Annotated in this window: 54 protein-coding genes (2 of these 54 cut by a window edge); 25 read left to right on the top strand and 29 right to left on the bottom strand. The window is 71.4% G+C overall.

Going from position 1 to position 57,671, the window contains the following annotated elements:
* The 4 genes in view from AC507J_RS10490 to AC507J_RS10475 are tightly spaced (at most 39 nt apart) and all read right to left on the bottom strand, a layout consistent with a single transcriptional unit that may run on beyond the window.
* Positions 1-43 carry the 5' end (the start) of a beta-xylosidase/alpha-l-arabinosidase gene (locus AC507J_RS10490; protein ID WP_496288911.1) on the bottom strand. The gene continues 2,288 nt to the left of window position 1, outside the view, so 43 of the gene's 2,331 nt are visible here — the first part of the coding sequence; its start codon is at positions 41-43; its stop codon lies beyond the left edge, outside the window.
* Positions 44-82: 39 nt separating this feature from the next.
* Complete coding sequence (locus AC507J_RS10485) at positions 83-946, bottom strand: carbohydrate ABC transporter permease (RefSeq protein ID WP_496288910.1); 864 nt, start codon at positions 944-946, stop codon at positions 83-85.
* Positions 943-1,938, bottom strand: a complete 996-nt coding sequence (locus AC507J_RS10480; protein WP_496288909.1) for a carbohydrate ABC transporter permease — start codon at positions 1,936-1,938, stop codon at positions 943-945. Before AC507J_RS10480 ends, AC507J_RS10485 begins: the two co-directional genes overlap by 4 nt.
* Entirely contained in the window at positions 1,935-3,245 is a 1,311-nt protein-coding gene (locus AC507J_RS10475; RefSeq protein ID WP_496288908.1) for an extracellular solute-binding protein, read from the bottom strand. The genes AC507J_RS10480 and AC507J_RS10475 overlap by 4 nt, the downstream gene beginning before the upstream one ends.
* 140 nt (positions 3,246-3,385) lie before the next feature.
* On the opposite strand from AC507J_RS10475, the gene AC507J_RS10470 reads away from it, so the two are divergent.
* Both AC507J_RS10470 and AC507J_RS10465 read left to right on the top strand, forming a co-directional pair.
* Positions 3,386-4,393, top strand: coding sequence for a LacI family DNA-binding transcriptional regulator (locus AC507J_RS10470; RefSeq protein WP_496288907.1), 1,008 nt, complete (start codon positions 3,386-3,388; stop codon positions 4,391-4,393).
* A 164-nt stretch (positions 4,394-4,557) separates the two neighbouring features.
* Positions 4,558-5,583, top strand: a complete 1,026-nt coding sequence (locus tag AC507J_RS10465; protein ID WP_496288906.1) for a hypothetical protein — start codon at positions 4,558-4,560, stop codon at positions 5,581-5,583.
* Between the two features lie 47 nt (positions 5,584-5,630).
* Here AC507J_RS10465 and AC507J_RS10460 read toward each other — a convergent pair whose 3' ends face one another.
* Genes AC507J_RS10460 through AC507J_RS10450 form a run of 3 tightly spaced genes read right to left on the bottom strand, consistent with a single transcriptional unit; the run spans position 5,631 to position 8,044 of the window.
* The gene (locus tag AC507J_RS10460; protein WP_496288905.1) at positions 5,631-6,095 is read right to left on the bottom strand and encodes a hypothetical protein; all 465 of its coding nucleotides are present in this window, start codon (positions 6,093-6,095) and stop codon (positions 5,631-5,633) included.
* The gene (locus AC507J_RS10455) at positions 6,070-6,702 is read right to left on the bottom strand and encodes an RNA polymerase sigma factor (RefSeq protein ID WP_496288904.1); all 633 of its coding nucleotides are present in this window, start codon (positions 6,700-6,702) and stop codon (positions 6,070-6,072) included. Before AC507J_RS10455 ends, AC507J_RS10460 begins: the two co-directional genes overlap by 26 nt.
* 22 nt (positions 6,703-6,724) lie before the next feature.
* The gene (locus AC507J_RS10450; protein ID WP_496288903.1) at positions 6,725-8,044 is read right to left on the bottom strand and encodes a S8/S53 family peptidase; all 1,320 of its coding nucleotides are present in this window, start codon (positions 8,042-8,044) and stop codon (positions 6,725-6,727) included.
* Between the two features lie 189 nt (positions 8,045-8,233).
* Between AC507J_RS10450 and AC507J_RS10445 the strand changes: the two genes are divergently transcribed.
* The gene (locus AC507J_RS10445) at positions 8,234-10,843 is read left to right on the top strand and encodes a CHAT domain-containing protein (protein WP_496288902.1); all 2,610 of its coding nucleotides are present in this window, start codon (positions 8,234-8,236) and stop codon (positions 10,841-10,843) included.
* 26 nt (positions 10,844-10,869) lie between these two features.
* Here the strand turns inward: AC507J_RS10445 and AC507J_RS10440 are convergent, their stop codons facing one another.
* Genes AC507J_RS10440 through AC507J_RS10415 form a run of 6 tightly spaced genes read right to left on the bottom strand, consistent with a single transcriptional unit; the run spans position 10,870 to position 16,735 of the window.
* Positions 10,870-11,727 (bottom strand): DUF6807 domain-containing protein, encoded by an 858-nt coding sequence (locus tag AC507J_RS10440; RefSeq protein WP_496288901.1) that lies wholly within the window; start codon positions 11,725-11,727, stop codon positions 10,870-10,872.
* Positions 11,724-12,356: a hypothetical protein gene (locus AC507J_RS10435; RefSeq protein ID WP_496288900.1), complete on the bottom strand. Its 633-nt coding sequence runs from the start codon at positions 12,354-12,356 to the stop codon at positions 11,724-11,726. The genes AC507J_RS10440 and AC507J_RS10435 overlap by 4 nt, the downstream gene beginning before the upstream one ends.
* A complete protein-coding gene (locus AC507J_RS10430) occupies positions 12,340-13,224 on the bottom strand; it encodes a carbohydrate ABC transporter permease (protein ID WP_496288899.1) in 885 nt (294 codons plus the stop codon). Before AC507J_RS10430 ends, AC507J_RS10435 begins: the two co-directional genes overlap by 17 nt.
* Positions 13,224-14,207 (bottom strand): carbohydrate ABC transporter permease, encoded by a 984-nt coding sequence (locus AC507J_RS10425; RefSeq protein WP_496288898.1) that lies wholly within the window; start codon positions 14,205-14,207, stop codon positions 13,224-13,226. The genes AC507J_RS10430 and AC507J_RS10425 overlap by 1 nt, the downstream gene beginning before the upstream one ends.
* Positions 14,208-14,242: 35 nt before the next feature.
* The gene (locus AC507J_RS10420) at positions 14,243-15,586 is read right to left on the bottom strand and encodes an ABC transporter substrate-binding protein (RefSeq protein WP_496288897.1); all 1,344 of its coding nucleotides are present in this window, start codon (positions 15,584-15,586) and stop codon (positions 14,243-14,245) included.
* Between the two features lie 18 nt (positions 15,587-15,604).
* Entirely contained in the window at positions 15,605-16,735 is a 1,131-nt protein-coding gene (locus AC507J_RS10415; RefSeq protein ID WP_496288896.1) for a LacI family DNA-binding transcriptional regulator, read from the bottom strand.
* Between the two features lie 236 nt (positions 16,736-16,971).
* Here AC507J_RS10415 and AC507J_RS10410 point away from each other — a divergent pair, with 236 nt between their 5' ends.
* From AC507J_RS10410 to AC507J_RS10375, 8 genes are all read left to right on the top strand, one after another.
* On the top strand, positions 16,972-18,300 hold the full coding sequence (locus tag AC507J_RS10410) for a Gfo/Idh/MocA family protein (RefSeq protein ID WP_496288895.1): 1,329 nt from the start codon (positions 16,972-16,974) through the stop codon (positions 18,298-18,300).
* Positions 18,301-18,324: 24 nt separating this feature from the next.
* Complete coding sequence (gene uxaC, locus AC507J_RS10405) at positions 18,325-19,752, top strand: glucuronate isomerase (RefSeq protein ID WP_496288894.1); 1,428 nt, start codon at positions 18,325-18,327, stop codon at positions 19,750-19,752.
* Positions 19,749-21,050 (top strand): enolase C-terminal domain-like protein, encoded by a 1,302-nt coding sequence (locus AC507J_RS10400; protein ID WP_496288893.1) that lies wholly within the window; start codon positions 19,749-19,751, stop codon positions 21,048-21,050. The genes uxaC and AC507J_RS10400 overlap by 4 nt, the downstream gene beginning before the upstream one ends.
* Positions 21,041-22,531, top strand: coding sequence for a mannitol dehydrogenase family protein (locus AC507J_RS10395; RefSeq protein ID WP_496288892.1), 1,491 nt, complete (start codon positions 21,041-21,043; stop codon positions 22,529-22,531). The genes AC507J_RS10400 and AC507J_RS10395 overlap by 10 nt, the downstream gene beginning before the upstream one ends.
* A gap of 245 nt (positions 22,532-22,776) precedes the next feature.
* On the top strand, positions 22,777-23,952 hold the full coding sequence (locus AC507J_RS10390; RefSeq protein WP_496288891.1) for a Gfo/Idh/MocA family protein: 1,176 nt from the start codon (positions 22,777-22,779) through the stop codon (positions 23,950-23,952).
* A gap of 211 nt (positions 23,953-24,163) precedes the next feature.
* Positions 24,164-25,525, top strand: a complete 1,362-nt coding sequence (locus AC507J_RS10385) for a pectate lyase family protein (protein WP_496288890.1) — start codon at positions 24,164-24,166, stop codon at positions 25,523-25,525.
* Positions 25,526-25,658: 133 nt separating this feature from the next.
* On the top strand, positions 25,659-27,212 hold the full coding sequence (locus AC507J_RS10380) for a pectate lyase family protein (protein WP_496288889.1): 1,554 nt from the start codon (positions 25,659-25,661) through the stop codon (positions 27,210-27,212).
* A gap of 95 nt (positions 27,213-27,307) precedes the next feature.
* A complete protein-coding gene (locus AC507J_RS10375) occupies positions 27,308-30,145 on the top strand; it encodes an AAA domain-containing protein (RefSeq protein WP_496288888.1) in 2,838 nt (945 codons plus the stop codon).
* Here the strand turns inward: AC507J_RS10375 and AC507J_RS10370 are convergent.
* From AC507J_RS10370 to AC507J_RS10330, 9 genes are all read right to left on the bottom strand, one after another.
* The gene (locus AC507J_RS10370) at positions 30,105-30,482 is read right to left on the bottom strand and encodes a hypothetical protein (protein ID WP_496288887.1); all 378 of its coding nucleotides are present in this window, start codon (positions 30,480-30,482) and stop codon (positions 30,105-30,107) included. The two genes, AC507J_RS10375 and AC507J_RS10370, sit on opposite strands and share 41 nt — an antisense overlap.
* A complete protein-coding gene (locus AC507J_RS10365; RefSeq protein ID WP_496288886.1) occupies positions 30,479-31,720 on the bottom strand; it encodes a WXG100 family type VII secretion target in 1,242 nt (413 codons plus the stop codon). Before AC507J_RS10365 ends, AC507J_RS10370 begins: the two co-directional genes overlap by 4 nt.
* Complete coding sequence (locus tag AC507J_RS10360; protein WP_496288885.1) at positions 31,717-32,040, bottom strand: type VII secretion target; 324 nt, start codon at positions 32,038-32,040, stop codon at positions 31,717-31,719. The genes AC507J_RS10365 and AC507J_RS10360 overlap by 4 nt, the downstream gene beginning before the upstream one ends.
* Positions 32,030-32,464 carry a YbaB/EbfC family nucleoid-associated protein gene (locus tag AC507J_RS10355; protein WP_496288884.1) on the bottom strand — a complete coding sequence of 145 codons (435 nt, stop codon included), beginning with the start codon at positions 32,462-32,464 and terminating at the stop codon, positions 32,030-32,032. Before AC507J_RS10355 ends, AC507J_RS10360 begins: the two co-directional genes overlap by 11 nt.
* A gap of 239 nt (positions 32,465-32,703) precedes the next feature.
* Positions 32,704-33,267: a restriction endonuclease gene (locus AC507J_RS10350; RefSeq protein WP_496288883.1), complete on the bottom strand. Its 564-nt coding sequence runs from the start codon at positions 33,265-33,267 to the stop codon at positions 32,704-32,706.
* A 380-nt stretch (positions 33,268-33,647) separates the two neighbouring features.
* The gene (locus AC507J_RS10345; RefSeq protein WP_496288882.1) at positions 33,648-34,295 is read right to left on the bottom strand and encodes a DUF433 domain-containing protein; all 648 of its coding nucleotides are present in this window, start codon (positions 34,293-34,295) and stop codon (positions 33,648-33,650) included.
* Between the two features lie 67 nt (positions 34,296-34,362).
* Complete coding sequence (locus tag AC507J_RS10340; RefSeq protein WP_496288881.1) at positions 34,363-34,716, bottom strand: hypothetical protein; 354 nt, start codon at positions 34,714-34,716, stop codon at positions 34,363-34,365.
* Positions 34,713-35,861 (bottom strand): helix-turn-helix domain-containing protein, encoded by a 1,149-nt coding sequence (locus AC507J_RS10335; RefSeq protein WP_496288880.1) that lies wholly within the window; start codon positions 35,859-35,861, stop codon positions 34,713-34,715. Before AC507J_RS10335 ends, AC507J_RS10340 begins: the two co-directional genes overlap by 4 nt.
* 7 nt (positions 35,862-35,868) lie before the next feature.
* Positions 35,869-36,108 (bottom strand): winged helix-turn-helix domain-containing protein, encoded by a 240-nt coding sequence (locus tag AC507J_RS10330; protein WP_496288879.1) that lies wholly within the window; start codon positions 36,106-36,108, stop codon positions 35,869-35,871.
* A 304-nt stretch (positions 36,109-36,412) separates the two neighbouring features.
* Here AC507J_RS10330 and AC507J_RS10325 point away from each other — a divergent pair, with 304 nt between their 5' ends.
* Positions 36,413-36,691, top strand: coding sequence for a DivIVA domain-containing protein (locus AC507J_RS10325; protein ID WP_496288878.1), 279 nt, complete (start codon positions 36,413-36,415; stop codon positions 36,689-36,691).
* Positions 36,692-37,028: 337 nt separating this feature from the next.
* On the opposite strand, the gene AC507J_RS10320 is transcribed toward AC507J_RS10325, so the two are convergent.
* Complete coding sequence (locus tag AC507J_RS10320) at positions 37,029-37,982, bottom strand: endonuclease domain-containing protein (protein ID WP_496288877.1); 954 nt, start codon at positions 37,980-37,982, stop codon at positions 37,029-37,031.
* 232 nt (positions 37,983-38,214) lie between these two features.
* Between AC507J_RS10320 and AC507J_RS10315 the strand changes: the two genes are divergently transcribed.
* Positions 38,215-38,964 (top strand): HD domain-containing protein, encoded by a 750-nt coding sequence (locus AC507J_RS10315; protein WP_496288876.1) that lies wholly within the window; start codon positions 38,215-38,217, stop codon positions 38,962-38,964.
* An 89-nt stretch (positions 38,965-39,053) separates the two neighbouring features.
* On the opposite strand, the gene AC507J_RS10310 is transcribed toward AC507J_RS10315, so the two are convergent.
* Together AC507J_RS10310 and AC507J_RS10305 are read right to left on the bottom strand one after the other, a co-directional pair.
* Entirely contained in the window at positions 39,054-39,602 is a 549-nt protein-coding gene (locus tag AC507J_RS10310) for a hypothetical protein (RefSeq protein ID WP_496288875.1), read from the bottom strand.
* 94 nt (positions 39,603-39,696) lie between these two features.
* Complete coding sequence (locus tag AC507J_RS10305) at positions 39,697-40,344, bottom strand: hypothetical protein (protein ID WP_496288874.1); 648 nt, start codon at positions 40,342-40,344, stop codon at positions 39,697-39,699.
* Positions 40,345-41,013: 669 nt separating this feature from the next.
* Between AC507J_RS10305 and AC507J_RS10300 the strand changes: the two genes are divergently transcribed.
* Positions 41,014-41,244, top strand: a complete 231-nt coding sequence (locus AC507J_RS10300) for a hypothetical protein (protein WP_496288873.1) — start codon at positions 41,014-41,016, stop codon at positions 41,242-41,244.
* A gap of 202 nt (positions 41,245-41,446) precedes the next feature.
* Positions 41,447-42,889 carry a cellulase family glycosylhydrolase gene (locus AC507J_RS10295; RefSeq protein WP_496288872.1) on the top strand — a complete coding sequence of 481 codons (1,443 nt, stop codon included), beginning with the start codon at positions 41,447-41,449 and terminating at the stop codon, positions 42,887-42,889.
* A 187-nt stretch (positions 42,890-43,076) separates the two neighbouring features.
* Here AC507J_RS10295 and AC507J_RS10290 read toward each other — a convergent pair whose 3' ends face one another.
* The gene (locus tag AC507J_RS10290) at positions 43,077-44,135 is read right to left on the bottom strand and encodes a sporulation protein (protein ID WP_496288871.1); all 1,059 of its coding nucleotides are present in this window, start codon (positions 44,133-44,135) and stop codon (positions 43,077-43,079) included.
* Between the two features lie 188 nt (positions 44,136-44,323).
* A complete protein-coding gene (locus AC507J_RS10285) occupies positions 44,324-45,763 on the bottom strand; it encodes a glucose-6-phosphate dehydrogenase (protein WP_496288870.1) in 1,440 nt (479 codons plus the stop codon).
* Positions 45,764-46,103: 340 nt separating this feature from the next.
* Here AC507J_RS10285 and pgi point away from each other — a divergent pair, with 340 nt between their 5' ends.
* From pgi to AC507J_RS10245, 8 genes are all read left to right on the top strand, one after another.
* Positions 46,104-47,738, top strand: a complete 1,635-nt coding sequence (pgi, locus tag AC507J_RS10280; protein ID WP_496288869.1) for a glucose-6-phosphate isomerase — start codon at positions 46,104-46,106, stop codon at positions 47,736-47,738.
* Positions 47,739-47,930: 192 nt separating this feature from the next.
* The gene (locus AC507J_RS10275; protein ID WP_496288868.1) at positions 47,931-48,989 is read left to right on the top strand and encodes an AAA family ATPase; all 1,059 of its coding nucleotides are present in this window, start codon (positions 47,931-47,933) and stop codon (positions 48,987-48,989) included.
* Positions 48,986-49,960: a DUF58 domain-containing protein gene (locus AC507J_RS10270; RefSeq protein WP_496288867.1), complete on the top strand. Its 975-nt coding sequence runs from the start codon at positions 48,986-48,988 to the stop codon at positions 49,958-49,960. The genes AC507J_RS10275 and AC507J_RS10270 overlap by 4 nt, the downstream gene beginning before the upstream one ends.
* A gap of 2 nt (positions 49,961-49,962) precedes the next feature.
* The gene (locus AC507J_RS10265; protein ID WP_496288943.1) at positions 49,963-50,913 is read left to right on the top strand and encodes a VWA domain-containing protein; all 951 of its coding nucleotides are present in this window, start codon (positions 49,963-49,965) and stop codon (positions 50,911-50,913) included.
* Between the two features lie 112 nt (positions 50,914-51,025).
* Entirely contained in the window at positions 51,026-51,955 is a 930-nt protein-coding gene (locus AC507J_RS10260; protein ID WP_496288866.1) for a S1C family serine protease, read from the top strand.
* Between the two features lie 7 nt (positions 51,956-51,962).
* Complete coding sequence (locus AC507J_RS10255; protein ID WP_496288865.1) at positions 51,963-52,661, top strand: response regulator transcription factor; 699 nt, start codon at positions 51,963-51,965, stop codon at positions 52,659-52,661.
* Positions 52,658-53,863, top strand: coding sequence for a sensor histidine kinase (locus tag AC507J_RS10250; protein WP_496288864.1), 1,206 nt, complete (start codon positions 52,658-52,660; stop codon positions 53,861-53,863). The genes AC507J_RS10255 and AC507J_RS10250 overlap by 4 nt, the downstream gene beginning before the upstream one ends.
* A gap of 128 nt (positions 53,864-53,991) precedes the next feature.
* On the top strand, positions 53,992-54,291 hold the full coding sequence (locus tag AC507J_RS10245) for a BON domain-containing protein (RefSeq protein ID WP_341721289.1): 300 nt from the start codon (positions 53,992-53,994) through the stop codon (positions 54,289-54,291).
* A gap of 146 nt (positions 54,292-54,437) precedes the next feature.
* Here AC507J_RS10245 and AC507J_RS10240 read toward each other — a convergent pair whose 3' ends face one another.
* The gene (locus AC507J_RS10240; protein WP_496288863.1) at positions 54,438-54,983 is read right to left on the bottom strand and encodes an STAS domain-containing protein; all 546 of its coding nucleotides are present in this window, start codon (positions 54,981-54,983) and stop codon (positions 54,438-54,440) included.
* A 235-nt stretch (positions 54,984-55,218) separates the two neighbouring features.
* On the opposite strand from AC507J_RS10240, the gene AC507J_RS10235 reads away from it, so the two are divergent.
* On the top strand, positions 55,219-55,389 hold the full coding sequence (locus AC507J_RS10235; protein WP_496288862.1) for a hypothetical protein: 171 nt from the start codon (positions 55,219-55,221) through the stop codon (positions 55,387-55,389).
* Between the two features lie 19 nt (positions 55,390-55,408).
* On the opposite strand, the gene AC507J_RS10230 is transcribed toward AC507J_RS10235, so the two are convergent.
* A complete protein-coding gene (locus AC507J_RS10230) occupies positions 55,409-57,001 on the bottom strand; it encodes a glycosyltransferase 87 family protein (RefSeq protein WP_496288861.1) in 1,593 nt (530 codons plus the stop codon).
* A 195-nt stretch (positions 57,002-57,196) separates the two neighbouring features.
* On the opposite strand from AC507J_RS10230, the gene AC507J_RS10225 reads away from it, so the two are divergent.
* A protein-coding gene (locus AC507J_RS10225; RefSeq protein ID WP_496288860.1) for an extracellular catalytic domain type 1 short-chain-length polyhydroxyalkanoate depolymerase crosses the window boundary here: on the top strand, positions 57,197-57,671 show its 5' end (the start). 869 nt of this gene lie beyond the right edge of the window; only the first 475 of its 1,344 coding nucleotides appear in the window; it begins with the start codon at positions 57,197-57,199; the stop codon falls past the right edge of the window.

Genomic DNA, 57,671 nt, shown 5'->3' with positions numbered 1-57,671 from the left:
GCGTCGCCGCCGGACCGCCCACTACCCCGTGGACCTCAGTCATGCTGTGTATCCCCTTTGTTGTTGCTCGTGCCGCTGTCGCTCAGCCCTTGACCGCGCCCTGGAGGCCACCGACGATCTGTTTCTCGGCGAACGTGAAGAAAAGTAGTGCCGGCAGCATCGCCAGCGACGTGAAGGCGAGGATTCCCGCCGTGTCGGAGGTGTACTGGCTGGAGAAGTTCTGCACCCCCAAGGGCAGGGTGTGCAGGCTGGCGTCACCGAGGACCAGCAGCGGCAGCAGGAACGCGTTCCAGCTCGCCACAAACGCGAGGATCCCGACGGTGACCAACGCGGGCCGCGACAGCGGCAGCACGATGCGCCAGAGGAAGCCGATCCGGCCGGTGCCGTCGATCGCGGCGGCGTCCTCCAACTCGCGGGGGATGGCGGACAGGAAGGGCCGCAGGATCACGATCGTGAGCGGCAACTGGAAGGCGATCTGCGGCAACATCACCGCGTAGTACGAGTTGATCAGGTTCAGGTCGCGCAGCATGAGGTAGAGCGGCAGGATCGCCGCCCCGGCCGGGAAGAGCAGGCCGAGGGTGAAGAAGGTGTAGAGCGCCTCGCGCCCCCGGAAGGTGTACCGGGCGAGCACGAAGGCGGCGCTGACCCCGAGCAGCACGACGCCGAGCGTCGTACCCAGGGCGATCACCCCGCTGTTGAAGGCCTGCCCCCAGAAGTCGCTCTGGGTCAGCACCCGGGCGTAGTTGTCCCAGACCCACGGGTCGGGCAGCCCGGCCGGATTCGCGACGATCTGCGGCGTGGTGCGGAAGCCGCCGACGATCACGTAGACCACCGGGGTGATCGACACGGCGGCGACGGCGAGCGCCAGCGCGTAGGTCAGCGGGCTGCTCCACGCGAAGGGGCGCTTGCCGGACGAGGACGGCACGGCGTTGGCGGTCACGGTCACTTCGCCTTTCCGGTGATTGCGCCCTCGATGTCCCGGCGGAGCAGGAACCGCTGGAACAGCAGCGCGGCTACGAACGAGATCGCGAAGAGGATCACCGCCACGGCGTTGCCGTAGCCCCAGAGCCGGGCGAAGAAGCCGTTGTCCACCATGTACGTCGCCATGGTGGCCGAGGCACCCAGCGAACGTACCGCCGGCACCGAGGTCACCCAGATGATGTCGAAGACCTGCAACGAACCGATCATCGACAGGAACATCCAGATCCGGATCGTCGGGCCCAGCAGCGGCAACGTCACGTGCCGCTGGATCTGCCACCAGCTCGCCCCGTCGATCGCGGCGGCCTCGTGCAGTTCCGGCGGCACGTTCGACAGGCCGGCGAGCAGCAGGATGATGGCGAAGCCGACGTACTTCCAGGTGAGGATGAACAGCAGCGTCCAGATGACCATGTCCAGGTCGGCGAGCCACGCCTGCACCAGGAAGCCGAGTCCCACCGACTCAAGCACCGCGTTGAAGGTGCCGGCGTCGGCCAGCAGCAGCTTCCACATGATGCCGACGGTGACCTCGGCGAGCACGTACGGCACGAAGGCCAGCAGGCGGAACAGGGTGCGTCCGCGGAAGTTGCGGTTGAGCAGCAGGGCCACGCCCAGGGCGATGGGGCCCTGGATCAACAGCGACCCGAACACGATTATCGCGTTGTTGCGCAGCGCGTCGAGGAAGATCGGGTCCTGGAACGCGAGGACGTAGTTGTCGAAGCCGACATAGTCGGTGGGCGGTCCGACGCCACGCCAGCGGAAGAGGCTGTAGTAGAAGGCGAAGCCCATCGGGACCAGCACGAACATCACGTAGACGAGCACGGCCGGCGTCGTGAGCCCGATGATCTCGTACCACTTGCGTCGGGTCTCGGCGGCCCGGGCGGACGAGCGGCCGGGCCGGAGCCTCGCCGGCGGCGGGTCCGCGCCGCCGGCGAGATCCAGGGTGGGGTTGGTGGAGGTCACTTGCGTGCGGCCGCCTTCATCGCCTCGACCACCTGTTCGGGCGTGCCGTTGCCGGCGAAGATGGCCACGATCGCGTCGTTCATCGCGTTACCGACGGTGCTGCCGAAGGCCGTGTCCAGCCAGAGCTGCACGTAGGTGGCGCCGGTGGTGGCCTCCAGGATGGACCGCAGGGCCGGGTCCTTGACGCCGTCCTCGGCACCCTTGGCGACGGGCAGGCCGGTGCCGGTCTCCGCGTAGCCCTTCTGCACCTCGGGGCTGACCAGGTACTTGAGGAACTCGACGCACTCCGCCGGGGCATTCTTGGCGCAGGCGAAACCGTCGCCGCCACCGAGGGCCGCCTTCGGGTCACCCGCCGAGCCGGTGATCGCCGGCACCGGGAACCAGCCGATGAACTTGTTGAGCGCCTCCTGGTCCGTGGTGACGGTGTCCAGGGTGCCCTTGTTCCAGTCGCCCATCAGCTCCATCGCGGCCCTGCCGTTGGCCAGCAGGCCGTTCGCGCTGGTCGGGTCGTTCTGGCCCGGCGTGGCGATGAAGTTGGGCTGGAACGGCTCGGTGCCGATGAAGGTCTTCAGGTCCTGGCCGGCCTTCACGAAGCACTGGTCGTCGAAGTTGAGTTCGAGGGAGGCCTTGCGCAGCGTGTCGACCGAGCAGGCGCGCAGCGCGAAGTTGTACCACCAGTGCGCGGCGGGCCACTTGTCACCGGCGCCGACGGCGATCGGGATGACGTTTATCGCCTTGAGCTTGGTGACCGCCTCGTTCAGCTCGTCGAAGGTGGCCGGCGGGGCGGCGATGCCGGCCCGCTCGAACATTTCCTTGTTGTACCAGATGCCCTCGATGCCCATCCGGTACGGCAGGCCGTACTGCTTGCCGTCGACCTGCCAGATCTCGGCCGCGCTACCGATGTTCGCGACCTCGTCCTTGACCTGCTCGGTGATGTCCTTGAGGTAGTCGGCCTCCACCTGCTCGCGGATCTCACCGCCACCCCATGCCTGGAAGATGTCCGGCGGGTCGTTGCTGAGCAGTGCGGCGGGCAGCCGGGTGCGCTGGAGCTGGTTGGTCTCGATCCCCTCGATGTTGATCGTGACCGTCGGGTGGAGGGCGTTGAAGTCCTTGGCCACCTTCTCCCAGTAGGTCTTGCCCGGCCCGTCCTGCGAGGCGTTGTGCCACCAGGTCAGGGTCACCGGGTTCTTGAACAGCTCGTCTGCGGGTGGCGCCTCGCTCTCACCGCCGCCGCCACACCCGGCGACGAGCAGTGCGGTGGTCAGGGACAGCGCTAGGACGGTGCCTGCGCGGCGCTTTATAGCCATCAGTGGTCTCCTCGACTAGGCAGTCGCGGTGCTCGGCCTGCGGGGGAGTTTTACAGCCCCGTAACGCAGTGTCAATCGGTGTCGATAACGTTTTCGACTCGCCTGGGAGGTTGCCCGCGCGGCCCTCTATCATCAGCAACGTGGCGTTCCCGCAGCGTGTCAACATGTCGGACGTGGCCCGCGCGGCCGGCGTCTCCGTGGCAACCGTATCGAAGGTCGTAAACGGCCGGTACGGGGTGGCACAGGCGACCGTGGAACGCGTTCAACAGGTCATCCACCAGCTCGGATACGAGGCCAGCCTGGGTGCGCAGAGCCTGCGCAGTCACCGCACGAACGTGCTGGGCATCCTGGTCGCCGAGTTCGAGCCCTTCTCCACGGAGTTGCTCAAGGGCGCATCCAGTGCGGTGGCCGGCACCGGCTACCAGTTGCTGGCCTACTCCAGCGGCGACGTCGCCGGCACCGCCGTCGGCTGGGAGCGCCGCTCCCTCGCCCGGCTCTCCGGGACGCTGATCGACGGGGCCGTGATCGTCACGCCGACGGTGGTGGAGACCAAGCAGGGTTTCCACGTCGTCGCCGTCGACCCGCACACCGGCCCGTCGGGCCTGCCGACCGTCGACTCGGACAACTTCGCCGGCGCCGTCATCGCGACCAACTACCTGCTCTCGCTCGGGCACCGCCGGATCGGGCACATCAGCGGGCGACCCGATCTCGAGTCGTCACGCCTGCGGGAGGCGGGCTTCCGGCAGGCCATGGCCGACGCCGGGGTGGCGGTGGACGAGCGGCTGGTACGCGTCGGCGGGTTCCGCATCGAGAGCGCCGCCGGCACCGCGGGCGAACTGCTCGCCCTCCCCGACCGGCCGAGCGCGGTCTTCGCGGGAAACGACCTCTCCGCCATCTCCACGATGAACGTGGCCCGGGAGATGGGCCTCACCGTGCCCGACGACCTTTCCGTGATCGGCTTCGACAACATCCCGGAATCCGCCCTGGTCAACCCGCCACTGACGACGATCATGCAACCGCTGCAACAGATGGGCGCGGAGGCGCTGCGGCTGCTCGTCGACCTGATCGCCGGCGTGGAACGCGACATCCACATCCGGCTCCCCACCGAGTTGGTGGTCCGCGCCTCCTGCCGCGCCCTGCCCGACTGACCACCCGCACGGGCGATTTTGCCGGTCCTCGCACCATCTGACAGCGCGGCGAGCCGGCGACGGTATTTCCGGGTCCGCCGTCCGCTCCTGAAGACGAAACCGCGCCGACACGGTACGGAAACGCACCCCGGTCGGCCCAGTCCCCGTCGATGGGAGAACCTGTCATGAGCAGTGCAGGAAGACGTGTCCGCAGAGCCGCCCTGGTCGTCCTCGCGGGGGCCGCGCTGACCGGCCTGCTGGCAGTCACCGCAGCTGCCGCCGCACCCGTCGGGGCACCGGAGCGGGCTGCCGCGACGGCCCGCACCGACGTCTACATCAAGGACCTCGCCGCCGACGTCGGGAACCAGCCGCACTCGTTGAGCCCGCTCTGGACCAGCCCCGACATCAAGGTCTGCCCGACCGCGGTGGAGTGCGCGGTAAGCCAGAACCCGATCGTCGGCGTCACCAACTACGTCTTCGTCAAGCTGCGCAACCCCGGGCCGTACGGCTCGGGCACCAGCACCGGCGTGCTCGAGGTCTACCGCACGACGCCCGGTGGCGGTGCGGTCTGGCCGACCCACTGGACCCAGATCGGGGCGGCCAACGTCATCGCCTATCCGGGCGTCACGACGGTCACCATCCCGTGGGACGGCGTACCCGGGCCGGGTCACTTCTGCCTGATCGCCCGCTGGGTGTCCGCAACCGACCCGATGACCTTCGAGGGCCCGGACATCGGCACCAACACCGGCTACAACAACAACATCGCGTGGCGCAACGTCGACTCGGTCCGGCTCACCGTGGGCGCGAACCCGGTCGTGCGGCCCTTCGCCATCGGCAACTCGCTGACCGTGCCGTCCCGCAACGACCTGGTCTTCGCGGCGGCCGAGCCGTTGCGGGCCATGGGCGGGCGGGTCGTCGTCGACCTCGGTCCGGAACTCTTCGAGCGTTGGCGGGCCGGTGGCGGGGTCGGCACGGGCGTACGGGCGGTCGGCCGTACCCAGGTGGAGATCGTCGAACCGACCAAGGCCAGCCTGGGCAACCTGCTGCTGAACCCGGGTGAGCGGGTGGAGTTCTCGCTGCTCTTCTCGGCCGAAGCCGCCTCGGACCGGGAGATCGCGTTCAACGTGACCCAGTTCGGGCCGGACACCTCCGGCGCCAAGCGGGCCGACCTCGGCGGTGTGCAGTATCTGATCAGCGCTGGGAAGCGGTAGCCGGGCACCCTCACGGGGGTCGTGGGCCGGACGGCCCACGACCCCCGTCAGCGTAGGCAGACCCAGTCGGTGACCACGGCGTGTCCGCCCGCCTCGGCGCGCAGCTGGATCGGGCCGGGCGGTGGGACACCCAGCGAGAAGAGGCCCACCGCGTCGACCGGGGCCTCGTCGTAGGTGCCGCGCGAGGTGCGGGCGGTGACCCGTCCGCCGCCGGCCGGGGAGAGTTGGCCGACGATCCCGGCCTCGCTCACCTCGATCTCCACCTGCACGGGGCCGCAGCGGAACGAGAGGGTTCGCGCGGAACCCGCCGACCGGACCTGCCCGACCGGCTCCGCCTCGGCCGCCGAGTCGAAGACCAGCTCGGCCAGGGCCAGCTCCGCGTCGATCGTCCGCCAGGCGAATGCCGCCCGCGCCGCCGTCAGGTACTCCTCGGGAACCCCGCCGGCGTCCCAGAGCGCCGCGCCCAGTTCCGCCGTCAACCGGTCGTCATCGACCGGCGGCCACGGCTCCATCGCGGTCACCTCCCTTCGTCCCGGCGGTCCCACCCGGGCCGAGGTACGGCGCGAGGGCCGGACAGTCGCGCAGCCGGCGCAGGCAGCGGGCCTGGGTCGGGCCGATGCTGCCGACCGGTACGCCCAGCCGGCCGGCGGCGTCCCGGTAGCTCAGCGGCGGATCGGCCGTCAGCAGGGACAGCAGTTCCTGGCAGCGCGGCGGGAGTTGGGCGAAGCCCTCCCGCAGCGCCTGTCGCCGCTCGGCCCGCAGCAGTTCCTCGTCCGGTGCGGCGGCATCGGTCCCGCCCTCGTGGTACGCGTCAAACGCCGCGTCGGTCGGGTCGACCGGTTGGGTGCGCCGCCCGAGCCGGGTCATCCGGTAGCACTCCCGCCGGGTGGTGACGGCCAGCCAGGCGGCCAGCGCCTTCGGATCGCGCAACCGGTTCAGGTGCTCCACCAGCCGCAGCCAGACGGTCTGGTTGACATCGGCCGCGTCGGCGCCGCCGAGATCGTGGGCGCGGATCACCGAGTAGACCAGTGGGGTGTACCGGCGGACCAGTTCGGCCCAGGCCGTCTCGTCGCCCCGTGCCGCGGCGGGAACCAGGACCGTAACGCTCCGGTCGCTCACCACCACACCGCCGTTGCGAGCCTCATCCGATGAACACTCCGTAGTCGGGATGCCAGCGTGGCGCCGCGAGCAACGCCTGCCGGGCCGCGTCGGCACTCAGGCCACCGGCGGTCATCAGGGCGGCGAGTCGACCGGAGACGTGTGCCGTGGCGAACGAGGTGCCGGCCCAGCCGGCGAAGCCGTGAAACAGCCGGGTCGGTCGGCCCGGCAGCGGCAGCCGGCCCGCGACGTAGGTGCTGTCCCGCCGGCCGAGGGCGCAGGCGTCGACCCAGGGGCCGAAACCGCTGTAGGTCGCCGGCAGCAGACCGGTGGCGCTCCCGGTCAGCGCCGCGACCGCCAGGACCCGGTCCAGGGCCGCCGGCCAGACCGGCCGGCCGGTCCCGGCGTTCCCCGCCGCCGCCACCACGGCCGTGCCCTGCGGCAACCCGGCCACGGCGTTGGCCAGCGGCAGCGAGGGCTGATCGTCGAGGGTGAAGCCGCCCAGGGAGAGGTTCACCACGGAGACCTCCGGCGCCAACCGACCCAGGGCGGCCACCAGCATCGCCTCGTCGCCGACGCCGGTCGGGCTCAACGCCGCCTCGGGGTCGAGGCGTACGCCCGGCGCGGCCTGCCGGACCACTCCGGCGACGAACGTGCCGTGGCCACCCTGCGGGGCGAGCACGTCGGCGTGCAGGTAGAGCGGGTCCTCGTCGTCGGGCTCCGGCAGGTACGCGCCGCCGAGCCAGTCCGGGTGGACGGCACCGGCCTGCCGCCAGATGCCGGTGTCGCAGATGCCGACCGTCACCCCCGCTCCGTCGCCGCGCCGTCCCGGATCCGGCGGTGGCAGGGCGGCGACCGCCTTGGGCGGCCCGCCCGGGTTACCCATGATGTTGCCCAGGCCGAGCAGCACATGATGCGGTTGGACGGTGGGCACCCGCTGGCCGGGCCAGTGCCGGGGGTCGCGCAGCTTCGTCACGATCGCGGGAATGTCGGTCTCCCCGGCGAACAGCAGCCGGGTGACGCCGGCGAACCGGTCGGTGATGGTCGCCGGGTAGCCGCCCTCCTTGAGCCAGGCGGCGACCCGCCGGGCATCGGCGTCGGCGGCGAGCAGCTGCCGGGGGCGGTAGAGGATTTCCCGGCCCGCGACGAGGTGCCGGCGCACGTCGCGATCGGCGGCCAGCGCTTCGGCGAACGCGAGTTGGTAGGCCCGGTCGTCATCGTCGTCGGTGTCGCCGAGTGCCCGGGCGGGAAGCAGCCCGGCGCCGAGCGGCACCGCCGCGGCGGCCAGGGCGGAGGCCGCCAGGAGCCGCCGTCGGGACAGCCCGGAACCGGAGCCGGGCGCGTTGGGGTGGTCAGGAAGCACGGGGTCCTCCAAGAATCGCCCGGGCAGCGACACGCGCTGGTGGTCGGCGCGGCGCATTTCCCCGGACCTCTTCGATTCTTCCAAATGATCGGCACATGTCAATGAGGTGAATGACCGACCCATTCCCGGGGTTCGGATGGGTCATTACGCGACATTGACGCCGCGCCATGGATGGTGAACTCTTTGTCCATGCCCGACAGCACCGACGCCGGTGCCGGGATCGCCCAGGCGGCGCTCGACACCGTCCAGCGCTGTCCGCGCGAGGCGATCGCGATCGCCCAGCGGGTGCTCGCCGCCAGACCCGCCGACAACGACACCAGGTCCACCGCCGACCGGGCCATCGGCCTGGCCCTGCGGGAACTGAACGACCTGCCCGGCGCACTGCGCCACCTGCGCCGGGCGGTACGGATCGCCGACACCGCCCGGGCCCGTGCGCTGGCTCGGATGAGCCTCGGTTACGTACTGGCCAACGCCGGCAGCACGGCGGCGGCGCTGCGGGCGGTGACCGCCGCGCTGCCCGAGCTGACCGGGGCCGACGCCGGGCGCGCCCGGATGCAGCGGGGGGTGGTACTGCACTACCGCGGCCGTTACGACGAGGCGGTTCGCGACTACGGCCACGCCATCGACATCGCCCAACGCGACGGTGACCTGCTGTTGGAGGCCCGGGCCCGGAACAACCGGGGCCTGCTCAACGCCCACCGGGGCAGCGTGAACGGCGCCGACGACCTCTCCCGGGCGGCGGAGGTCTTCCACGGGCTCGGCCTGGACCTCGCGGCAGCCGACGCCCGCTGGAACGGCGGGATCGCGGCCGGTCGGCGGGGTGACATCGCGGCCGCGCTGCGCTGCTTCGCCGCCGTCGGCGAGGAGTACCGGCGACTCGCCGTGCCCCGGCCGGCGTTGCTGCTGGACCGGGTCGAGTTGCTGCTGTCGGTTCCGCTTGTCGACGAGGCGGTGCAGGTCGCCGCCGTGGCCATCCGGGAACTCCGCCGGCGCGGGATGGCCAGCGACCTCGCCGAGGCGCTGCTGGCCCAGGCCCGGGCCGCGTTGCTCGCCGGTGACCTGGACACCGCGACCGGAGCCGCGGCGGCGGCCCGGACCCGGTTTCGGCGCCAGGGCCGCCGGACCTGGGCCGCCTTCGCCCGGCACGTCGAATTACGTGCCGAGTTCCGCCGGGGTACCCGCTCCCCCGCCCTGTTCCGGGCGATGCTGCGCACCGCCGACCAGCTCGACGCCACCGGCTGGCCGGACCCCGCGCTGACCACCCGCATCGAGGCCGGCCTGCTGGCCGCCACGCTGGGCCGCACCGACCGGGCCGTGGACCTCTTCGCCACGGCCGCCCGCACCCGTGGCCGGGGCACCGCACCACGGCGGGCCCAGGGCTGGTACGCCCTGGCGCTGTCCCGCCGGCTGGCCGGTGACGAAGCCGGTGCGGACCGGGCCCTGCGCCGGGGGTTGGCCGTGCTTGACCGGCACCGCACCTCCCTGGGCGCCACGGAGCTGCGGGCCCACAGCGGGGCGTACGGACGGGAACTCGCGGCCGAGGGACTCGACATCGCGGTCCGGGCCGGCGCACCGGCCCGGGTCCTCGCCTGGGCGGAGCGGTGGCGGGCCAACGCGCTGCGGATGCGCTCGGCGCTCCCGCCCGACGACCCCGATCTGGTCGCCGCCCTCGCCGAGCTGAGACTGGTGAGCGGCCTGCTGGAGGACGCAGTACTGGCCGACCGTCCGGTGCGCGCGCTGCGTGGCCGGCAGGCCCGACTCGAACAGCACATCCGTGACCTGGCCCGGCGGGTGCCCGGCGGTAGCGGGGTGACCGCCCCGCCCGCCGTGCGCACCCTGGCCGAGCGGCTCGACGGGCGGGTACTTGTCGAACTGGTGGCGCACGGCGACCGTCTCCGCGCGGTGCTGGTCCGCGACGGCCGGGCCAGCCTGCACGACCTCGGTTCGCTCACCGAGGCGGAGCAGCTGGCCCGCTGGCACCGGTTCGCGCTGCGCCGGCTGATCACCACCGGGGACTCGACCGCCGCGCGAACCGGGGCCGGACACGTCGCGGCAGCGCTCGACCGGCAGCTCTTCGACCCGGTACGGCGACGCCTGGCCGACCGGCCCCTGGTGATCGTCCCGGTCGGCGTGCTGCACGGCGTCGGCTGGGCCGGGTTGCCGACCTGTGCCGGCCGTCCGGTCACCGTCGCCCCGTCCGCCACGGCCTGGCTCGGCGCGGACCGGCGCACCGCACCGGTCGGGCCACCGGTCCTGGCCAGCGGCCCCCGCCTGCTGGCCGGGCAGGCCGAGGTCCGCCGGCTCGCCCGGGTGCTGCCGGGAGCTCGGCTGCTCACCGGGCCGGACGCCACCGCCGACGCGCTGACCGCTGCCCTGGACGACGCCGGGATGGTGCACATCGCGGCCCACGGCCGGTTCCGCGCGGACAACCCCGAGTTCTCCACACTGGAACTGGCCGGCGGGCCGCTCTTCGCGTACGAGTGGGAACGGGTGGCCCGACCACCCGGCTGTGTGGTGCTCTCCGCCTGCGAGTCGGGGCTGACCGGCCTACGTCCCGGCGACGAGATCATGGGTTTCGCCGCGGTGCTGCTGGCGCTCGGCACCCGCTGCCTGGTCGCCACGGTGCTCCCGGTACCGGCCGAACCGACCACCGCGCTCATGCTGGACCTGCACCGCCGGATGCGCGGCGGTGCCCGCCCGGCGCGGGCCCTCGCCGACGCCCAGCAGGCCTTCGTCGCCGCCGGAGATGGCACCGCCCGGGCCACCGCCGCGGCCTTCGTCTGCCTCGGCGCCGGCTGACCGACCGGCCGGCGGCGAGCGCCGGATCAGCGGGCGAGGGCGGCGGCGGTGTCCCGGTCCAGCGCCCCGTCGGCGACCACCACCCGGTAGCGGCCCTGCCGGCTGGTGCCGGCCGGGATGGTCGCGGTCCGCTCGAAGGCGAAGGCCACGCAGACCCCGGGATACATGCTGCTGCGCACGAACCACCTGTCGCCGGGCCCCAGACCGGAGAAGACCAGGGTGTACGCGCCACCCTCCGGGTCCCGCCCGCGCATGGCCACCCACGGCTCGGCGCAGCCGTTCACCGTCTCCTCGCCGTCACGCGACGCGGTGAACACCTCGGGCGGCTCGGCCGCCACCGCCCGCCAGAAGAACCCGCCGTAGCCGGCCCCACCGGGTCGGCCGTTCGTCGCCGGGCTGCCCAGCACGACGTCCCGGTCGGCGGGGGCGGTCAGGGTGCTGTCGAAATCGAGCCGCCAGGCGTACGGGTGACCCGGCACCGCCGAGGCGGTGAGGTCACGCCGCTCGGTGAGCAGCACCGTACCGGCCGGATCGCACCAGTGCAGCCGGTGGTCGAGCCGGTCCACCGAGCGGTGTGCCCAGCCGGTGTGCACGATTCGACCGTGGTCGGCGCGCCAGGTGTAGCCGAGGTCGCGGACGTAGGTGCGCCCACCCCAGAGGTTGGTGCCGTTGACGTCCTGCACCGCCAGGGAGGCCCCGAGGTGCCAGACGTGGTCGGCGGGCAGCGCGTCGCTGACCGGGGTGCCGGCCAGCGTACGCACCGGATGCAGGTAGGGCCGGGGCCCGTGCTTGGCGTCCAGGTCGGGAGCGAGCACGTACCGGGCGACCGGCGTACCGTCGACAAGCAGCTCCTGGTCGGCAGCCTCGGCAGCGGCGGCGGTCACGACAGCTCCGCCCGGGCGACCGGCCGGCGGCGGGCCACGGCGTGCACGGCGGCCAGCGCGTACCCGGCGAGGATCGGCACCGCGACCGGGGTGACCAACACCCCGAGCAGCACCGCGACCACGGCGGTGCCGGCCAGACCGGCCCAGTTCGCGGGATGGTCGAGGCAGGCGCGGGCGGCCCGGATGGCCGCCGACCGCCACCCGGTGCCGCCGACGCGGCCCACCTCGACCACGATCGCGGCGGCGTACCCGAGCAGGACCGCCGCGACGACGGTGGTCAGGCTCAGCGCCACCGCCCCGCCGGGCACCCGGCCGCTGGCCAGCGCGACCAGGTCGGCGACGAGCAGGCCCACGGCGGCCAGCCCGAGCAGGGTCGCCGGCAGGCCGGGCAGCAGGCCCCGGCCGAACCGGGCCAGCGTCTGCCGGGCGGTGGGCCAGGTGCCGGTGCCGAGCCAGTCGTGCACGGCCGCGCTGGCGGTGCCGACCGCGGCGCCGGCGGTCAGCACCGGCGCCGAGGCGAGCACGGTCAGGATGCCGAGCAACGCCAGGTCGGCGGCGTCGCGGAGGGTGTCCCGCCAGTCCCGCCCCGACGCGGACCGGCCGGCGCCGGGTTCAGCCCTTAAGTCCACTGGTGTTGATCCCCTCGACGAGCATCCGCTGGAAGGCGACGAAGAACACGAAGACCGGCAGCAGGGAGAGCACCGCCATGGCGAACATCGGGCCGACCGCGCTCTGGCTGGTCGAGTCGATGAACAGGGTCAGCGCCACCGGCACGGTGTAGTCGCTCAGGTTGGACAGGAAGACCAGTTGCCGGAAGAACTCGTTCCAGGTCCAGATGAACGAGAAGATCGCGGTGGTGACCAGGGCCGGCCGGCTCAGCGGCAGAATCACGTGCCGGAAGATGCCGAACGGTCCGGCCCCGTCGATCCGCGCCGCCTCGTCCAGTTCGCGCGGGATGCTCCGCATGAACTGCACCATCAGGAAGACGAAGAACGCCTCGGTGGCCAGGAACTGCGGGATCAGCAGCGGCAGGTACGGCCAGTCGCCGCCGACCAGGCCGAAGCTGCGGAAGAGGATGTACTGCGGCACGATCAGCACGTGACTCGGCAGCAGCAGAGTCCCGATCATGACGGCGAACCACACCTTGCGCAGCCGGAACCGCAACCGGGCGAAGGCGTACGCGGCCAGCAGGCAGCTCACCGCGTTGCCGACCACGGTGAGCAGGCTGACCATCGCGCTGTTGAAAAAGAACCGACCGAAGCTGACGTCGAAGTTGCCCCAGCCGTTCGTGTAGTTGCCCGGGGTGAATTTCTCCGGCAGCAGCCCGATGTTGTTGACGATCTCCTGCTGCGACTTGAACGAGGTGCCGATCATCCAGATCAACGGGTAGAGCACGACCGTGACGATGGCCAGCAGAATGATCAGCCGCAGCCAGGAGCGGCTGCGCGGGCGTTGCGGGCGGGTTGCCACGGGTGGGGCAACGGTGCTCGCCACCATCAGCGATCCTCCCCGTCGGAGTAGTGCACCCAGAACCGGCCGGTGCTGAAGAAGACGACCGTGATGAGCGCGATGGCGATCAGGAAGACCCAGGCCATCGCGGAGGCGTAGCCCATCTGTAGCTCGGTGAAGCCGGTGATGTAGAGGTTGAGCGTGTACATCAGGGTCGAGTCGACCGGCCCGCCGGTGCCGTTGCTGAGCACGAACGCCGCGGTGAAGCCCTGGAAGCCGTTGATGGTCTCCAGCACCAGGTTGAAGAAGATCACCGGGGAGAGCATCGGCAAGGTCACGTTGACGAACTGCCGGAACTTGCTCGCCCCGTCCACCGAGGCGGCCTCGTACAGCTCGGTCGGCACCTGCTTCAGCCCGGCCAGGAAGATCACCATCGGTGCGCCGAACTGCCAGATGGCCAGCACCATCAGGGTCTCCAGGGCCCAGTCCGGGTCGTTGACCCAGGGCTTGCCCTCGATGCCGAACAGGGCGAGGAAGGAGTTGAAGGCCCCCTCGCGGTTGAACATGTTCACCCAGACGATGGCCAGCGCCACGCTGCCGCCGAGCAGCGACGGCAGGTAGAACAGGCCACGGAACAGCCCGACCCCGCGCCAGGCCCGGTTGAGCAGCAGCGCCACCCCGAGCGCCGCGGCGAGTTTCAGCGGTACGGCGATCAGCGCGAAGCTGAGCGTGACCCGCACCGAGTGCCACCACGACGGATCGTTCGTGAACATCCGTTCGTAGTTGGCCAGCCCGACCCACTCCACCTCGGACCAGGGGGTGAGGATGTCGTAGTTGGTGAAGCTGAGGTAGAGCGACAACAGCATGGGTATCGCCGTGATGGCCATCAGACCGATGAGCCAGGGCGACAGGAAAACGTAGCCGGCCAGACCCTCCCCGTGCCGGATCCGTCCGATCCTGCCCCGGGGGGCGGGAGGGCGGACGGATCCGGTGCCGCGGCGGGTCGGGTCGGGCGCCGTGGTCAGGGCCACGAACTGCTCCTCTCCGGGGTGGTGCTGCGGCGGGGTCAAGAGGCGATTGCCGCCTTGCATGCCTCGACGTACTGGGCGGCGGCCTCGGCGGGGGTGGCCCGGCCGTACTGGACGTTCTCGGCGGCCTTGATCAGCTCGGACTTGACCTTGCTGTGCCCCTTGATCGGCACCTGCGGCGCCTCGCCGAAGGTCTCGGCCAGCTTGTTCTCCACCTCGATGGACTGCTTCATCGCCGGGTCGGTGATGTCGTCGCTGACCGCCCGGCGCAGGTCCATGTTGGACGGCAGGCCCCGGTCGGTGCCGAGCAGCTTGACCGCCTCCGGGTCGTTGACCAGGAAGTTGATCACGTCGGCGGCGACGTCCGCGTTCTTGCTGCCCCGGAAGATCGACCAGTACATCGAGGCACGGGCCCACTGGGCGCTCGGGTCACCCGGGTACGCGATGACGCCCAACTCGTCGGCGGTGTTCTTCTTCAGCTCCGGCATCTGGTTGACCCAGACCCAGGAGGTGCCAGCCTTGCCGGTCACCACGAGCTGCTTGGTGATGTCGGTGGCGTTGCCCTCGTGGATGACGTCCGGAGTCGGCGTGGCACCCCGGTCCCGGGCGTCCTTCCACAGCTCGAACCACTTGGTCACGTCCTCGGCGGTGAAGCCCAGGTCGTTGCCGGAGTAGAGGTCCTTACCCTGCTGGCGCAGCCACACCCAGAACGCCTTGTCGCTGGCGCTCGCATCCTGGGTGCCGGGGACCTTCGTCTTCTTGCTTACCTGCTCGGCCCAGGCGATGTGCTCCTCCCAGCTCATCCCGGTGGTCGGCTCGGGCAGCCCGTTCTTGGTCAGCAGGGTCTTGTTGTAGACCAGGCCCTGGGTGTTCTCCCCGGCGGCCACGCCGGCGAGCTTGCCGTCGACCTCGCCGTACTGGAGCAGGCTTGGCGGGAACTTGCTGGTGTCGAGGTCGCCGGAGTCCTGGTACTTCTTCAGGTCCAGGGTCGCGTTGCGGGCGGCGTACTCGGTGAGGTAGTTGTCGTCGATCTGGAAGATGTCCGGCGGGTTGCCGCCGGCGGTCAGGGTGGCCAGCTTGTCGAAGTAGCCCTGGTTGGCCTGCCAGACCGTCTCGAACGTGACGTCCGGGTTCTTCTTCGTGTAGAGGTCGAGGGCCTGCGCGGTGAGCTGGGCCCGGGCCTCGCCGCCCCACCAGAAGATGGAGAGCTTGACCTTGCCGTCGGAGGCGGCGTCGTCACCGTCGCCGCAGGCCGCGGCCGCGCCGACCAGCGGCAGGGCGACGACGGCGGCGAGCAGGCCGCGCAGCAGCCGGCGGCGCAGCAGGGGAGTACGGTAGGTGCGCCCGTCGGGGACGCTGGTGGGGGACGTTGCGGGGTGCATTGCGCTCACTCCTTGGCGTTAGGAGGCGACGACGTCACCGGCGACCACGTCCGGGGCGCCCGGGTCCGCACGGCGATGCGGGCCCGGGCCTGCGGCAGTGGCACCGGAGACTTCCCGGCCGGCGTAGGGGCCCGGCGCGGTGGAGTCGCGGATGACCAATTCGGTCTGGAGCATTACCTGTGCGGTGGTGCGACGAGCGCCGACAGCCACCGCGGCACCGCCGCCCCGCCCGGTTCGCGGGGAGTCGGTGTCCTGTTGCAGCAACATGTCGACGGCCGTCCGGCCGGCGGCCGCGGTCGGCGTGGCCACCGTCGTCAGCTTGGGGCGGGTGAGCCGGCTCAGGGTGATGTCGTCGACCCCGACGACACTGATCTCCTGCGGCACTCCGACCCCGAGTGCGTCGAGCCCTTCGAGCAGCCCGATCGCCATCAGGTCGTTGTAGGCGAGCACGGCGGTCACGCCGGCCCGGCGGACCTGCTCCGCCTGGGCGACGCCACCGGTCTCGGTGGGTGGGTTCGGGCCGAGCACTGTCAACTCGGCTCCGGCGGCCCGCGCCGCCGCGCCCGCGGCCCGCCGGATCTCCCGGCTGGTCCAGGAGCCGCGCGGTCCGGCGAGCAGGGCGATCTCCCGGTGCCCCAGCCGGGCCAGGTGGTCGATGGCCGAGCGGGCGCCCTGCCCCACGTCCATCAGGACGCACGGCAGGCCGGCCAGCTGGCGGTTGACCACCACCAGCGGGACCTCCCGGCTGAGCTGCTCGATCAGGCTGTTGCTCATCCGGGGGCTACAGAGCAGCACCCCGTCGACCTGCTTGGCCAGCGCGTGGACCAGTTCCTCCTCCGCGGCCGCGTCCTCGTTGGTGTCGGCCACGAAGACGTGGTAGTCGCGGTGCCGGGCCTGGCTCTCCGCCGCCTTGATCAGCGGCGGGAAGAACGGGTTGGCGATGTCCGCGATGATCAGCCCGATGTTGTGCGTACGGCCGGTGATCAGGGCCCGGGCGGCCCGGTTGGGCCGGTAGCCCAGATCCTCGGCGCACGCCAGCACCCGCACCCGGGTCTCCGGGTTGACCAGGTGGGGTGCGGAGAAGGTGCGGGAGACGGTGGAGATGTGCACGCCGGAGGCCCGTGCCACGTCCCGGATGGTGACAGGCATTCAGGCCTCCTTCGGTGGTGTGTCGGCGGTCACGGTGCCAGCAATTAATGCAAACGGTTGCTCCAGTGTCAACGGCGGATGGTTACAGCTGTGTTGCGACGACGCTCCCGCCATGCCCCTTAACGATCATCAATCCGGACAAACAACACGGATTCCCAGCGCTTTGTTGACTCGGCGCGAGCGAGCGTGGTTACTTCACTGCAAAGGTTTGCACAAAGATCGAGGAGGATCGGTCTGTGTCACCGCAACCCGGCAGGCCCGCCCGGTACGCCGTGGTCGGCACCGGTGCCCGCGCCGAGATGTTCGTCCGCGCGCTGGTCCGCGACCACGCCGACACCGCCGAACTGGTCGCCTTCGCCGACGTCAACCAGCTCCGGATGGACGCCCACAACCGGTGGCTCGGCGAGCTGGGTCACCCGGCGGTACCGACGTACCACGCCGGTGACTTCGCCGCGATGCTGGCCAAGGAGCGGGTCGACGTGGTCCTGGTGACCTCGGTGGACGTCACCCACGACGAGTACGTGGTGGCCGCCCTGGAGGCCGGCTGCGACGTGGTCACCGAGAAGCCGATGACCACCGACGCGCCGCGCTGCCAGCGCATCCTCGACGCGGTCCGGCGTACCGGCCGGCGGGTGACGGTGGCCTTCAACTACCGCTACAACCCGTTGCACGAACAGCTGCGCCGGCTGCTCGCCGAGGGCGCGGTCGGCGAGATCGGCTCGGTGCACTTCGAGTGGCTGCTCGACGTGCGCCACGGCGCCGACTACTTCCGCCGCTGGCACCGGGACAAGGCCAGCTCCGGCGGCCTGATGGTGCACAAGGCCAGCCACCACTTCGACCTGGTCAACTGGTGGCTGGACGCCACACCCGTGCAGGTGTACGCCGCCGGCCGGCTGTTCTTCTACGGCGAGAACGGTAGGCGGCACGGCTACGCCCGCGACTACGACCGGGCACACGCCTCCCCCGCCGCCGACGACGACCCGTTCGCGCTGCGCCTGGCCGAGCATCCCCGACTGCGCGAGCTGTACCTGGACGCCGAGACCGCCGACGGTTACCAGCGGGACCGCAACGTCTTCGCCCCCGGGGTGAGCATCGAGGACGACATGGCGGTGCTGGCCACGTACTCCACCGGCGCGACCATGACCTACCACCTCACCGCGTACGCGCCCTGGGAGGGCTACCGGGTCATGATCAACGGCAGTCGCGGGCGGTTGGAGCTGGAGGTCACCGAGAGCGAGTTCGTCAGCCCCGCCGCGGCCGGCGCGCTCAAGGGTGCCGCGCTGCACGGCGCCGAGGCCGCCGCCGAGGGCGGCGGCGCCACGCTGACCCTGCGTCCCTTCTGGTCGCCGCCGCAGCGCATCGAGGTGGCCGGGTACACCCGGCACGGCCACGGCGGCGCGGACGCCCGGATGACCCAGGTGATCTTCGGCGGCGTACCGGATCCGCTGCACCGCGCGGCCAGCGCCCGCGACGGCGCGCTGGCCCTGCTCACCGGGCTGGCCGCCAACCGCTCCTTCGAAACCGGCGCGCCCGTGCGGGTCGCCGACCTGCTCACCCTCGACTGACCTCGACCACAGGAGCCGCACCCCGTGCCCACCTCGACCCGACCCGACCTGCTCCTCCCCGCCGAACCGGGCCAACGCGCGCTGGCCCGGGAGCTGTACGCGCTGGTGGAGCGGCTGCCCATCATCTCCCCGCACGGGCACATCGACCCCGCGCTGCTGGCCGAGGACCAGCCCTTCCCCGACCCGGCCCGGCTGCTCATCGTGCCGGACCACTACCTCACCCGGATGCTGCTCAGCCAGGGCGTCGCCCCGGGCGAGCTGGGCGTGCCCAGCCGCGACGGCAGTCCGGTGGAGACCGATGGGCGCCGGATCTGGCGGCGCTTCGCCGAGCACTGGCACCTGTTCCGGGGCACCCCGTCGCGGCTCTGGCTGGAGCAGACCCTCACCGAGGTCTTCGCCCTGGACACCCGGCTGTCGCCGCAGACCGCCGACGAGGTGTACGACGCGCTCGCCGCCAAGCTCGCCGAACCGGACTTCCGGCCCCGGGCGCTCTTCGAACGCTTCAACATCGAGGTGCTCGCCACCACCGAGTCGCCCCTGGACGACCTGGGCCGGCACGCCAAGCTCGCCGCCGACGGCTGGGGCGGGCCCGGCGGGCGAGTGGTCACCACCTTCCGCCCGGACAACGTGGTCGACCTGGAATTCGAGGACTGGTCGGCAAACGTCGACCGGCTCGGCGAGATCACCGGCGAGGACACCGGGACGTACGCCGGCTACCTGGCCGCGCTGCGCGCGCGCCGGGAGGCGTTCATCGCCGCCGGGGCCACCTCGTCGGACCACGGGCACCTCACCGCCCGCACCCTCGACCTCGGCGCGGACGCGGCGGCGCTCTTCGACCGGGCCCGCCGGGGCCGGGCCGAGCCGGGCGACACCGAGGCGTTCCAGGCGCACATGCTGCTGGAGTTCGCCCGGATGTCGCTCGACGACGGGCTGGTCATGCAGCTGCATCCCGGCGCGGTGCGCAACCACAACAGGTGGCTCTACGCCCGGCACGGTCGCGACGTCGGCGGCGACATCCCGCAGGTCACGGAGTACGTGCACGCCCTGGCGCCACTGCTGGACGCGTACGGCAACGACCCCCGGCTGCGGGTCGTCCTCTACACCCTGGACGAGGACACCTTCACCCGCGAGCTGGCGCCGCTGGCCGGCGGTTACGCCGCCCTGCTGCTCGGCGCGCCCTGGTGGTTCCTGGACTCCCCCGAGGTGCTGCGCCGGTTCCGGGAGACGGTCACCGAGACCGCAGGCTTCTACAACACCGCCGGGTTCGTCGACGACACCCGCGCGTTCTGCTCAATCCCCGTCCGGCACGACGTGGCCCGCCGCGTCGACGCCGGCTTCCTGGCCCGGCTGGTCGCCGAGCACCGGCTGCCCATGGACGAGGCCGCCGAGACCATCGTCGACCTGGCGTACCGGCTGCCCAAGCGGGTCTTCAAGTTCGGAGAGATCTCATGACCACCATCACCGACGTGACCGTGCACGACGTGCGGTTCCCCACCGCCGCCAGCGGCGACGGCTCCGACGCCATCAACCGGGGTGACTACTCGGCCACCTACGTGGAGCTGACCACCGACGACGGGCCGACCGGCGCCGGGTTCACCTTCACCAACGGCCGCGGCAACGAGATCACCTGCGCGGCCGTGACGGCCCTGGCCCACCACGTGCGGGGACGCACGGTGGAGGAGATCACCGCCGAGCCGGTGGCGTTCTGGCGCTCGCTCGTCGCCGACGTGCAGCTGCGCTGGCTGGGCCCGGAGAAGGGGGTCATCCACATGGCCACCGGCGCGCTTGTCAACGCCGTGTGGGACCTGCGGGCCAAGCTCGCCGGCAAGCCGATGTGGCGCTACCTGGCCGAACTGCCCACCGAGGAACTCGTCGCCAACGTCGACTTCAAGCACATCACCGACGCGCTCACCGCCGACGAGGCCGCCGCCATCCTGGACAAGGGACGCGACGGGCTCGCCGACCGGCTGGCCGTGCTGGAACGCGACGGCTTCCCGTCGTACACCACCTCGGTCGGCTGGCTCGGCTACCCGGACGACAAGGTACGGGCGCTGACCCGGACCGCGTACGCCGCCGGATGGCGGGCGATGAAGATGAAGGTCGGTGGCCCGCCCGCCGACGACCTGCGCCGGGCCCGCATCATCCGGGAGGAGATCGGCCCGGACGCGCTGCTGATGATGGACGCCAACCAGGTGTGGGACGTCGACGAGGCGATCACCAACATGGCCGCGCTGGCCGAGGTCGACCCGTACTGGATCGAGGAGCCGACGCACGCCGACGACATCCTCGGCCACGCCCGCATCGCCCGCGCCGTCACCGAGCTGACCGGTGGCCGGTGCCGGGTGGCCACCGGCGAGGTGGCCGCCAACAAGGTCATCTTCAAGCAGCTGCTCCAGGCCGAGGCGATCGGCGTGATGCAGATCGACGCCTGCCGGGTCGGCGGCGTCAACGAGGTGCTCGCCGAGATCCTGCTGGCCGCCAAGTTCGGGGTGCCGATCTGCCCGCACGCCGGTGGCGTCGGGCTCTGCGAGTACGTGCAACACCTGGCGATCTTCGACTACCTGCGGGTCGGCACCAGCCTGGAGGGCCGGATGGTGGAGTACGTCGACCACCTGCACGAGCACTTCGTCGACCCGGTACGCACCCGCGACGGGCGGTACCTGCTGCCGACCGAGCCGGGCTACAGCGCCACCATGCACCCCGCCTCGATCGCCACCTTCCGTTTCCCGGACGGCCCGACGTGGCGGTGACCGTGGGCGCGTCCCGGCTCGACCTCGGCGCGCTGCGCCGGCTGCCGACCGAGGCGCGTCCACTGATCCGGCCCGGCACGGTGGACGCCGGCGTGCTGCACCTGGGGCTCGGCGCGTTTCACCGGGCCCACCAGGCGGTCTACACCGAGCAGGCGATGGCCGTGGCCGGCGGCGACTGGGGCATCGTCGGCGTCGCCCCGCGCAACGCCGAACTGGTGCGGATCCTCGCCGCACAGGACAACCTGTTCAGCGTGAGCACCCTCTCCGCTGCCGACCGGCACACCCAGGTGGTCGGCGCGCTGGCCGAGGTCCGGCTGGCCGCCGCCGACCCGGACGCGGTGGTGGCGCTGCTGGCCGACCCGGCGATCCGGGTGGTCACGTTGACCGTTACCGAGAAGGCGTACCAGCTCGACCCGGCCGGCGGCACGCTGCGCCCGGATCCGGCGCTGGTCGCCGACCTGACCACCGACCGGCCGCCGGCCACCGTGCCGGGGCTGCTGGTACGTGGCCTGCTGGCCCGCGCCGCCGCCGACGCCGGCCCGATCGCCCTGGTCAGCTGCGACAACCTGCCCGCCAACGGCCGCCGGCTACGCGGACTGATCACCCAGTCCCTGGCGTACGCGGGCACGCCGCAACCGGTGGTCGACTGGGTCGGTACGCAGGTCGGCTTCCCGGGCACCATGGTCGACCGGATCGTCCCGGCCAGCACCCCGGACACCCTGGCGGCAGCCCGGCACGCGCTCGGCGTCGAGGACCTGGCCGCGGTGGCGGCCGAGCCGTACACCCAGTGGGTGATCGAGGACGACTTCCCCGGCGGGCGTCCGGCCTGGGAGCGGGCCGGCGCGGTGCTCTGCGCCGACGCCGGGCCGTGGGAGCGGTTGAAACTGCGCGCGCTCAACGGGGTGCACTCGGCCGCCGCCTACCTCGGCGCGCTCGCCGGATGCGAGACCATCGCCGACGCCCTCGCCCTGCCGCACCTGGCCAGCGTGCTGCGCCGGCTCATCGCCGAGGACGTGGCTAACAGCTTCACCCCACCCGAGGGCGTCGACGTGGTCGACTACGGCGAGCAGGTGCTGGCCCGCTTCGGCAATCCGGCGATCCGGCACCGCACCCTCCAGGTGGCGATGGACGGATCGCAGAAGCTGCCGCAGCGGATCCTGCACACCATCGCCGACCTGCGCGCCGCCGGCCGCCCGGCGCGCTGGGCCACGCTGGTCCTCGCCGCCTGGATAAGGTTCGCCCAGGGCAGCACCGACGCCGGCCGCCAACTGCCGCTGGACGACCCGCTGGCCGCCCGGATCCGGGCGGCCCTGGCCGCCGCGCCGCAGACGCCCGCCGGGGCGGTCGACGCGATCCTCGCCCTCGACGAGGTCATCCCACCCGAGATCGCCGCCGACGACCAGGTCCGCGCCGACGTGACCGCCTGGCTCACCGACCTACAGACCCACGGCGTCCCACCCACCCTGGCCAGCGCCACATGAGTGAAAGGAAGGGCCCCCTATTAACGCCTGGTGTAGAGGAAGGGCCCCTTATTAACACGCCAGACCCGCTGGGCGCGCCGGGCGCCTCGGGCACGCCGGGCGCCTCGGGCACGCCGGGCGCCTCGGGCGCGCCGAACCCGCCGGGCGCGCTGGGGGCACGCAGCGCGCGCAGCGCGTCGAGCGAGCCAAACGCCGGGAGCGAGCCAGACGCCGGGAGCGAGCCGAACGCGCGGAGCGTACCGACGGTGGCGCTGGTCGGGGCGAACGGTCACGGGCGCTGGCATCGCCGGGTGATCGGCCCGCTGCACGACGCCGGGCGGCTGCGGCTGGCCGCGCTTGTCGACACCCGGCCGATCGAGCCGGAGCCGGCCGCACCGGTACCGGCCGGCACGCGGATCTTCACCGATCATCGGGCGATGCTCGCCGAGGTCGCCCCGGACGTGGTGGTGATCTGCACTCCGCCGCACACGCACCTGCCGATCGCCCGCGACGCGGTGACCGCCGGGGCTGACCTGCTGCTGGAGAAGCCGCCGGTGCTCTCCACCACCGAACACGAGGAGCTGACCGGCCTGCTGGCCGGCACCGGCCGGGTGGCGCAGGTCGGCTTCCAGGCTCTCGGCTCGGCGGCGCTGACCGCGTTGACCGACGCCGTCGCGGCGGGCCGACTGGGTACGGTCACCGGCATCGCCACCGTCGCCGCCTGGCAGCGGCCGGACGCGTACTACGCCCGCGCTCCGTGGGCCGGGCGGCGGGTCCTCGACGGCCGCCCGGTGCTCGACGGCGCGCTGGCCAACCCGCTGGCCCACGCGGTGATGCAGTGCCTGGCGGTGGCCGGGACGGTCGCGGGCGAGCCGGTGGAGCCGGCCACCATCGAGGTGGAGCGGTACCGGGTCCGGCCGATCGAGGTCGACGACACGGCCGTGCTGCGCGTGCGGCCCCGCAACGGTCCACCGATCGTGGCCGCGGTGACGCTCGCCGGGGAGGACTTCGTCGCCGGCGAGGTGATCGTCACCGGTGACGCCGGGCGGGCCGTGCTGGAGTACCCGACCGATCGGTTGCTGCTGCCCGGCGACGACGAGCCCCGCGAGATACCGGGCCGCCGCAACCTGCTGGAGAACCTGCTGGCGCACCGGGCCGATCCCGGGGTGCCGCTGATCGCGCCGCTGGCCCGTACGGCTGCCTTCACCGCCGTGCTGACCGCCCTGCGTGCGGCACCCGAACCGACGCTGCTCGACGGCGAACTTGTCGACTCCGTCGGTGCGGGACCGCAACGGGTGCTCCGCATCCGGGGGGTCAACGCGGTGCTGCGAAAGGCCGCCGAGGATGGCGCGCTGCCCTCGGAGTGGGGCGTACCCTGGGCGGTCGGGCCGTGGCGGGTGGCACCGGCGGGATGCGGGGCATCCCGGGAGACGACGGAATAGGAGAAGCGCAAAGCCACTGCAAACAACCGGTCCATCCAGGACCGACATCAAGGCGATGACCAGCGGTTTCCCGACCCGCCCAGGTCGGGGCAATTCCGGCCGAAGTCAATTACTGCAACAAAGCTGCATATCATTAATATTGACCTAGATAAAACATTAACCGTAACCTTCGTCACAAAGGAGAAACACGACGAAGGAACGGGACGAGTCAATGCACAAACTCGCCGCGGGCGCGGCATTGATCATGCTCACCCTGACCGCTGCTCCCGCCCCGGCAGCGGCCAACTCCCCGGCCGGCAAGGGCGGCCCGGCGGTGTTGTCGCCGCTGGCCCGGCAGCTCGGTAAGCAGCAGCTACCGCCTGGCGACGGCTGGGCCGCCGCCGGGCCCGGCACCACCGGCGGCGCGGCCGCAGCCGCCGACCAAGTCCACGTGGTCACCAGCCGCGCCGAACTGGTCGCCGCGCTCGGCGGGAACAACGCCACAAACGCGACAAACGCCACCCCCAAGATCGTGTACGTCAAGGGCACGATCGACGGTTTCGAGGGCGCCGACGGTCGACTGCTCGACTGCACGGACCTGGCCGATCCCGGGTACTCGCTGGACGCGTACCTGGCCGCGTACGACCCGGCGGTGTGGGGTCGTACGGCACCCAGCGGCCCGGTCGAGGAGGCCCGGGTACGGTCGGTCACCAACCAGACCCGGCACACCCAGATCAACGTCGGCTCGAACACCACCCTCATCGGGCTGCGCGGCGCACGGCTGACCGGCCTGACTCTGATGATCGACCGGGTCTCGAACGTCATCGTCCGCAACATCACCTTCGACGACGCCCGGGACTGCTTCCCGGCCTGGTCCCCCACCGACGGCGAGACCGGCAACTGGAACTCCCAGTACGACCAGGTCTCGGTACGCCGCAGCGAGAACGTCTGGGTCGACCACAACACCTTCACCGACGGGGACAACCCGGACAGCGCCCAGCCGAGCTACTTCGGTCGCCCGTACCAGGTGCACGACGGGGCGCTGGACATCACCCACACCGCCAGCCTGGTCACCGCCTCCTGGAACCGGTTCGACGGGCGGGACAAGCTGATGCTGATCGGCTCCTCCAACACCGTCGGCCCCGACGTCGACCGGCTCAAGGTCACCCTGCACCACAACCTGTTCGACGGGTCGTTGCAGCGGCTGCCCCGGGTGCGTTTCGGCCAGGTCGACATCTACAACAACGCGTACCGGCTCGGCGGTGACGGCTACGAGTACGCCATCGGCGTCGGCGTGCAGTCCGCCGTGTACGCCGAGAACAACCACTTCACCCTCGGCGCCGGCCTGAGCGCCGCCGACCTGCTCTACGACTGGGGCGGCACCGCGATCACCACCCGGGGCAACTGGGTCAAGCCCGCGGGTGGGGCGGCGCGCCCCGTCGATCTGGTGGCCGCGTACAACGCCGTACACGACCCCGACCTGTCGCCCGACGCCGGCTGGACCCCGGCGCTGCGCCACGGCCCGGTACTGCCGGCTCCGCTGGTGCCGCTCGTGGTCGGACCGCTCGCCGGCGCCGACCGCCTGCCGCTGTAACTCGCGGCCGGCAGCCCAGCACCAACCGCGGTTAGGAAGGGGCCCCTCCTATACACCAGGCGTTAAGAAGGGCCCCTTCCTTTCACCAACACCACCACACCACACCACCACTCAAGGACGAGGTGAGACGAGGATGAAACGAACAGTCACGCTACGGCTCCTGGCGGCACTCGCCACGGCAGGAGTGGGGGCGGCGGTCTTCGTGACCGTCACCGGCCCCCAGGCGTCGGCAGCCGTCGGCAGCGCCACCGGCTTCGCGGCCAGCAACGGCGGCACCACCGGCGGTGCCGGCGGACAGACCGTACGCGCCACCACGGGTACCCAGATCCACGCGGCCCTCTGCAACCGGGCCAGCAGCAGCACCCCGATCACCATCCAGGTCGAGGGCACCATCAACCACGGCAACACCACAAAGGTGTCCGGTTCGAGCTGCAACACCGCCGCCGACGTGATCGAGCTGAAGCAGATCAGCAACGTCACGATCCTCGGGGTCGGTAACGGGGCGGTCTTCGACCAGATCGGCATCCACATCCGCGAGGCCAGGAACATCATCATCCAGAACGTGACCGTCCGGAACGTCAAGAAGTCCGGCTCCCCCACCTCCAACGGCGGCGACGCCATCGGGATGGAGTCCGGCGTCCGCAACGTCTGGGTCGACCACGTCACCCTGGAGGCCTCCGGCGGCGAGTCGGAGGGCTTCGACGGCCTCTTCGACATGAAGAACGACACCCAGTACGTGACGCTGTCCTACAGCATCATGCGTAACTCCGGTCGCGGCGGCCTGATCGGCTCCAGCGAGAGCGACCGCTCGAACGGCTTCATCACGTACCACCACAACCTGTTCGAGAACCTCGACTCCCGCGTGCCGTTGCTGCGGGGCGGTGTCGCGCACATCTACAACAACCACTACGTCAACATCCGGGAATCCGGCATCAACTCCCGCGCCGGTGGCCGGGCCAAGGTGGACAACAACTACTTCCGCAACTCCAAGGACGTGCTGGGCACCTTCTACACCAGCGAGGCCGGCTACTGGCAGGTCAGTGGCAACACCTTCGACAACGTGACCTGGTCGAGCCGCAGCGGCGACAACAACCCCGCCGGCCCCAACCCGACCTCCAACACGACCGTCAGCGTCCCGTACTCCTACCGCCTCGACGCGGCCAGCTGCGTACCGAACGTCGTCAGCCAGACCGCCGGCGCCAACAAGGGCATCCGGACCTCGGACGGCAGCTGCACGCCGACCAACCCGACGACCGGCCCGACCACTCCCCCGCCCGGACCGACGAGCAGCCCCACCCCGGGCCCGACCTCGCCGCCGAGCGGGACCAACCTGAGCATCGGTGCCGGCTCCGACGGCTCCAGCAAGGCCAGCGGGACCAGCTACGGCGACGTGCGGGACGGCAACATGAGCACCGCCTGGTCGCCCTCGGGCGCAACCGGACAGATCTCCATCAAGTGGGACGCCGCCACCCGGGTCTCCAAGGTCAACATCCGTGAGGCATCCGGCGCCGTCGGCAACATCCGGTCCTGGCGGCTGATCAACCACGACACCGGCGCCGTGCTCGCCACCGGCAGCACCGCCGGCGTGATCAGCTTCAGCGCGACCTCGCTCCGCAAGATCACCTTCGACATCACCAGCTCGTCCGGCACCCCCCGGGTCGCCGAGTTCGAGACCTACGCCAGCTAGCAGCCACGTCAGCTGGGGGCCGTCGATCCCGACGGTCCCCAGCGCGCTGTCCGGGGGGCGCCGGCCGTCGGCGCGTACGGCAGAATCTGCGGGCGATGCACGCGGCGGCCATCCTCACCGCGCTCGCCGACCTGGCTCCGGCCGGTGCCGAGCGGGTCTTCGACGTGTCCGGGGCCGGCCGACCGCTGGTCTGGCTACCGGAGCCGCACCGGGGTCCGCGCGGTGCCCGGCTGGACCGGTTGGCCGCGCTGGACGCGCTGCACCGCGAGGAGCGTCTGCTCCGCCGCGGCCTGGCCATCCTGGTCGGCGGGGCGGACGTGGACGGCGTACGACGGCGGGTGCGGCTACCGCTGCTCGCCCAGCCGGTACGCCTGGAGCGCGGCCGGCGCGGCTACCGGGTGGTCCCCGCCGGTGACCTCGAACTGACCCCGCTGATCGCGGACCGGGACCTCGCCGCCCGGCTGGAGGCCGCCCCCGGGCTCGCCGGGCCCGGCTGGCTGACCGCGCCCGGCACCACGGCATGGATCACCACGGCGGCCCAGGCGGCCGGGCTGAAGGTGGACGGGGTGGTCCCGCGGCCACCACGCAGCATCGACGACGAGAGCCTGATCGGGGTCGCCGCGGCAGCGCTCTTCGTGACCCGCGACGTGTTCGCCGGCCGCCTGCGGGACACCCTGCTGAACTGGGCGGGCCGTCCCGGGCTGGCGGACACGGCGCTGAGCCGGCTCTACCTCGGTACGCCGCAGCCGTCCGACGGCACCGGTGACGAGGCGGACGAAGTGCTCTCGCCGCTGCCCCTCAACGTCGCCCAACGGGACGTGGTCCGGCGTAGCCGCACCGAGTCCGTGGTGGTGGTCTCCGGCGCGCCCGGCAACGGCAAGAGCCACGCCCTGGTCGCCGCCGCGCTGGACACCGTCGACCGGGGCGGATCGGTACTGGTGGCGACGCAGTCCGTACCCGCCGCGGAGGTGCTGGGCGCACTGTTGCGCCGCCAGCCCGGCCCCACCCCGGTGCTCTTCGGCGACGCCGAGCGACGGGAAACGGTCGCCGCCGAACTCGCGGGGGGATCCGCCGCCGGGGTGGACGCCGCGCAGCTGCGCGCGGACGCCACCGCCGTGGCGACCGCCCGGGACCGGGTCGCGGCGGCCCGAGCCGGCATCGCCGCCGCCCTGGACCAGGAACGACACGCCGCCGCGCTGCCCGACTGGCAGCCGCTGCTGCCCGCGCTGCGCCACGATGCACCGCGGCTCTTCGAACCGGACGCCGACCTTGCCGCGATCCGGCACGCGCTCGACGACACCGACCGGGACAGCGGGGCCACCGGCCGGGGCGAGGCCGGCTGGTGGCGGCGGCTGCGACGGTCGTACGCCCTGCGGCGGCTGCGGCGGTTGACCGGTGCCGCCCCCGGCGTGCCCCTGGACCGGTTGCGGGCGGCGGTGCAGGCCGCCGAGGCCGTGCGGGCGTCCGCCGGACCACCCGCGCTCGACGGCACGGAGCTGGCCGCCGCCTGGCGGGCGCTGGCCGAGGCGGACGCCGCGCTCGCCGAAGCGGTCGGCACGGCACTGCGGCACCAGGCCACCAGCGCGCGACGCTGGACCGCGGCCGCCCGGCGCGCCGCCAGCGGACTCGGCACCGCGCTACGGGCCGGCCGGAACCGGCGCCGGGAACTACTCGCCGGGCTGGACGCCGACGCCCTGGTGCGGGCGCTGCCGCTCTGGGTGGGCACGGTGGCCGACGTCGAGGACCTGCTGCCCCCGGTGGCCGGCATGTTCGACCTGGTGGTGCTCGACGAAGCGGCGCACGTCGACCAGCTGCGCGCCGCCCCGGTGCTGGCCCGGGCCCGCCGTACGCTGATCGCCGGCGACCCTCGGCAGCTGCGGTTCGTCTCCTTCGTCTCCGACGTGGACGTGACCGCCACGCTGCACCGGCACGGCCTGGAACGGTTCGCGGACCGGCTCGACGTGCGGCGTGCCAGCGCCTTCGACCTGGCGGCCGGCGCCGCACCGGTGACCTGGCTCAGTGAGCACCACCGTTCGGCGCCGCACCTGATCGGCTTCTCCGCCGAACGGTTCTACGGCGGCAAACTCGAACTGGTCACCCGGCACCCGCGCAACGAGCGGACCGACGCCATCGACGTGCTGACGGTCCCCGCAGCGCAGGTGACGGAGGGCGTCAACCAGGCCGAGGTGGACGCCATAATCGACCTGGTCCGCAGGCTGGCGACCCGACCACCCGCGGGCGGGATCGCGGTGATCAGCCCGTTCCGGGCCCAGGCCGACGCGATCGAGGCGGCGCTGCTGTCCGCGTACGACGTCGAGGAAATCGAACGGCTCGGCTTACGCTCCGGCACCGTCCACGCCTTCCAGGGCAGCGAGGCGGACGTGGTGATCGCCTCCCTCGGGCTGGTCGACGACGACCCACCCTCGCGGCACCGGTTCCTGGCCGAACCGAACCTGTTCAACGTCCTGGTCACCCGGGCCAGGAACCATCTCACCCTGGTCACGTCGCTACGCTCACCCGAGGGCATCGTCGGCGACTACCTCCGGTACGCCGAACGGCCACCGGCGGCACCGTCGGGCTCGGGTAATCTCGCGCCGGCCCCGTGGACCCGGGCCCTCGCCGTCGAACTCGACCGAATCGGGCTGCCGGTCCGGTCCGATTACCCGGTCGGCCGCTGGCGGATAGACCTCTGCGTCGGCGACGACGCGGAAGCGGTAGGCGTGTTCTGCGGGGTACATCCGGACGGCGTGGCCGCCCACATCGAACGCCACCGTACGCTCATCCGCGCCGGCTGGCACCTACACGACGTCTTCGCCAGCCACTGGACCGACGACCCCATCCGAGCCGCCCTCGACCTCACCACCCGCATCGGCACCGGGCTGACCCCCGAACTCAGATGCGCGGGTGTGCGTCCTCGATTCGATCGGCCTTGACGTACGCCAGGAATTCGGCCTGATCCGGCGCGGACAAGGCGGCGAACGCGGAGTAGGCGACGGCGCGCGCGTGCGACGTTTCCGCTGCCAGCAGCCCGATGATGGCGGCCCAGGCGAGCGAGACCGAGTGGAACACGCGGTCTCCGCGCAGCGCGGTGAGCCTGCTCAACTCCCCCAGCTTGCTCGCCGCGTCGTCGTCCGCCCTGGCTCGGTCGATCAGTTCAAAAACGGCCTTGCCCCGGTACGGACCACCGCTGCTGGCCAACTCCGCCAGCTCGTCATTGCGCATCTGCCGCACCGGCGGCGGCGTGATGTTCGGCGGCTGGGGCAGGCTCATGGGGGATCTTCTCCAAAGATCTTGGCGTACTCTTCGCGGATCAACCGGTGCAGCTGCTCGACGGAGTCCTGGTCACCGATGGACTCGGCATGTCTAATCTCCTGTTGGTAAGCGCGCACCTCGTTCTCGTAGCGCAGCACGGGGTCTTCGAACCAGCCTCTCATCCCGACCCAGCCCGCAGCCTGATCCTCTCGGAGATGCTGCATCTCGTGCAGCAGCGCACCGTACGAAGCATCCGGGTCGAGGATCAGGTGACCCGGCTGACCCGGCGACGGGCTCGGCCCGTACGCGAGCCCGCCCTCACGGAAGGTGATCTCGACACCCAACTCGCGGGCCTCTTGAATGGCCGCCTGCCACTGTTCCGGATGAGTGTCGCGCGCGGCACCCCACTTCCGGAGCGGATCGGCATCGGAGTGCAGCAGGTGTGTGTCGCGGGTAGGCGCTGGCGGCGGTGCCGAGCCACGGCCGGCGAGGCGGCGGAGGACGGTTTGCAACTCCGCGACGAGTTCGCCTAGGCGGCGCAGGATCGGTGCCAGCCGCCGCAGGCTGCTGATTAGTCCGTGCAGCAGCCGGGTGATGCGGGCCACCCACTTGGCAGCCAGGGTGGTCACCTGGGTGATCACCCAGGGAGTTGCCACCCCCAGCGTGACGCCGGCTTCGGCGAGCCACACCCACAGGCGTACGGACAAGACGGAGACGAACTCGGCGATGAGGTCGCGAACGAGTTCGCGAACCATGGCGACGAGCAGGCCAGCGCCAGCGGCGATCTCGGACATGGCGTTGCTCGCTCGGGCGAGGGCGTCCAGTACGGCCTGGTGCTCCTGGCTGTGCCGTCGATAGGCGCCCGAAGCCGAGCCCGTCCAGCCGGCGATCTGCACGCTCACCGCATCGCCGAGCGCGACGCGCGACTCCCCCATCGCGCCGGTGACGTTTCGCCAGGTCTGGGCATACGCGGCGATCTGATCGGGATCGCCAGCCAGCTCGTCGAGCGCATCGGAAAGCGGTTTGACGTGCTCGATCAGCCAACCGACGCCCCAGGCGACCAGCTGACCCAGCGGGTCGGTGACGAAGGCCAGAGCGTCCATGGAGACGGCGAATCCGCCGATCGTCGTGTCGATCCATCCGCCCCCGGCGAAGCTTGCCAGGAGGCCGTCGATGTCCTCAGCGATGTAGATGCCGCTGAGTGCGGTGGTGCTGTCCTGGCGAGGTGCGATAAGCGGATTGGCCGGCTGACTCATCGACCGGCACCGGGACCGGGACCGAAGCGAGCCGCCACACCATGGTCGCCGCTCTCGTACCGGTTCGCGGTGGCGCGTAGGTGATCGGCCGTACGCTGCAGCGCGTCGGTGGCTTCGTCCAATGCGTTGACGGTGGCCTGCTGCACCGGGTCCAGCAGGCTCGGGATGAGCTGGCAGAGCCGACCGTACGCGTGTCGACCCAACTGCACCGATCCGGCTGCCCGGCGGCACTGGTCGACCATTTCGGCTACCTCGTCGACACTCCCGGCATGCTGGCGCAGCACCTGGCTGTCAACGTCAAAGCCGGTTTCACCAGCCATCGCGATGCCGTCGCGAGTCGCTGCGATCCTCTTCGCGGTCGTCCGCCACCTCGGGAAAACGCTCGGCGTAGCCCATCACCACCGCGCGGGCGGTCTCCGAGTCGGCGCCGACGGTCTGCGCGGCGATCTCGGCCACCACATCGGCAAGGCGACCCTGCGCCCGGCGCATCGTCGCCATGATCTCCGCCGCGACTCTCGCCTCGGGCCAGCCCGACAACCGATCGTCAAGCCGCAGCTCGGTGACAATGCCCGAACCCGCCACCGTTACCTGCACCGCCCCGCCAGCGCCGGTGGCCGAGACCGACAGCTCAGCGACCCGCTGCGACATCGCCTGCGCTTGGGCCGCCCGCTCCGACATGGATGCTGCCCAGGCATGAGTCCATTCCTCGGCCGAGTTCGTCGCCCCGTCGAACGATGCATCCATCACAGCCGTCCCCCCATGACGCGCCACAATATCGACAGACACCGCTCGAACCTAGACTTGTGTCGCATCTCAGTCGAGGCATAGCCCGCCCGCTGCTCCGCACCGAGCAGATCGCGCCGCAGAAGGTCCATCACAGGCCCTGGGCTCAGCAACTCACCCCGCCCCGCTCACCGCCGACCGCCGTCAAGCACTGCCCGACCTGAACATCCTCACCAACCGCATCGGCCTCGCTCTGAGCGTCAGCGCGGCAGTGCTCCCATAGGCGGCACTCCAGTCCATGCCCACATCGCCAGTACGCTGCGGTCGACCAGAGTGATGCTGAGTTGGCGGGCCAACTGGACGCCGTCGCCCGTAGTAAAGAAACCATTGGTCACGATCATGCAGATCTCCCCCCGGTGGATCTCCCGGCAGGTGCCAGCGAAGCGCTGAATTGCGGCACTGCCCACCCGGTTGTTTAGGCTGTGCCGCTTGCACTGCACCACCACCCGCCGCCCGTCGGGCGCAAGCGCCGTGAGGTCCGCGCCCCGATCACCAGGGCCGCCGCAGACCCGCACATCCCGGAAACCCGAGGCGGCGAGAATCCGGGCAAACCACTGCTCGAACTCCGCTCCGCTCATCGCATCGGTCACCGCGATCAACCGGTCCCGCTCGGCCTGTTCGGCTCGCGCGCGGGCCCGCTGCTTCGACACTGTGACCAGCACCCCGGCCCCCGCTACGAACATGAGGAGGAGCAGGAACACCGACCAGCCCGGATGCCGTCGGACAAAGTCGACGACGATAGCGACCAGCACCAGGGTCGGCACGCCCCACAGCAGATAGCTCCCGCCAGCTCCCGAACTCCCGGAACTGAAGGACCGGCGGACGACCGACCTTCGGCGAGTAGCACCCGTACGTCGCCGACGATAATGCCCCCGGACGCGTGCGCCGTTTTTCCGGACATGGGATTTGACATACGGCATGAGACGCTCCCGAGTCGAGGGTCCCCCAGCATCACCTAGACGCCCGACACGTTCCACGCTCGACCGACGATACCGTCAGCTTTCCGACAGCAGACGCCGCAAGTGTCGCCGCTACCCGCATTGTCGGCCGATGGCCACCAGGATTGCTGGGTCGCTGCCTACGGACAGGCGGCGCGAAGGAGTTCGAGGACCTTAGGGAAGACATCAGTCACCTGGTGCACAACTCAGGCGGCGACTCGGACGACGGCTTCGACTTCGTCAATGGTCAGACCGTACTCGTCGGCAACGACTTCAGAGGGTTCACCAGCACGCCACATCCCCACAACCGCTTCGACCGGGACCTTGGTGCGTGCGACGACGGGAGCGCCCCAACCGAACCGTGGATCGATGACCACCTGGGCGGTGTCCGGGTACTGACGCAGCCGCAGGCGGGCTGGGTAGGCGTCGGAGGGATCCCAGACGATGTACCGCAGGTAATCGGCGATCACTTCACGGATCGGCATTTGATGGTCGCCTGTCTGAGCCAGTTCATCGGTGTCCATGTAGTGGACGAAGACGTCGATGCCGTCCGTCGCGATCCGTCGATCCGCCAAGCCATAAGGGTTGCCGAAGATGTTACGGATCTCGGCGGCCACGTCGCGGATCCTGTCCTTTCCGAGTTTCAGATCGCGCAGGGACCGCAGGACGTACGCCTCGATGACAGCAACGAACGGCACAGACGGCCATCCCCGCTTTGCCGGTGGCACGCTGTGCACCAGTGGCTCCCCTGCCGCCTTCTCGGCAAGCCAGGCGTACATGGTGCGGCGGGATATGCCCAGATAGCGAGCGGTGTCAGCTGGAGTAAGCAGCGCATCATGAACCTTGTCGATCACTACTGCGCCCTTCTCGCGCTGACCACTCCTGGCATCGCACTGCGCCCAGCAAGACCTTTCGTGGTGCCTACAGGAGCTTGTGTTTACGCGCGAAGGTCGGGAACTCGCCACCGGAACAGGGAAGACGGGCTCCCGTCGCCCGCAGGGCTGAGCCAATCCGCGCAACCCATTTGGTGAAACACCGGATTTCATCGAGCGTGTCCAGTTGGGCGATGTGCAGCCAACCGGTCTCGGAGGCGGCGGCTATCTCAGGGTGAGCCGGTGACCCTGCCCGCAGTTCCTCGAGGACCACGTGGGTCGTCCAACAGTCAGCGTCGAGCAGCAGATCCCGCAGGACGTCCAGCCGTTCCGCGAGGGTGAAGTGACTGAGGACCATCGTGTCGAGCACCAGGACGGATGCCGTCTGCATCGGCAGGCTCACGGCGCGATCTCCAGGTCGTCCTCCGGTAGGTCCGCCTCGGTGATTTGGCCATGCATCAACTCCACCGCTCGGCCGCTGGTGATCCGGCGAGTCCGCCAAGCTTCCATCACGGCGTGTGCATACGCTGGCGGCACCCGCACCGATGCGAGGTCCGGTTGCGGTGCCCAGCCGAGCGCCTCCATGAACTCCGCGTGGGTGGGCCGGACCTGGCTCCAGGATCTGCGGCTCGACGCATCGATCACCCCGGCCTGCTCGGCCTGCCGCAGGGCCAACAACCAGGAGGTACGGTATCGAGCCGCATAGCCGATGATGCGCTCACGAGTTGTCGATTCATCTGCGCGGGCGAGGGCAATCGCCTGCACGGGTAGCAGCAGTTCCGCCGCGAATGCGTCGATCGCTGCTTCCCGTTCCGCCCGCGAGGCACTCACGCCGAGATCGGCGGAGTATTCGTCACCGACGATCAGGTGGCCTAGTTCGTGTGCTGCGGTGGCCCGGCGGCGTCCGGGATCTCCCGTGGTGCTCACCACCGCAACGGCCAGATCTCCATCGACAAGAGATGCGCCGTCGCCTGGCAGATCGGTGGCCAGGACCCACTGGCCGGCACGTTCACAGACGTCCACGATGCTGGCGATCGGTTCGTCACCGAACCCGAACCGCTGCCGCAACCAACGCGCGGCCTGACGGGCATCGTCCTCGGACGCCACGGCCTGCGGATAGCGGAGCACCGGACGGGCGCGTAGCACACCGAGTTCCCGCAGCTGTTGCACATTACGCAGCCACTCGACCAGAGCGATCTCCAGACGCTCCGATGCCCGGGTCGCCTCGGTGTCGGTCTCCTCGGTCAAGGGTGCCGCGCGCCGCGACAGCACTGCCGGCCGCGGTCTGACCAGGTACTCCATCGACACCTTGAGCGCACGGGACAGCCGGGACAGTTCCAAGCCGTCCAGTCGACGGGTACCCGCCTCGACCTTGGCCAGCATGGTGCGGTCGAGGTCGATCATCGCGGCGAGATCCTGCTGCGAGAGCCCCAACGACAGGCGGGCCTGTCGCACCTGCTCGCCAACGAGAGGCCACTCCAAGGCATCACCCATGGTGCGATAATCGCACACTTGCACACGGCTATTGGCGCATGCGCAAATCGCCATGGGCAGATCAGGGTTCGCGCATCCAAAGCTTGGGATCGTTCACGTAGACACCCTTGCCCTGCTGCCGCCGGATCACCCGCAGCGCTTCGAGGCGGACATAGGCGAGCTGCACGGTGCCATAGCTGACGCCGTAGTCGGAGCGCACCTGCGCGGTCGGCGGTAGCCGGTCACCCGGCTTGAGTCGCCCCGACCTGACGTCGGCGATCACGTCCTCCGCGATGCGGAGATATTCGGCTGATTCGGGCATGTCGCTCCTCGCGTGGCAACCCGAATTCGATCACAACTCAAATGCCTGCACAATGTTCTTTGACTTCCCTATGTTCACTAGTTAGGTTGGTCCTGAGCCGCTTCTCGCGTGGCAACGAGTTCGGCTCACTTCCCTGGTCGGGGCGGGTGTGGGTGCCCGTCCCGACCGATTGGACTGCTCTGTCGTCGTACCGCTGATTGGAGCTGCGGCGGCAGAGCCGGGCGGGCCGTGCGGACGCCGGCCACGCACGGCCCGCCCTTCCATCAGCGAGCCTTCGCTCCCGGCTGCACCGGAAAGGATCGACGTGGCCCAGGTGTACCGAGGTGGCCACCTCTTTGGGGCCGGCCACCCGGCCCGGCTGACCCCGCACGAGGCGCGGACCCGCGCGTTCACGCCGCGTCGGCGCGGCGTCGACCCCCATGAGGTACGCCAGTTCCAGGCGCTGGTCGCCGACGAACTGGCCGATCTGCACGAGCAGGTTCGGCAGCTTGCCGAGGAGAAGGAGCGACTCAAGCGGACGTTGCGCGACTGGCAGAGCATGCACGCCCGCAAATGCCGCCCACCGAACTCCGGCCACTGGTGACCGCACGCCCCTCCCCCGGCGACCTGCTGATTGTCGACGGTCGCGCGTCGGTGCAGTTCGCCGGGGAGCGTGCCCTCACGTTCCGCGTGGTTTCGGTCTCCGACCGGCCGACCTACCACGGCTGGATCTGGCTCACCGGCTACGTCGTCAACCACCGAGGCGAGGCGACCGCCAAACGCGAAATCTACGTCCAACTCGCCGGTCTCCGCAGTGTGGCACAGGCGCCATCGCGCCAGGTGACTCGGCGCGGTGGAACTGGTGAGCCGCGCGCAGCGTCGGCACAACCGCCCCGGGCAGGTACGGCGCGGACGTCAGCCACCGCCAATGGTCGGTGAGCTCAGCCGTACATGGTGCGTCGGTGGGCAAGGATGGCAAGGGTTTCCCGGCGTACCTCGTCGGGTTCGTGCACGAGGCGGCGGTGGGTGAAGCGGACCACGAGGATGCCGACGGTCGCCAGTAGCGCGTCCCGACGCAGATCGATCTCCCGCTCGCGTTGGTTGCCGTGGGTGGTGGCGCCATCGAGTTCGATGTTGACCCGTTCGCGCTCGGCGAAGAGATCGAGGTACATGGTGCGCGGTCCGACGCGTACCCGTGCCTGGCGGCGGAAGTCGGGCATCCCGGGGCCGGTGAAGACCTGCTCGTGGCCCCAGATCTCCAGCGGGCTGCGGCAGCCCTCGGCGAGCCGGGTGAGCAGCGTACGGAGGGCTGCTCGACCGGTCAGCCTCGGCGCGCTTTGCAACGCCCCGCTCAGCCGCTCTGGGGTCGTCATGTGGTCGTTGACCGCCCGGATGACCGGCGCTCGCCGCTCGTCGGGTGGAAGCAGTGGCCACGAGTCGACCAGGGCCTGCTCGATGCGGGCGACCGGGAGCCCTCGCCGCGCCACCACCTGTGGCGGCTCGGAAACGAAGCCCAGGCGTCGGTGCACGACGACCCCGGGCCGGCTGCGCAGGCCCGCGTCGGCTGGTGCAATCAGATGCAGCAGTTGACCGGGTACCTGCCGATACAGTCCCCACACGTCGAGGGCGCTGAGGTGGCTCAGCGCGGCGCATCCCGCAGCCCAGGCACAGGCGGCCCGGTGCCCCATGGCAGGGTCGAGCCGGCTGATGGCGGGTAGGTCGCCCCGTCGGCCGTCCAGCAGGTGCGCCGCCACGAGCACCCCGGGCAGTACGCGTACGAGGTCGCCGTTGCCGCACGCCCGATGCAACCTCCACTTCGGCACGACCTGCTCAGCGACTTCCTGGATCACCAGCCCGCCGCCGCGTTCCACCAGTTCCCGAAGCACCGGATTCACGCCGTCGACCGTGTCGCCTCACCCCACCGCCCCGCAACCACCCTCACCCCAACCTGTGGACACCCGCCCCACTGTGGAAAACCCCCACCAATCCCCGCCATCTGCTATGGCGAGCCCTGATCGCTGACGGTTTGGCTACACATCTCTCGGCGTGTCGAGTCGCCCCGACGTCAACGATCATGAGAGGCGGGGCGAGGCGGCGGTGGGGGGCGGGATCGGGTATAAGGGGCGGGTGGAGTTGCCGCCTTATCTGGCCAGCATGCCGATGCACGCGATCACCGAGATGTACGGGGAGGTCGGGCTGCGCGAGCGGTTCCGGCTGGAGAGCGAGGTGTTCGACGCAGAGGGCCGGCGTCGGCTGGGCGAGGCGTTGGAGTTGGCCGCCAGGCTGCACCACGCCGACCGACGATCCCGCGAGCCGTACCTGAACCACCTGCTCCGGGTGGCGATCCGGATGATCCACTACTACGAGGTACGCGACGTGGACGTGATCGTCGCCGGGCTGCTGCACGACGCCGTGGAGGACCACCCCGTTGAGTTGGCGGGCGGGAGCGCAGCGGGCGGCATTGCCGAGGGCGGGAGCGATCCGAGCGCGGCGGCGTTGGCGGTGCTCGGCGAGCGGTTCGGGGCGCGGGTGGCGCGGCTGGTGGCGGCGGTGACCAACCCGCCGTGGGATCCCGGACGCGACCGAAACGAGCAGTACTGCGAGCATCTCGCGGTCAGCCTCGACCGGGAACCTTGGGCGCGGGTCATCAAGGTCTCCGACTTCACCGACAACGGAGTCGGCGTGATCCACTCGGTCGGGCCGAAGGTCGAGTCGTCGGCGCGCAAGTACCGGCCGCTGGTGCCGCTCTTCCGGGACCTGGTCACCCGGCCGGACACTCCGCTCTCCGCGCCGGTGCGGCAGCACATCCTCGACCAGCTCGACCTGGCCGAGGAGCGCTTCAGCGCGATTCTCGACCAGCCTGCCCAGCGCGCCTGAGCTGGTTTGGCAGCTCAGGCGACCGTTGAGCTGCCGCCCTGGCTCTGCCAGGTCAGGCGACCCTTGAGGTGCCGCCCGGCCTCGCCAGGTCAGGCGTCCGCTGTGGTGCTGCTCGGTGCGGTGGTCTTCTGGTAGAGGCGGCTCTCCAGCAGGCTGGCCTGGGCGACCGAGCCGCCGCCGACGCCGAGACCGCTGCGGGCGGCATGGTAGAAGTTGTCCCGCGCCTCGTTGGCCCGGTGCAGCAGGTCGGGCAGTTCCTGTTCGGACGGCATACCTCGGGCGAGGCGTTCGATCGCCCAGACCGCGTCGCGCCACGCCCGTGCCGCGGTCACCGTAGGTCCGTCACCGAGCAGCAGTACGTCCTCCCAGGCGATCGTGTGCCGGAAGGCGGCCTCGGTCAGCGCGGCGTTCTCCTGTTCCCGGTCGAGGTAGCCGCCGATCATCCGGCTGGCGATGGTGTGTACCTCCTTGAGCGCCCGGGCGAATTCGGCGTACGCGTCGAGCCGGCGCTCGTCCCAGCGCACCGTCTGGCTGCGACGCCAGCGTGACCGGTCGGTGAGCGAGGTGGCGACGATCGTGCCGATGGTGCCGATCAGCACACCGAGCAGGGCAGGCAACTGTGCGACGAGGCTCCCCATGGCGTCAGCCTGCCAGTCACCGGCAACGGCCGACATCCGGGGCGGACAGCGACGGCGGGGCGGGACACCGGTCCCGCCCCGCCGTTGCGCCACCTCAGGAGGTGAACTTCTCCAGGGCGAGTTCGATGGCGGCGGTGTCCGGCTGGGCGTACGCCTTCATGGTCTCCTTGTTGTAGGAGATGAAGCTCGGGCAACGGACGGCCGGGGCGTTGATCCGTCCACCTTCGCCGATCTTCTCACCGGTCTTCGCGGCGTAGAAGGTGAGCGTGTAGCGCGAGGAGACGTAGTCGACGGTGACCTTCTTGTCGTCCCGGTCCGTGTACTCGCACTTGCGCGCCTCGCCCTCGCTGCCCTGCTCGAAGGCGAGGCAGCCGACGACGGAGACCGAAGCCCAGTCCGAGGTCCGCGCGTGGTACGGCTTGTCGAAGCCGACCGACTTGCTCAGCCAGGAATCCGGGCGCTCCGGCGAGTTGGCGAAGGTGTACACCTTGGCGCCCTTGGCCGCGGTGTACGGCGCGGCGTTCAGGATCGGGCTGCCCTCGCAGACCGACGACATGTCGCTGGAGTTGCGGGCGGTGACCGCGTTGTTGTTCTGCGGCTGCTCCTCCGGTGACGGCGGGGCTGCGGGAGACTGGCTCGCGTTGGGCGAGCTGGTCCCGCCGGTGGCGACCGTCGGCTCGTCGTCGTCGTCGGAGAGGGCGAAGAAGCCGATCACCCCACCGCAGGCGACCAGCACCGCCATGACCACGGCGCCGACGCCCACGCCGATCCAGAGCCCCTTCTTCGAGGAGCTCTGCGGCGGGACGCCGTACGACGGCGGCGGGACCGGTGCGCCGAACTGGGGCGGGTATCCCGGCTGACCGGGTTGACCGGGCTGACCGATCGGGGAACCGGGAGGCAGAGGGTGGCCGACCGGGGAGCCGGGCGGGACCGGCTGACCGACGGGAGAACCGGGCGGGGTGCCCCAGGCGGCGTTCGGATCCGGCTGCCCTCCGTACGGAGGGTAACTGTCACTCATGTGTGGCCCTTGTCGAAGTCGAGCGGTTCACTTGCACAAGATCAGAGCCAGGGTAATGAGCGAGGCAAATCGAGACGGCGACTCCCCTCGGTCGCGTTCCGCAGCGTGGACACGGATCGTGACGAAGCCGGATCATCCCGACCTCGCTTCGGGCACCGCCGCCGGGCCTGGTTTCGCGCCGCCGCCGGGCCTCGTCTCGCACCGCCGCCGGGCCTGGTTTCGCGCCGCCGCCGGGCCTCGTCTCGCACCGCCGCCGGGCCTGGTTTCGCGCCGCCGCCGGGCCTCGTCTCGCACCGCCGCCGGGCCTGGTTTCGCGCCGCCGCTGCCGGGCGTCCGGTGTGGCCGTGCGACACAGCGGGTATCTGACCGGGAAGCGGCGAGGAGGAGGACGAGATGACCGATCCCAGGTACACGCCGATCGCGGTCACCCCGGCCGGCAGGCTGGTCGACGACGCCGGCGACCCGGACGGCGGTGCGGTGGTCGGCGCGGACGACGCGGCGGCCGACGCCGCCCGGGCCGGTGCCGACGTCGATCTCAGTGGTGCGCGGCGGGACGTCGACCCGACCCCGGTCGGGGCCGCCGACGCCGAGGCCGACCGGCGACGCGCGGCCGGCGAGGCGTGACGGCACCCCTCGCAGTGCGAGGCGGGCAGGACGCCCCGGGACCTCGTTCCCGGGGCGTCACATTTCTCGACACTTTGATACATGGAAATATTGCGTGACTGTTTCGCGGCATCGTAGGCTGCCGTGGGAGCGCTCCCGGCCACCGTCCGACGGCATGGGAGCTGCCGTACCCACCACCACGACCAGATTGCGACGGTCCACCATGAAGCATCCCCCGCGCCGCACCCGCCGCCTGCTGGTCGCGGCCGGTGCCGTCGGTGCGCTGACCCTCGGCGCGCTGGCGGCCCTTCCTACCACCAGCGCGATGGCCGCGACCGGCTGCTCCGTGACCTACACGACGAACAGCTGGTCCGGCGGCTTCACCGCGAGCGTGACGATCACCAACCTCGGCGACGCGGTAAACGGTTGGACGCTCGGGTTCACCTTCCCTGACAGCGGCCAGCGCGTCACCCAGGGCTGGTCGGCGACGTGGAGCCAGAGCGGCAACGCCGTCACCGCCCGGAGCGAGAGCTGGAACGGCTCGCTGGCGACCGGCGCCCGCACCAACATCGGCTTCAACGGCACCTTCACCGGCGCCAACCCGGCCCCGACCTCGTTCACCCTCAACGGCACGGTCTGCACCGGCTCGACGGGCCCCACCACGCCGGCACCGACCACTCCCCCGCCGCCCACGACTGCGCCGCCGACGACTCCGCCGCCTGTCGGGCAGACTCCGGTGGCCATCAACGGCCAGCTGCGGGTCTGCGGGGTCAACCTCTGCAACCAGTACGGGCGGCCGATCCAGTTGCGCGGCATGAGCACGCACGGCATCCAGTGGTTCGGTAACTGCTACAACCCCGCCTCGCTCGACGCCCTCGCCATTGACTGGCGCGCGGATCTGTTCCGGATCGCCATGTACGTGCAGGAGGACGGCTACGAGACCGACCCCGCCGGCTTCACCAACCGGGTGAACAACCTAGTCGAGGAGGCCACCCGGCGCGGCATGTACGCGATGATCGACTTCCACCTGCTCACCCCGGGTGACCCGATGTTCAACCTGGAGCGGGCCAAGACCTTCTTCGCCGCCGTCTCCGCCCGGCACGCCGCGAAGAACAACGTGATCTACGAGATCGCCAACGAACCGAACGGGGTGAGCTGGTCCACCATCAAGAACTACGCCGACCAGGTCATCCCGGTGATCCGGGCCAACGACCCGGACGCGGTGGTGATCGTGGGCACCCGGGCCTGGTCCTCGCTGGGCGTCTCGGAGGGCGGCAACCACACCGAGATCGTCAACAACCCGGTGAGCGCCAGCAACGTCATGTACGCGTTCCACTTCTACGCCGCGTCGCACCGGGACAACTACCGGGCCGAGGTGGAGCGGGCGGCGGCCCGGCTGCCGCTCTTCGTCACCGAGTTCGGCACGGTCGACTACACCGGTGACGGTGCCGCCGACCTGGCCAGCAGCACCCAGTGGCTGGACCTGCTGGACCGGTTGAAGATCGGCTACGCGAACTGGACCTTCTCCGACAAGGCCGAGGGCAGCGCCGCGCTGCGGCCCGGCACCTGCAACGGCAGCAACTACACCGGCACCTCGATGCTCACCACCTCCGGTGCCTTCATGCGGGACCGCATCCGTACCCCGGACAACTTCCCGACCAGCTGAGCCTGTACCACCACCACACGGCGGCCCCGGCGTTGCACCGCGCCGGGGCCGCCCACTGCGCCCACCCCGCAGCCGCCGGTGCACCCGAGCCGCCGCCAGGACGGGACCGCCCGGCCACCAGTGGGGAGCCTGGTGGCCGGGCGGTCGGTACGGGGTGGTCAGCCGCTCACGGGGAAAGCCCGTGGTCTCACTCCTCGCCGCCGTCCTCGCCCTCGTCACCGCCGAAGGAGTCGAAGACCTCCTCGGCGACCATGCCGCCCGCGAAGCCGAGCGCCGCGCCGCCGACCACCCCGGCGGCCACCGCGCCCATGCCCGGACCCCGCCGCTCGTGGTGCTCCTCGTAGTGCCCGTAGCCGGGCTGGTGCGGCGGATAGCCCGCAGGTGCGCCGTAGCCCGTTGGGGCGCCATAGCCCGTTGGGGCACCGTAGCCCGCAGGGGCGCCGTAACCGGGCTGACCGGGGTGCAGGGTCTGGTACTGCTGCAACGCCTCGCGCAGCCAGCGGTCGACCTCGGCGGCCCAGTCCAGCCCGTCGGCGTCGGCGTGCGCGACCCGGTAGCGGCCGTATGAGTCGTGGCTGCCCATGAAGAGACCGGCCTGCCGGTCGAACTCCAGGACGATCTCCACACCCTGCTCGTCGGCAAGGAAGGTCAGCTCGACCTGGTTGACGCCGTGGGCGTACTGCGGCGCGGCGTAGTACTCGATCTCCTGGTAGAAGGGGAGCGTCTGGTGCGCCCCGGCGATGTACCCATGTTCCAGGTCGGCGCTCTTGAACTGGAAGCCGAGCTGGCCGAAGGCGGTCAGGATCCGCTCCTGCACCGGCAACGGGTGGACGTGGACCGGGTCCAGATCGCCCTTGTCGACCGCGCCCCGGATGGCGACCTCCGTACGCAGGCCCATGGTCATGCCGGGCAGCCGCTGCCCGTAGATGTCGGTCACCGGGGTCTGCAACGGGATCGGAAACTGGAAGGGGATCGCCAGCTGCTGCCCCTCCGCCAGGCGCAACCCGCCCGCGACCGGGATGCGGTGGAACTCGACACCGGCGTCGTGCTCCCCCTCCGCGCCGTCAACCTCAACCCGGGTCACCAGCCCCAGCACGATCTGGTCGATCTCCACGTCCTGACTGCCGCCGGTGAGGTTCACCTGCCCGTCGAGCGTCAGGCCGGGACGGGTGCTCGGATTGGACAGGACCGTGTCGACGCTGGGCGCGCCGATCCCGAAAGCACCCAGCATCTTCTTGAACACCACGAGTCTCTCCCTCGACAGTGAGCGGGCGCGGCACCCGGCGAAAACGTGAAACTTTCACGCAAACCCTTGTGCCACAAAGGGATCAGCGCCGTCCATGATGGATCCCGTCGCGCCGGGAAGCTAGCACCGACACCTGAAAGATAGCTGAGAGAGATCAGCCTGTTACGATCAGTGAAAGCGGCGACCGATCAGTCCGGCACCGGCCCGAGCAGCGAGTCGGCGGGCCCGGTGGAACCCGCCGAGTACTCCCCCAGCGGCACCGCCCCGGCTTTCCAGGCGGCCAGCACCGGCTCGACGATCCGCCAGCACTCCTCGGCGACGTCACCGCGTACCGACAGCGTCGGGTCACCCTCGAACGCGCCGCGCAGCACCTCGCCGTACGCCGGCAGTTCCCCCGGGCCGAAGTCGGCCGTCAGCCGAACCCGGTCCAGGTCGAACGGGTTTCCGGGACCGTTGATGTTGAGATCGAGACCGAGGCAGTCCGGGCCGAACCCGATCCGCAGCCGGTCGGACTGCTCGTAGCCGATGAGCCCGTCGGGCACCCGGGTCGGCTGCTTGAAGGTGATGATCGCCTCCTTGCGTACCTCCGCCATGGCCTTGCCGGACCGCAGCCGGAACGGCACCCCCGCCCAGCGCCAGGTGTCCACGGTCAGCACCAACTCGGCGAGGGTTTCGGTCTGCCGGCTCGGGTCCACGCCCGGCTCGTCGGCGTAATTGGGCAGCCGGCGCCCGGCGATCTCGCCCGCCGTGTAGCGGGCCCGCCGGCTGGCCGCCACCGGGTCGTCGTTCCAGAGCCGGGCGGCCCGCAGCACCTGCGCCGAACGGCCGCGCAACTCCTGGGCCTGCAGGGTCGGCGGCGGGTCCATCGTGAGTAGGGCGAGCACCTGGAGCAGGTGGCTCTGCACCATGTCGATCAACGCGCCCGCGCCGTCGTAGTAGCCGGCCCGGCCCTCCAGCCCGAGGGTCTCGTCGAAGACGATGTCCACGCAGGCCACATGCGTGGCGTTAAGCACCGGCTCGAAGATCCGGTTGGCGAACCGGAGGCCGAGCAGGTTCAGCACTGTCGACTTGCCCAGGAAGTGGTCGATGCGGTGGACCTGGTCCTCCGGCACCAGGGTGGCCAGCAGGTTGTTTAGCGAGTGGGCCGAGATCCGGTCGACGCCGAACGGCTTCTCCAGCATCAACCGGGTGCCGGGCGGCACGCCGATGCGGGCCAGCGCCGCTGCCGCCCGGGCGGTCACCATCGGCGGCAGCGCGAAGAAGATCACGACCGGCCCGGCGCAGTCGGCGAGCAGCCGCCGCAGGTCGTCCTCGCTTGTCACGTCGGCGGGCACGTACCGGCTGGTCCGGATCACCTCGCTCTCGGCGGGTCCGTCGGCGCCGACGGTGGCGAAGGAGTCGGCCACCCGGCGACGCCAGCGTTCGTCGTCCCAGTCGTCCATGCCACTGCCGATCAGCCGCAGGCCGGGGACCCCGCCGCTGGCCAGCAGCACGCCCAGACCGGGCAGCAGCAGCCGCCCGGTCAGGTCACCGCTGGCACCGAGCACCAGCAACGTCTGCCGGATGGGCCGGGTGGTGGCGGAACTCACGGGAGCGGTTGCGGGGGCGCTGGGTACCGGCGTCGTCATGCCTCCACCTTGCCCTGTGCCGATCAGCAGCCAGGCACGGACCCCGCCGACCAGCGAGGCACGGACCCCGGACGGCCGGCCGGGCACGGACCCCGCCGACCAGCGAGGCACGGACCCCGGACGGCCGGCCGGGCACGGACCCCGCCGACCAGCGAGGCACGGACCCCGGACGGCCGGCCGGGCACGGACCTCGGGCAGCCGGGCGCGGCCGGCTGCCGACGGTGAGCGGTCCACCGCGTCCGGCTCGCGCCACGATCTTCGTGTGGCAGGCTGGTCCTACCTCCGCCGGCGCACCACGACGCCGGCGACGCGCCGACCCTGCGAGGAGACGATCGATCCGATGGCTGCGGACGTCACCACCACCGACGAGTGGCAGGCCCTGCGCAAGCACGCCGACGAGATCCGCGCGACGCATCTGCGGGACCTGTTCGCCGCCGACCCCCAGCGGGGCGAACGGTTGACCGTCGAGGCGGCCGACCTCTACGTCGACTACAGCAAGAACCTGGTCACCGACGAGACGCTCGGACTGCTGACCGCGCTGGCCGAGCGGGTCGGACTCGCCGACCGGATCGCCGCGATGTTCGCCGGGGCGCACATCAACGGCACCGAGGATCGGGCCGTGCTGCACACCGCGCTGCGGCTGCCCCGCGACGCCACGCTGACCGTGGACGGCCAGGACGTGGTGGCCGACGTGCACGCCGTACGGGAGCGGATGGCCGAGTTCGCCGAGCAGGTGCGCTCCGGGCGGTGGCGTGGGCACACCGGCGAGCGGATCCGCACCGTGGTCAACATCGGCATCGGCGGCTCCGACCTGGGACCGGTGATGGCGTACGAGGCGCTCAAGGGGTACCGCGACGGCGACATCAGCTGCCGCTTCGTGTCGAACATCGACCCCACCGACATCGCCGAGACCACCGCCGATCTCGACCCGGCGACCACCCTGTTCGTGGTGGTGTCGAAGACCTTCTCCACCCAGGAGACCCTGGCCAACGCGACGGAGGCCCGGCGCTGGTTGCTGGCCGGGCTCGGTGCCGGCGAGGAGGCGGTGGCCAAGCACTTCGTCGCGGTAAGCACCAACGCCCAGCGGGTGAGCGACTTCGGCATCGACCCGGCGAACATGTTCGGCTTCTGGGACTGGGTCGGCGGGCGGTACTCACTGCCCTCGGCGGTGGGCCTGTCGGTGCTGCTCGCCATCGGGCCGGCCCGCTTCGACGAGCTGCTCGCCGGCTACCACGCCGTCGACGAGCACTTCCGCACCGCGCCGCTGGCCCGCAACGCACCTGTGCTGCTGGGGCTGCTCAACGTCTGGTACGCCAACTTCCTCGGCGCGCAGACCCACGCGGTGCTGCCGTACTCGCAGTACCTGCACCGGTTCCCGGCGTACCTGCAACAGTTGACCATGGAGAGCAACGGCAAGTCGGTGCGTACCGACGGGCAGCCGGTGTCGTACGACACCGGGGAGATCTTCTGGGGCGAACCCGGCACCAACGGTCAGCACGCCTTCTACCAGCTGCTGCACCAGGGCACCCGGCTGGTGCCGGCGGACTTCATCGGGTTCAGCGAGCCGAACCACGACATCGGCGAGATGCACGACCTGTTCATGTCCAACTTCCTCGCCCAGACCGCGGCGCTGGCCTTCGGTCGTACCGCCGAGCAGGTCGCCGCCGAGGGCACCCCGGCGGACCTCGTGCCGCACCGGGTCATGCCCGGCAACCACCCCACCACCACGATCATGGCCGAGCGCCTCACCCCCAGTACCCTCGGCCAACTGGTCGCCCTCTACGAACACATCGTGCTCACCGAGGGCGCGATCTGGGACATCAACCCGTTCGACCAGTGGGGCGTCGAACTCGGCAAGGTGATGGCCAACCAGTTCGCCCCGCTGCTCACCACCACCGCCCCCGACCTGGCTGACGTCGACTCCTCCACCGCCACCCTGATCTCCCGCTACCGCACCCAACGCGGCCGCAACTAGAGAGTCGACCAGGAGGTTCCGGTCGCGACGCGCCGGTCCGCGCGACCACAACCTCTTGGTCAACTCCCAGGTTGAGTCCGCCGTTCGGTTGGCTTTCGGTCCGTTCTGGCCCAATGGGTCACGAGCGGGTACCCGGGCTTCCCCGTTGTCCGGGTACCCGCCTCGACGAAGGACGCGACCGAGGAGCAACGCATGCGGAGCACCATCGACAATGCCCCCGTACGCGAACTGGACGCCGCTGGCGGGCGCGCCGACGACACCCGGCTGCTGGAACAGACCCTGTTCGAGGTGAAGCGGGTGATCGTCGGGCAGGACCGGTTGGTGGAGCGGCTGCTGACCGCGTTACTGGCCCGGGGACACTGCCTGCTGGAGGGGGTGCCGGGGGTGGCCAAGACCCTCGCGGCGGAGACCCTGGCCACGGCGGTGGGCGGCAGCTTCGCCCGGATCCAGTTCACCCCCGACCTGGTGCCCTCGGACATCCTGGGTACCCGGATCTACCGGGCGTCGAAGGAGAGCTTCGACGTCGAACTGGGACCGGTGATGGCCAACCTGGTCCTCGCCGACGAGATCAACCGGGCGCCGGCCAAGGTGCAGTCGGCGCTGCTGGAGGTGATGGCCGAGGGCCACATCTCCCTCGGCGGCCGGACGTACCCGGTGCCGACCCCGTTCCTGGTGCTGGCCACCCAGAACCCGATCGAGTCCGAAGGGGTCTACCAGCTGCCCGAGGCGCAGCGGGACCGGTTCCTGATGAAGGTCGTGGTGGACTACCCCACCGACGACGAGGAGCTGGGCATCCTCTACCGGATGGGCACCAGCGTGCCGGCCGCCCGGCCGGTGCTGGATCCGGGCCGGCTGGTGGCGTTGCAGGCGCGGGCCCGCGAGGTCTTCGTCCATCACGCCCTGGCCGAGTACGTGGTCCGGCTGGTGCTTGCCACCCGGGACCCGCAGCGGTTCGGGCTGGCCGACGTCGCCGCGCACCTGGCGTACGGTGCCAGCCCGCGCGCCACGCTCGGCCTGGTCGCCGCCGCCCGGGCGCTGGCCCTGCTGCGCGGACGCGACTACGTGCTGCCCGTCGACGTCCGGGAGGTCGCCGCCGACGTGCTCGCGCACCGGCTGGTGCTCTCCTTCGACGCGGTCGCCGACGACGTCGACCCGACCGAACTGGTGCGACGCGTCGTCGAGGCGGTGCCACCGCCGCAGATCGCCCCCGCCCAGGAGGACCAGGGGCCGGGCCTGGGGGCGGCGGCATGAACTCCGACTCGACCAGGCTCGGGCAGTTGGCGCCGCAGCGTCGACTGCGCCGGCTGGAACTGATAATCACCCGCCGGCTCGACGGCCTGCTGCACGGGCAGCACCTGGGCCTGCTACCGGGGCCGGGCAGCGAGCCGGCCGGCAGCCGCGAGTACCGCCCCGGCGAGGACGAGGTACGGCGGATGGACTGGTCGGTGACGGCGCGGACCGCGGTGCCACACGTGCGTACCGTCGACGCCGACCGGGAGTTGACCACCTGGACGCTTGTGGACGCCACCCCGAGCATGGACTTCGGCACTGCGGAACTGGAGAAGCGGGAGCTGGCGGTGGCCGCGGTGGCGGCCGTCGGGTTCCTCACCGCCGGTGCCGGCAACCGGCTCGGCGCGCACGTGCTCGGCGACGCCGGGGTACGCCGATTTCCCGCCCGCACCGGCCGTCACCACCTGCTCAGCCTGCTGCGTACGTTGCTGGCGGTGCCTCGCGGCCGACCGGCCACCGCGCCGGTGTCGCTGGCCGACGCGATCGACGGGTTGCGCCGGTCGGCCGGCCGGCGTGGGCTGGCGGTGGTGGTCTCCGACTTCCTCGACGGCCTGCCCGACGAGGGGGTTGGCGACGCACCACCAGACTGGGAGCGGCCGTTGCGCCGGTTGGCCGCCCGCCACCAGGTGCTCGCCGTGGAGGTCCGCGACCCGCGCGAGTTGGAGCTGCCCGACGTCGGCCTGATCACCCTGGTGGATCCGGAGAGCGGACGCCGCCGCGAGGTCTCCACCGGCAGCCGCCGGCTGCGCGAACGGTACGCCTCGGCCGCCGCCGCCCAGCGGCTGGCGGTGGCCCGGGCGCTGCGCCGGGCCGGCGCCGCCCACCTGCCGCTGAGCACCGACCGGGACTGGATCGGCGACATCATCCGGCACGTGCACGCCCAGCGCCGCCTGTCCCGCACGCCCCGACGCACCAAGGGAGGTGCCGCATGAGCCTGGGTTGGGAGTCGCCGCAGCGGCTGTGGCTGCTGGTCGGGGTGGTTGCCCTGGTCGTCGGCTACCTGCTGCTGCAACGCCGACACAGCCGGTACGCGGTCCGCTTCACCAATTTGCGGTTGCTGGACAAGGTGGCGCCGGCCCGCCCGGCGTGGCGACGACACGTGCCGGCCGGGCTCTTCATCGCCATGCTGGCGCTGCTGGTGGTGGGCTTCGCCCGCCCGACCGACGACGTCCGGGTGCCCCGGGAACGAGCCACCGTGATCGTGGCGGTCGACGTGTCCCGGTCCATGCTCGCCGACGACGTGCCGCCGGACCGGCTGATCGCGGCCAAGGACGCCGCCCAGGAGTTCGTCGCGGACCTGCCGGAGGAGTTCAACGTCGGGCTGGTCGCGTTCGCCGGCAACGCGTCGGTGCTGGTGGCTCCCGGCGGTGACCGGGAGGCGGTCGCCGCCGGCATCGACCGGCTCGACGAGGGGATCACCAGCCTTCAGGGCACGGCGATCGGCGAGGCCATCCACTCGTCGCTGGAGTCGATCCGCAGCCTGGACGCCCAGGCCGCGGAGGAACCGCCGCCGGCCCGCGTGGTGGTGCTCTCCGACGGGGCGAACACCTCCGGGCGCGACCCGGTGTCGGCCGCCGCCGACGCGGTGGAGGCGGGCGTGCCGGTGGACGCCATCTCCTTCGGTACGGCCGAGGGCCGCATCGGCGGGAGCCAGCCGGTCCCGGTAGACGGGGAGACCCTGCGTACCGTCGCCGAGCAGGCGGGCGGCGGCTACTACGAGGCCGGCAGCAGCGACGAGCTGCGCGAGGCGTACGCCGACATCGGCTCCTCGGTCGGCTACCGGATGGAGCGGCAGGACGTCTCGGCGCGGTTCATCGGCGCCGGCCTGGTGCTCGCCCTGCTGGCCGCCGGCGCTTCGATGCTCTGGTTCTCCCGGCTGCCCTGACGGGCTTCTCCCCACCCTGCCCTGACGGGCTTCTCCCCGCCCTGCCCTGGCGGCCTCTTCCCGCCCCGCTCCGGTGCCGCCGCCGCAACGTCCATCCAGGAGGGACACTGCCATGCCGAGCACGATTCCGGGCCTCGGCGAGCCGCGCGGGCCGCGGTTCGTCTCGCCCGCCCTGGCGCCCGACGGCGCCCCGACCGACCCGTACGGCGGACCGTACGGGATCGACCGCCCGCCCGCCGGGCCCGACGACGCGCCCGGCGGGCCGGCGACGGAGCAACAGGACGCCCAGGGCCCGGCGCGCTGGCCCCGGCTGCTGCTGACCGGGCTGACCCTGGTGGCGGTGTCGGCGGGAGTCGGCGGCGTCGCCGGTCACCTCGCCGCCCGCGACGACCTACCGGAGGCTGTCGCCGCAGCACCGCCGGCCGCCATACCTCCGGGAGCCGCCGGGGACCTGGTCGCCGCCGCCGACCGGGTGCTGGCCGGGGTGGTCTCGGTGCAGGTGTCGGGCGGCCGGGGCGCCTCCGGGTCCGGGTTCCTGATCGACGACCGGGGACACGTGGTCACCAACAACCACGTGGTGGCCAGCGGCGGCACGATCCACGTGGTCGGCCAGGACGGCCGGCGGCTCACCGCACGGTTGATCGGCCGGGACCCGGGTACGGACATCGCCGTGCTACGTGTCGATCCGGGCAACGGACTGCGCCCGCTGCCGCTGGCGGCGGGCGGGCCGGCCCGGGTCGGTGAACCGGTGCTCGCCGTCGGTTCGCCGCTGGGTCTCTCCGGCACGGTGACCGCCGGGATCGTCAGCGCCCTGGACCGGCCGGTACGCCTCGGTGGCGGTGCCCGGCAGCCGGCGGTGCAGACCGACGCGTCGATCAACCCCGGCAACTCGGGCGGTCCGCTGGTCAACGGCCAGGGTGAGGTGGTCGGCGTGAACACCGCCATCGCCACCCTGGAGGGTGGTGGCAACATCGGTATCGGCTTCGCCATCCCGATCGACCGGGCGGCACAGGTGGCGCAGCGGTTGATAGCGAGAGGATGAGCGGACGATGCGGCTACTCGTGGTGGAGGACGAGGAGGACCTGGCCGGCGCGCTGCGCGTCGGGCTGGTCCGGGCCGGCTACGCCGTCGACGTCGCGGCCGACGCGGCCGACGCGTACGAGTTGTTGCAGGTCAATGCGTACGATCTGATGCTGCTGGACATCAACCTGCCGGACGTGGACGGCTTCGCGCTGTGCCGGGCGGTGCGCCGCGGCGAGGTGGAGGTGGCGAGCGGGCCGGAGCTGCGGGTGCTGATGCTCACCGCCCGGGGCGCGCTCGGTGACCGGGTCCGGGGCCTGGACGAGGGCGCGGACGACTACCTGGTCAAGCCGTTCGCCCTGGCCGAGTTGCTGGCCCGGGTGCGGGCGCTGCTGCGCCGCGACACCGGCGGCACCTCGGCGGTGCTCTCGGTCGGTGCGCTGACCCTGGACACGGCCCGGCACGAGGTCCGGCGGGGTGGCCGTCGGCTGCACCTGACCCGCAAGGAGTTCGGGGTGCTGGAGTACCTGATGACCCGCCCCGGGATGGTGGTGCCGGCGGAGGAGTTGCTGGAGCACGTCTGGGACGCCAACGCCGACCCGTTCACCGAGACCGTCCGGGTCACCGTCGGTACGCTGCGGCGCAAGCTCACCGACGACGGTGACGACCACGCCCCGATCGAGACGGTCATCGGCCGGGGCTACCGCCTCCGGGAGGTGGCCGCGTGACGATCTTCCGGTCGATCCGGTTCCGCTTGACCGTGCTCTACTCGACGCTGCTGTTCGCGCTTGCCGGCGCGGGCCTGCTCGTGGCGTACGTGGCGGTGGACCGGGCGGTCGACCCGAAGCCGATCACCGAGCGTTACCAGGCGCATCTGGTGAAGCTCAAGGCCGACGGTCGTACCGTGCCGACCGGCACCACCCTCGAGGTCGCCGAGGTGCAGCAGATCGAGGACGAGGTGAACCTGCGGCTGCTGGAGACCGTCCGGGACTATTCGCTGATCGCGCTGGGCGGGCTCTTCGTGGCCAGTCTCGGCATCGGCTGGGTGCTCTCCGGCCGGGCGTTGCGGCCGGTGGGCGCGATCGCCCGCACCGCGCGGGACATCCAGGCCACCGACCTGTCCCGCCGGATCCGGCTCTCCGGTCCCCGCGACGAACTGCGCGACCTCGGCGACACCATCGACTCGATGCTGGACCGCCTGGACCAGGCGTTCCGCGCCCAGCGGCAGCTCATCGACGACGCCTCGCACGAGCTACGCAGCCCGCTGGCGATCATCCGGGCCAACCTGGACGCGTCGCTCACCGCACCTGAGGCCACCGAGGCGGAGCGGGCCGCCGCCGTGGCGACCGTCGACCGGGCCACCACCCGGATGTCTCGGCTGGTCGAGGACCTGCTCGCGACGGCCCGGCGGGACGCCGACGCGATGGCCGACACCGACGTCGACCTGAGCGTCGTCGCCCGGGAGGTGGGTGAGGACTTCACGCCGCTGGCCGCCGGGCGCGGGCTGCGCCTGCGGTACGCGCTCGACACCGACCTCACGCTCGTCGGTGATCCGGACGCGCTGCGCCGCGCCGCGGCGAACCTGCTCTCCAACGCGGTACGCCTCTCCCCGCTGGGCGGTGCCATCACGGTGGCGACCGGCCGGGCGGGCGGCTGGCTCTGGCTGGCCGTGGTCGACGAGGGACCGGGCATCGCCGAACCCGACCAGGCCCGGGTCTTCGACCGGTTCTGGCGGGGCGAGGGGAGCCGCAACAGCTCCGGCGACCGGCGGACCGGGCTGGGACTGGCCATCGTCCGGCAGATCGTCGAGTCACACGGCGGGCAGGCGGCGGTGCACTCAGCGCCGGGCACGGGCAGCACCTTCGTACTGTGGCTGCCGGCGGCGGACCGGGACGACGACTCGCCACCACCGGCCGGCCCGCCGATCTGAACCGGCGATCTGTCATCCAACTGTCATCCAACCGTGCGGTCGACTCCAAGGTTGATGCGCAAGGTGGTGGTCGATCGGGACGGCGCGTCTGGCCGCCGGCATCGACGACGAAGGAGACCGCTGTGGTGATGCCGTGGCCCTGGCCCATGCCCGACGACCACTCCTTCCGGGCGCTCTGGGACGAGCCGCAGGGCCACGACGAGGACGTCCGCCTCGCCGCCCTGGTCGCCCAGCGGCTCAGCGCCGACTGGACGACCCGACGGCAGCAGATCACGGTCATGGTGCAGAACCGGGTCGTGATCCTCACCGGCCTGGTGGCCGGCGCCGAGACCCGGCGCGCCGCCGGTGAGTTGGCCTGGGATGTCGAGGGCGTGCTGGACGTCTGCAACGCTCTGCGGCTGGCCGGTCACCGGCGCGGTCGCCGCTGACCTCCGGCCCGCCCGCGCCGCCCGGCACCGGTGGCGCGGGCGGGTCGGACGGAGGCTGATTCACCGCACGCCGGCGGAGGCGGTTACTGCGGCCGGCTCTTGAGTTGCTGCCGCTGGCTCTTCAGTTACTGCCGCCGGCTCTCGGGTTACTGCGGTCCGCCCTTGAGCAGGGCGAACGCCTCGGCCCGGCTGTCCGCGACGCAGAAGACCTCGGCCAGGCGGGTGACCTGGAGGACCTGCCGGATCAGCGGCGAGATCGTCACGACGCAGAGACGCGCGCCCCGGTCGGCGGCGCTGCGATGCGCGCGGGCGAGCAACCCGAGTGCGGTGGAGTCGACCAGATCGGTGCCGCCCAGGTCGACGAGCACGTGACCGCCCATGTCGGCGGCGTGCCGGAGCGCCTGCCGAAGGGTGTCGCCGGTGTCGAGGTCCACGTCGCCGGCGACGGTCACCACCGTGACGCCGTCGACGTGCTCGATGCCGAGGATGCCGCCCGGTACGCCGCCGGTGGCGGGCCCACAGTGGGCACACCGGTGCGGTCCGGCGGCGAGCGGAGAGCCACTCCAACCGTGCTCGGCGACCAGGCTCCAGACCACCTCGCCGTCGGACGGCACGCGGCGGGGACCGGCGACGGTGTCACCGCAGCTGTCACAGGTCAGGGTGACCAGGTGGTCGTCCAGGGCGACGGCCATGGCGTGCTCCTTCCCAACGTCGAGTGATCGGCCACCCACCCTGCACCGGTCAGGTGGCGGAGACCGCGCGGGTGGATGACGGTTGGGTGACGAATTGATTTCCCGGGCCGGCCGAGTCGCACCGCCCGACCGCGTTGCGCCACCCGATCGAGTGGTCGCCACCGTCGGTCCCGGTGTCGTGGCGGAGCCGCCCGTAGCGTCGGGAAGCAGTGGCCACGAGGTGAGGAGCGGGTCGGTGACCGAGCCGGAGGAAGAGCGCGAGAAGAGCGCGAAGACCGATCCCGTGCTCTTCTCCCCCGACGGCGACCCGCACCACAACCTGGCGCAGGCACCGCAACCCGACGAACACCCGCCGGTGCGCTTCACCCACGACGGTGAGACCGAGATCGTCGACGACGAGCAGTAGCCCGACCTGCTCCGCCGGCTCAGTCGTGCCGGGCGAGGGCGGCGGCCAGTTCGTCGTCGTAGCTGGCGAGTTGACGCCCGTCGGCGGCGTACGCCACCAGTCGCCCGTGGGTCATGGTCGCCGACCGGAACGAGAAGGTCCGGACGCCCGGGTAGGCCGCCAGCAGCGGGATGCCGCGCGGTGGGCCGCCGGGAGCGGAGTGGTATTCGAGCCGGTCCACCTGCGCCGAGACCACCCCGTTGACGCGTACCTTGGTCTTCTCGCTACGGGTGTCGAAGGTGACCGGAGCGGCGGTGCCGAAGTCGGCGCACTCGGTCGGGCCCCGGCAGACGAAGAAGTAGCGCGGGTTGGCCAGCTCCGCCGGCCCGTACGCCTTGAAGGTGGGATCGGCCCCGGCGGGTAGCGGCTGCACCGCGAAGAACGCCAGGATGCCGGCAGCGGCGACGCCCACCCGCAGCCAGGCCCGCCGCAGGGCGACCCGGCGGGCCGGCCGGGCGACGACCGCGACCGTGCCGAAGCCCGCCAGGCAGAGCAGGCAGACGCCGAGCGTACGGGCGTTCTCGAAGAGGAACTGCACGCCAGGGCGCATCGAGACCGGCCCAAGCACCACCCCCAGGGAGAGCAGCATGCTGGCCAGCAGCGCGGCACCGGCCACCCGCCGGGTGACCCCGGCCGCGCCGACCAGCAGCATCGCGGCCAGCACCGGCCAGACCTGGTGATGCGTCCAGGAGACCGGAGAGGCGGCCACGGTGGCGCAGCCGACCAGCACCGCCGCGTGCCCGGTACGCCCCTGCCCGGCCAGTTGCCGGGCCCGGAGCAGGGCCACCGCACAGACGACGGCCACCAGCGCCGCCCAGACCAGTGGTAGCGCAGCCTCGGGCAGGCCGACGCGGAGCAGCATGCCGTGCACGGACTGGTTGCCCAGCGACGCCAGGTTGCCGATCCGCGAGGTCTGGGTCACCGTGCCCGCCCAGTAGGTAAGGCTCTCGGTGGGCAGGACGACGAAGGCGAGCGCGCCGCACGCGACGAAGGTGGCCGCCGCACGGGCGGCGTCGCGGTACCGGCCGCAGACCAGGAAGTAGGCCACGAACAGCAACGGGGTGAGCTTGATCGCCGCCGCCACCCCGACCAGCACCCCGCGTACCCGCGACGGCCGGCCCATGCCGTCGAGCAGTGCCAGGAGCACGAGGAAGATGCTCACCTGGCCGAAGCGCAGGTTGCTCTGCACCGGCGCGGAGAGCATGAGCACCACGGCCACCACCGCCACCAGCACGGGCCGTCGGCCGCGCCCGGACGCCAGTGCGCGACCGACGGGTACGGCGAGGGCGACCACGGCCGCGCAGGTCGCCACCAGCCAGACCGCCTCGACCACACCGAGCGGCACGGTGGTGATCGGCCAGAGCACGAGCGCCGCGAACGGCGGATAGGTGAACGGACCGCCGTTGGCCGCCACGTACTCGTAGAGCGGGCGTCCGGCCCGCAGGTCGGCCAGGGCGCCGTGATAGATGTGCAGGTCGGACAGGCGATCCGGGCGCCGCAGCACCAGTGCGACGGAGACCAGGGCGGCCAACGCGAAGGCGGCCCACAGCAGCACCAACCGACGATCCCGCATGGTCCGAGGATAGGGAACGCACGTCGATCCGGATGCCCCCGTTCGGCCGGCGGGGCGCCAAGGTCAGCCGACGCCTTGCCGCGAAGCCCCATCGACACTGACAATCATCTATGTTCCTGAGCCGGACGAGATCGGGCGCCGGGCAGCCCTCGATCGGAACACCGCCCTGTCCAGACCCCGTCCGGAGGACCCTTCATGAAGAAGACGATCAAACTCTGGTGCGCCGCCCTGGCGGCCGTCGCCCTGACCGCGCTGGCCGCGCTCTCGGTGCCGGGCCCGGCGTCGGCGGCCACGCTGACCGAGGTGACCAACTTCGGCACCAACCCCAGCAACCTGCGCATGCACCTCTACGTGCCGGACCGGGTCGCACCCCGACCGGGGCTGCTGGTCGTGGTGCACTACTGCACCGGCAGCGGACCCGCGATGCACACGGGCACCCAGTTCGCCTCGCTGGCCGACCAGTACGGCTACATCGTGGTCTACCCGTCGGTGACCCGCAGCAGCCGCTGCTTCGACGTCTCCTCCCCGCAGGCCCTGCGCCGGGGCGGCGGCAGCGACCCGGTGGGCATCATGTCGATGGTGGACCACGTCCGCGCCCGCTACCCCGTCGACCCGGCCCGGATCTTCGCCACCGGAACCTCCTCGGGCGCGATGATGACAAACGTGCTGC

It is taken from the genome of Micromonospora sp. PRAS1 (assembly GCF_059553435.1).
The sequence above is the reverse complement of the archived record's forward strand: the minus strand, read 5'-3'. Positions and strand labels throughout refer to the sequence as shown.

Bases quoted from the DNA above. Each gene is read 5' to 3' on its own strand.
- AC507J_RS10460 (WP_496288905.1), bottom strand. From the start codon at position 6,095: ATGGAGCCGTGGCCGCCGGTCGATGACGACCGGTTGACGGCGGAACTG.
- AC507J_RS10310 (WP_496288875.1), bottom strand. From the start codon at position 39,602: ATGGGGAGCCTCGTCGCACAGTTGCCTGCCCTGCTCGGTGTGCTGATC.
- AC507J_RS10355 (WP_496288884.1), bottom strand. From the start codon at position 32,464: ATGGATGCATCGTTCGACGGGGCGACGAACTCGGCCGAGGAATGGACT.
- AC507J_RS10275 (WP_496288868.1), top strand. From the start codon at position 47,931: ATGCGGAGCACCATCGACAATGCCCCCGTACGCGAACTGGACGCCGCT.
- AC507J_RS10445 (WP_496288902.1), top strand. From the start codon at position 8,234: ATGCCCGACAGCACCGACGCCGGTGCCGGGATCGCCCAGGCGGCGCTC.
- AC507J_RS10285 (WP_496288870.1), bottom strand. From the start codon at position 45,763: ATGACGACGCCGGTACCCAGCGCCCCCGCAACCGCTCCCGTGAGTTCC.
- AC507J_RS10385 (WP_496288890.1), top strand. From the start codon at position 24,164: ATGCACAAACTCGCCGCGGGCGCGGCATTGATCATGCTCACCCTGACC.
- AC507J_RS10335 (WP_496288880.1), bottom strand. From the start codon at position 35,861: ATGGCGATTTGCGCATGCGCCAATAGCCGTGTGCAAGTGTGCGATTAT.
- AC507J_RS10380 (WP_496288889.1), top strand. From the start codon at position 25,659: ATGAAACGAACAGTCACGCTACGGCTCCTGGCGGCACTCGCCACGGCA.
- AC507J_RS10370 (WP_496288887.1), bottom strand. From the start codon at position 30,482: ATGAGCCTGCCCCAGCCGCCGAACATCACGCCGCCGCCGGTGCGGCAG.
- AC507J_RS10430 (WP_496288899.1), bottom strand. From the start codon at position 13,224: ATGGTGGCGAGCACCGTTGCCCCACCCGTGGCAACCCGCCCGCAACGC.
- AC507J_RS10330 (WP_496288879.1), bottom strand. From the start codon at position 36,108: ATGCCCGAATCAGCCGAATATCTCCGCATCGCGGAGGACGTGATCGCC.
- AC507J_RS10300 (WP_496288873.1), top strand. From the start codon at position 41,014: ATGACCGATCCCAGGTACACGCCGATCGCGGTCACCCCGGCCGGCAGG.
- AC507J_RS10420 (WP_496288897.1), bottom strand. From the start codon at position 15,586: ATGCACCCCGCAACGTCCCCCACCAGCGTCCCCGACGGGCGCACCTAC.
- AC507J_RS10295 (WP_496288872.1), top strand. From the start codon at position 41,447: ATGAAGCATCCCCCGCGCCGCACCCGCCGCCTGCTGGTCGCGGCCGGT.
- AC507J_RS10360 (WP_496288885.1), bottom strand. From the start codon at position 32,040: ATGGCTGGTGAAACCGGCTTTGACGTTGACAGCCAGGTGCTGCGCCAG.
- AC507J_RS10365 (WP_496288886.1), bottom strand. From the start codon at position 31,720: ATGAGTCAGCCGGCCAATCCGCTTATCGCACCTCGCCAGGACAGCACC.
- AC507J_RS10260 (WP_496288866.1), top strand. From the start codon at position 51,026: ATGCCGAGCACGATTCCGGGCCTCGGCGAGCCGCGCGGGCCGCGGTTC.
- AC507J_RS10240 (WP_496288863.1), bottom strand. From the start codon at position 54,983: ATGGCCGTCGCCCTGGACGACCACCTGGTCACCCTGACCTGTGACAGC.
- AC507J_RS10415 (WP_496288896.1), bottom strand. From the start codon at position 16,735: ATGCCTGTCACCATCCGGGACGTGGCACGGGCCTCCGGCGTGCACATC.
- AC507J_RS10230 (WP_496288861.1), bottom strand. From the start codon at position 57,001: ATGCGGGATCGTCGGTTGGTGCTGCTGTGGGCCGCCTTCGCGTTGGCC.
- AC507J_RS10400 (WP_496288893.1), top strand. From the start codon at position 19,749: ATGACCACCATCACCGACGTGACCGTGCACGACGTGCGGTTCCCCACC.
- pgi (WP_496288869.1), top strand. From the start codon at position 46,104: ATGGCTGCGGACGTCACCACCACCGACGAGTGGCAGGCCCTGCGCAAG.
- AC507J_RS10305 (WP_496288874.1), bottom strand. From the start codon at position 40,344: ATGGCGGTGCTGGTCGCCTGCGGTGGGGTGATCGGCTTCTTCGCCCTC.
- AC507J_RS10270 (WP_496288867.1), top strand. From the start codon at position 48,986: ATGAACTCCGACTCGACCAGGCTCGGGCAGTTGGCGCCGCAGCGTCGA.
- AC507J_RS10375 (WP_496288888.1), top strand. From the start codon at position 27,308: ATGCACGCGGCGGCCATCCTCACCGCGCTCGCCGACCTGGCTCCGGCC.
- AC507J_RS10255 (WP_496288865.1), top strand. From the start codon at position 51,963: ATGCGGCTACTCGTGGTGGAGGACGAGGAGGACCTGGCCGGCGCGCTG.
- AC507J_RS10475 (WP_496288908.1), bottom strand. From the start codon at position 3,245: ATGGCTATAAAGCGCCGCGCAGGCACCGTCCTAGCGCTGTCCCTGACC.
- AC507J_RS10245 (WP_341721289.1), top strand. From the start codon at position 53,992: ATGCCGTGGCCCTGGCCCATGCCCGACGACCACTCCTTCCGGGCGCTC.
- AC507J_RS10465 (WP_496288906.1), top strand. From the start codon at position 4,558: ATGAGCAGTGCAGGAAGACGTGTCCGCAGAGCCGCCCTGGTCGTCCTC.